At 41.8% G+C, this 57671-nt stretch carries 42 protein-coding genes (1 of these 42 running past the window's edge); 15 read left to right on the top strand and 27 right to left on the bottom strand.

Annotated features, from left to right (window positions below; all coding sequences use genetic code 11):
• The 14 genes from FNH22_RS22575 to FNH22_RS22510 all read right to left on the bottom strand — a co-directional run.
• Positions 1 to 532: the 5' portion of a radical SAM protein gene (locus FNH22_RS22575; RefSeq protein ID WP_143400722.1), read on the bottom strand. The gene continues 413 nt to the left of window position 1, outside the view; 532 of the gene's 945 nt are visible here — the first part of the coding sequence; the start codon lies at positions 530 to 532; its stop codon lies off the left edge, out of view.
• A 2-nt stretch (positions 533 to 534) separates the two neighbouring features.
• Positions 535 to 1254, bottom strand: coding sequence for an ABC transporter ATP-binding protein (locus tag FNH22_RS22570; protein ID WP_143400721.1), 720 nt, complete (start codon positions 1252 to 1254; stop codon positions 535 to 537).
• A complete protein-coding gene (locus FNH22_RS22565) occupies positions 1251 to 2021 on the bottom strand; it encodes an ABC transporter permease (protein ID WP_143400720.1) in 771 nt (256 codons plus the stop codon). The genes FNH22_RS22570 and FNH22_RS22565 overlap by 4 nt, the downstream gene beginning before the upstream one ends.
• The gene (locus tag FNH22_RS22560) at positions 2018 to 2854 is read right to left on the bottom strand and encodes an ABC transporter permease subunit (RefSeq protein WP_143400719.1); all 837 of its coding nucleotides are present in this window, start codon (positions 2852 to 2854) and stop codon (positions 2018 to 2020) included. Before FNH22_RS22560 ends, FNH22_RS22565 begins: the two co-directional genes overlap by 4 nt.
• A 6-nt stretch (positions 2855 to 2860) precedes the next feature.
• Complete coding sequence (locus tag FNH22_RS22555; RefSeq protein ID WP_143400718.1) at positions 2861 to 4069, bottom strand: ABC transporter substrate-binding protein; 1209 nt, start codon at positions 4067 to 4069, stop codon at positions 2861 to 2863.
• A 21-nt stretch (positions 4070 to 4090) separates the two neighbouring features.
• On the bottom strand, positions 4091 to 7126 hold the full coding sequence (locus FNH22_RS22550; protein WP_143400717.1) for a TonB-dependent receptor domain-containing protein: 3036 nt from the start codon (positions 7124 to 7126) through the stop codon (positions 4091 to 4093).
• A 78-nt stretch (positions 7127 to 7204) separates the two neighbouring features.
• A complete protein-coding gene (locus tag FNH22_RS22545) occupies positions 7205 to 7909 on the bottom strand; it encodes a DUF2064 domain-containing protein (RefSeq protein WP_143400716.1) in 705 nt (234 codons plus the stop codon).
• Positions 7910 to 8070: 161 nt separating this feature from the next.
• Positions 8071 to 9984 (bottom strand): glucosamine-6-phosphate deaminase, encoded by a 1914-nt coding sequence (gene nagB, locus FNH22_RS22540; protein ID WP_143400715.1) that lies wholly within the window; start codon positions 9982 to 9984, stop codon positions 8071 to 8073.
• 80 nt (positions 9985 to 10064) lie between these two features.
• The gene (locus FNH22_RS22535) at positions 10065 to 11792 is read right to left on the bottom strand and encodes a family 10 glycosylhydrolase (protein WP_143400714.1); all 1728 of its coding nucleotides are present in this window, start codon (positions 11790 to 11792) and stop codon (positions 10065 to 10067) included.
• Positions 11793 to 11799: 7 nt separating this feature from the next.
• Positions 11800 to 12960, bottom strand: coding sequence for a glycoside hydrolase family 10 protein (locus FNH22_RS22530; protein WP_143400713.1), 1161 nt, complete (start codon positions 12958 to 12960; stop codon positions 11800 to 11802).
• Positions 12961 to 13075: 115 nt separating this feature from the next.
• The gene (locus FNH22_RS22525) at positions 13076 to 14470 is read right to left on the bottom strand and encodes a DUF5018 domain-containing protein (RefSeq protein ID WP_143400712.1); all 1395 of its coding nucleotides are present in this window, start codon (positions 14468 to 14470) and stop codon (positions 13076 to 13078) included.
• A 68-nt stretch (positions 14471 to 14538) separates the two neighbouring features.
• A complete protein-coding gene (locus FNH22_RS22520; RefSeq protein ID WP_143400711.1) occupies positions 14539 to 16224 on the bottom strand; it encodes a DUF5018 domain-containing protein in 1686 nt (561 codons plus the stop codon).
• Between the two features lie 47 nt (positions 16225 to 16271).
• Positions 16272 to 17819: a SusD/RagB family nutrient-binding outer membrane lipoprotein gene (locus tag FNH22_RS22515; RefSeq protein WP_143400710.1), complete on the bottom strand. Its 1548-nt coding sequence runs from the start codon at positions 17817 to 17819 to the stop codon at positions 16272 to 16274.
• On the bottom strand, positions 17816 to 20965 hold the full coding sequence (locus FNH22_RS22510) for a SusC/RagA family TonB-linked outer membrane protein (protein ID WP_185154354.1): 3150 nt from the start codon (positions 20963 to 20965) through the stop codon (positions 17816 to 17818). Before FNH22_RS22510 ends, FNH22_RS22515 begins: the two co-directional genes overlap by 4 nt.
• Before the next feature lie 271 nt (positions 20966 to 21236).
• Between FNH22_RS22510 and FNH22_RS22505 the strand changes: the two genes are divergently transcribed.
• A complete protein-coding gene (locus FNH22_RS22505) occupies positions 21237 to 22259 on the top strand; it encodes a LacI family DNA-binding transcriptional regulator (RefSeq protein WP_143400708.1) in 1023 nt (340 codons plus the stop codon).
• A 147-nt stretch (positions 22260 to 22406) separates the two neighbouring features.
• Here FNH22_RS22505 and FNH22_RS22500 read toward each other — a convergent pair whose 3' ends face one another.
• From FNH22_RS22500 to FNH22_RS22480, 5 genes are read right to left on the bottom strand one after another with little or no spacing between them, the layout of a single operon-like run.
• Positions 22407 to 24362, bottom strand: a complete 1956-nt coding sequence (locus tag FNH22_RS22500; protein ID WP_143400707.1) for an FAD-dependent oxidoreductase — start codon at positions 24360 to 24362, stop codon at positions 22407 to 22409.
• Positions 24355 to 26610 carry a GH92 family glycosyl hydrolase gene (locus FNH22_RS22495; protein WP_255518139.1) on the bottom strand — a complete coding sequence of 752 codons (2256 nt, stop codon included), beginning with the start codon at positions 26608 to 26610 and terminating at the stop codon, positions 24355 to 24357. The genes FNH22_RS22500 and FNH22_RS22495 overlap by 8 nt, the downstream gene beginning before the upstream one ends.
• Positions 26603 to 27811, bottom strand: a complete 1209-nt coding sequence (locus FNH22_RS22490; RefSeq protein WP_143400705.1) for an AGE family epimerase/isomerase — start codon at positions 27809 to 27811, stop codon at positions 26603 to 26605. The genes FNH22_RS22495 and FNH22_RS22490 overlap by 8 nt, the downstream gene beginning before the upstream one ends.
• Positions 27808 to 28809: a DUF4434 domain-containing protein gene (locus FNH22_RS22485; protein ID WP_255518136.1), complete on the bottom strand. Its 1002-nt coding sequence runs from the start codon at positions 28807 to 28809 to the stop codon at positions 27808 to 27810. The genes FNH22_RS22490 and FNH22_RS22485 overlap by 4 nt, the downstream gene beginning before the upstream one ends.
• Positions 28810 to 28840: 31 nt before the next feature.
• Positions 28841 to 30664, bottom strand: a complete 1824-nt coding sequence (locus FNH22_RS22480) for a sodium:solute symporter family protein (protein ID WP_143400704.1) — start codon at positions 30662 to 30664, stop codon at positions 28841 to 28843.
• 656 nt (positions 30665 to 31320) lie between these two features.
• Here FNH22_RS22480 and pgi point away from each other — a divergent pair.
• Entirely contained in the window at positions 31321 to 32973 is a 1653-nt protein-coding gene (pgi, locus tag FNH22_RS22475) for a glucose-6-phosphate isomerase (protein ID WP_143400703.1), read from the top strand.
• A gap of 16 nt (positions 32974 to 32989) precedes the next feature.
• On the opposite strand, the gene FNH22_RS22470 is transcribed toward pgi, so the two are convergent.
• Positions 32990 to 34084 carry an esterase family protein gene (locus FNH22_RS22470; RefSeq protein WP_185154353.1) on the bottom strand — a complete coding sequence of 365 codons (1095 nt, stop codon included), beginning with the start codon at positions 34082 to 34084 and terminating at the stop codon, positions 32990 to 32992.
• Positions 34085 to 34313: 229 nt separating this feature from the next.
• On the opposite strand from FNH22_RS22470, the gene FNH22_RS22465 reads away from it, so the two are divergent.
• The 7 genes from FNH22_RS22465 (at position 34314) to FNH22_RS22435 (ending at position 40738) form a co-directional block, all read left to right on the top strand.
• Positions 34314 to 34643, top strand: a complete 330-nt coding sequence (locus FNH22_RS22465; RefSeq protein ID WP_143400701.1) for a helix-turn-helix transcriptional regulator — start codon at positions 34314 to 34316, stop codon at positions 34641 to 34643.
• 59 nt (positions 34644 to 34702) lie between these two features.
• Positions 34703 to 35170, top strand: coding sequence for an ArsI/CadI family heavy metal resistance metalloenzyme (locus FNH22_RS22460; RefSeq protein WP_143400700.1), 468 nt, complete (start codon positions 34703 to 34705; stop codon positions 35168 to 35170).
• A gap of 147 nt (positions 35171 to 35317) precedes the next feature.
• The gene (arsN2, locus tag FNH22_RS22455; RefSeq protein WP_143400699.1) at positions 35318 to 35758 is read left to right on the top strand and encodes an arsenic resistance N-acetyltransferase ArsN2; all 441 of its coding nucleotides are present in this window, start codon (positions 35318 to 35320) and stop codon (positions 35756 to 35758) included.
• 593 nt (positions 35759 to 36351) lie between these two features.
• Positions 36352 to 38250 carry a phosphoglycerate dehydrogenase gene (serA, locus tag FNH22_RS22450; RefSeq protein WP_143400698.1) on the top strand — a complete coding sequence of 633 codons (1899 nt, stop codon included), beginning with the start codon at positions 36352 to 36354 and terminating at the stop codon, positions 38248 to 38250.
• Positions 38251 to 38430: 180 nt separating this feature from the next.
• Positions 38431 to 39672 carry a pyridoxal-dependent decarboxylase gene (locus tag FNH22_RS22445; protein WP_143400697.1) on the top strand — a complete coding sequence of 414 codons (1242 nt, stop codon included), beginning with the start codon at positions 38431 to 38433 and terminating at the stop codon, positions 39670 to 39672.
• Entirely contained in the window at positions 39669 to 40151 is a 483-nt protein-coding gene (locus FNH22_RS22440; protein WP_143400696.1) for a nuclear transport factor 2 family protein, read from the top strand. The genes FNH22_RS22445 and FNH22_RS22440 overlap by 4 nt, the downstream gene beginning before the upstream one ends.
• Before the next feature lie 50 nt (positions 40152 to 40201).
• On the top strand, positions 40202 to 40738 hold the full coding sequence (locus tag FNH22_RS22435; protein ID WP_143400695.1) for a YfiT family bacillithiol transferase: 537 nt from the start codon (positions 40202 to 40204) through the stop codon (positions 40736 to 40738).
• A gap of 226 nt (positions 40739 to 40964) precedes the next feature.
• On the opposite strand, the gene FNH22_RS22430 is transcribed toward FNH22_RS22435, so the two are convergent.
• Entirely contained in the window at positions 40965 to 42947 is a 1983-nt protein-coding gene (locus tag FNH22_RS22430) for an ATP-binding protein (protein WP_143400694.1), read from the bottom strand.
• 408 nt (positions 42948 to 43355) lie between these two features.
• On the opposite strand from FNH22_RS22430, the gene FNH22_RS22425 reads away from it, so the two are divergent.
• From FNH22_RS22425 to FNH22_RS22410, 4 genes are all read left to right on the top strand, one after another.
• Positions 43356 to 43982: a carbonic anhydrase gene (locus FNH22_RS22425; protein WP_143400693.1), complete on the top strand. Its 627-nt coding sequence runs from the start codon at positions 43356 to 43358 to the stop codon at positions 43980 to 43982.
• 267 nt (positions 43983 to 44249) lie between these two features.
• Positions 44250 to 44774: an RNA polymerase sigma factor gene (locus FNH22_RS22420; RefSeq protein WP_221420327.1), complete on the top strand. Its 525-nt coding sequence runs from the start codon at positions 44250 to 44252 to the stop codon at positions 44772 to 44774.
• On the top strand, positions 44755 to 45030 hold the full coding sequence (locus FNH22_RS22415) for a hypothetical protein (RefSeq protein WP_143400691.1): 276 nt from the start codon (positions 44755 to 44757) through the stop codon (positions 45028 to 45030). The genes FNH22_RS22420 and FNH22_RS22415 overlap by 20 nt, the downstream gene beginning before the upstream one ends.
• Positions 45030 to 45674 carry a ClpP family protease gene (locus tag FNH22_RS22410; protein WP_143400690.1) on the top strand — a complete coding sequence of 215 codons (645 nt, stop codon included), beginning with the start codon at positions 45030 to 45032 and terminating at the stop codon, positions 45672 to 45674. Before FNH22_RS22415 ends, FNH22_RS22410 begins: the two co-directional genes overlap by 1 nt.
• Positions 45675 to 45955: 281 nt before the next feature.
• On the opposite strand, the gene FNH22_RS22405 is transcribed toward FNH22_RS22410, so the two are convergent.
• The 3 genes from FNH22_RS22405 to FNH22_RS22395 form a co-directional block, all read right to left on the bottom strand.
• Positions 45956 to 48352, bottom strand: coding sequence for a DUF3536 domain-containing protein (locus FNH22_RS22405; RefSeq protein ID WP_143400689.1), 2397 nt, complete (start codon positions 48350 to 48352; stop codon positions 45956 to 45958).
• Positions 48353 to 48671: 319 nt separating this feature from the next.
• Positions 48672 to 50675 (bottom strand): 1,4-alpha-glucan branching protein GlgB, encoded by a 2004-nt coding sequence (gene glgB, locus FNH22_RS22400; RefSeq protein WP_143400688.1) that lies wholly within the window; start codon positions 50673 to 50675, stop codon positions 48672 to 48674.
• A 170-nt stretch (positions 50676 to 50845) separates the two neighbouring features.
• Positions 50846 to 52390: an alpha-amylase family glycosyl hydrolase gene (locus tag FNH22_RS22395; RefSeq protein WP_143400742.1), complete on the bottom strand. Its 1545-nt coding sequence runs from the start codon at positions 52388 to 52390 to the stop codon at positions 50846 to 50848.
• A 286-nt stretch (positions 52391 to 52676) separates the two neighbouring features.
• Between FNH22_RS22395 and FNH22_RS22390 the strand changes: the two genes are divergently transcribed.
• Entirely contained in the window at positions 52677 to 53423 is a 747-nt protein-coding gene (locus FNH22_RS22390) for a sugar-binding protein (protein WP_143400687.1), read from the top strand.
• 37 nt (positions 53424 to 53460) lie between these two features.
• Here the strand turns inward: FNH22_RS22390 and FNH22_RS22385 are convergent, their stop codons facing one another.
• The 3 genes from FNH22_RS22385 to FNH22_RS22375 all read right to left on the bottom strand — a co-directional run bounded on the left by FNH22_RS22385 (position 53461) and on the right by FNH22_RS22375 (position 56572).
• On the bottom strand, positions 53461 to 55014 hold the full coding sequence (locus FNH22_RS22385; protein ID WP_185154352.1) for an OmpA family protein: 1554 nt from the start codon (positions 55012 to 55014) through the stop codon (positions 53461 to 53463).
• A gap of 64 nt (positions 55015 to 55078) precedes the next feature.
• Positions 55079 to 55918, bottom strand: coding sequence for a universal stress protein (locus FNH22_RS22380; protein ID WP_143400685.1), 840 nt, complete (start codon positions 55916 to 55918; stop codon positions 55079 to 55081).
• Positions 55919 to 55942: 24 nt separating this feature from the next.
• Entirely contained in the window at positions 55943 to 56572 is a 630-nt protein-coding gene (locus FNH22_RS22375) for a DNA-3-methyladenine glycosylase (RefSeq protein ID WP_143400684.1), read from the bottom strand.
• 83 nt (positions 56573 to 56655) lie between these two features.
• On the opposite strand from FNH22_RS22375, the gene FNH22_RS22370 reads away from it, so the two are divergent.
• Entirely contained in the window at positions 56656 to 57531 is an 876-nt protein-coding gene (locus FNH22_RS22370; protein ID WP_143400683.1) for a DUF2911 domain-containing protein, read from the top strand.
• Positions 57532 to 57671 lie beyond the last annotated feature (140 nt).

Below are 57671 nucleotides of genomic sequence, written 5' to 3'. Positions count from 1 at the left end.
TTGCCCAGTTACCTCCCAGCCACATATCCTCATTGGCGCCCCAATACCCCCAGCTTAGGGAGTAGTTATGGAGGTAATTCTCTTTACGTACCAACGGGTCTTTATCATCACCATTTACTCCTCTTGACTCAAAAAGTTCAGCTAATTGCATGAGTCTTCCGCCAGCCGCCTTGTGATAACGGTCTATACTGGCAATATCAAAACGTGTCACTCCTTTTTCGATCAGCGTATCCAGGATCTCATCTGTTAACAGATCTCCATTGGTCTGGAGCATGATCTGGGTCTTACCCTGGTACTTTTCTTTGAGCTTATCCAGTATCAGGTACAGTTTTTTCCTTTCTGCCAGCGGCTCACCGCCAGATAAAATCAATCGCTCTACACTATCCGGTAAGTTTTCGATAATGTTGAGGCAGTCTTCTTCAGATATTCTCGAACCCTGAGGGCCTGATAAGTTATAACAGTGGTCGCACTTATCGTTACAGAGTTGTGTAAACACCCAGTATACAGATTCTATATGATTAAAATCTTTCATTGTTAAAGATTAAACTGTTTCCAAAATTTAATTTCATCGGCGGCTCCCGAGCCGGGATCGTTTATAAAAGCCTCAACAGAAGAAAACACCTGTAAATTCCCGTCTTGCATCATAGCAACTCTGTCCCCCATGAGCAGGGCCTCTTTTAAGTCATGGGTCACAAACAATGCGGTAATGCTAAATTCCTTACGAATGCTATTGAATAGTGACTGCATTTCAGCCCGGGTTTGCGTATCCAGGCTTCCAAAAGGTTCGTCCAGTAACAATATGTTGGGATTAATAATAAGCGCCCTGCCGAAGCTCACCCGTTGTTTTTGACCACCGGAAAGTTGATGAGGCCCTTTCATTAAGTGTTCGGACAGACCAAGCTTATCTGCCATCACCTCCACGTCCTTTTGTATGGCGGCTTTATCCTGTTTTCGTATTTTAAGCCCGTAAGCCAGGTTTTCAAAGACACTTAAGTGTGGAAAAAGCAGGGGCTCCTGGCTCAGGTATACTACTCCTCTTTTTTGAGGTACCAGCGATAACATATCTTCACCATGCACTGAGAAGCTCCCTGAATCGGCAGATTCCAGGCCGGCCATTATTTTTAGCAATGTACTTTTGCCGCTACCTGATTTTCCCAGGATACTAAGTGTGAGCTGTTCAGGCACTTCCAATGACAAGCCATTCAAAACAGTCTCCCCATCATAGACTTTATGCAAGTTATCCAGAACGATCATAGTGGGTTTGGATTTCTGTTTGTGATTAACCGCTGATTGATGACCAGTACTACCAAAAGTGGTAATATCATCAGGCAGGCTGCCAATGCTGCATAGTGTGGATTCGCCTCCTGTACAAAATGCATGACTTTAATGGTCAACGTATCTACTTTACCCACACCTATCAAGCGCGTAATACCATATTCAAACCAGGAGATCAGAAAACACTGGACAAAACATAATAGTAACCACGACCTGGCCATGGGAAACAGTACAGATGCATTCACCTGCCGGTTGGACGCACCTAAACTACTGGCCTGAAAAGCGATCTGCCGGATACGGTCCGTCCAGAAGGTGGCCATAAGTAATACACTATAGGGTAAAACGAATAAGGTTTGGGCCAGGAATACACCAAGAAGTGTCCCTGTCAGCCCCCAACGTACAAAATAGTATTGTAACATGGCCCCGAGTATTACCGGTGCAATAAGGTAGGGATAGAAGGCCAGTTGTAACAAAGCCTGATAGCGCTGCCAGAACATGAGTTGTTTAGACACAAAAAAACCAAATGCCGTAGCCAATAGAGCAATGGAAAATGAAATAAACAAAGACAACCGCAAACTGTCCAATAATCCGCTACCTGACTCCAAAAGGCTTTTCCAAAAACGCAGGGTAAAATTGGCCTGCCACAGGTCAGGAAATGACCATCCTGATACCAGGGACAGATAAACCACTGTCAAAAAAGGGGATAATACAAAAATAAGTACGATATGACGGAGTTGGTTTTTCAAATCAGATGCTGCTTTTTACGAACAAAAAGGGCAATAACAACCAAAACCAATAGCGTATAAACCACCACCATAGCATGACCAACGGGGATGTCCTTGAGGTCAAACCGGGTAAGTTTATCGGTAATGAACAAGGTTACTGGCCTTGGGGAAGACTGCCCCAGTAATAAAGGCACTTCGTAGGTACCCAATAAAAATATCCCGTAGAGCCAAATAACAGGACGGGTTTTTAAAAGCAATAGAGGAATGTATATACGTTTCAAGAATTGTATTTTACTGCTTCCTAAGGTTAATGCAGCATTCATTAACTCAGACACTCGCTCTTTCTGTGCCTGTGCAGTAAATAATAACGTAAAAATGGGAAATATTAGAAACACATGTGTGATCACTATTCCTATACTGTAATTGTCATTAGTCCAGCGGGGGAAGTCGTCAATAGCATTGGTAATGTGCAGGTGATATGCCATACGGGAAATGATGCCCCCGGGACTAAGGAGGTAAAACCATGCAAAAGCCGCTACAAGCGGCGGGAATAACATCGGCAAGAAAAGGGACTTGAACAACCCATTAGCTCCTTTCCGGCGGACAAACCACCAGGACAGCATCAAGGATAAACCTAATGTAAGTAACATGGAAATAATGGTGAGCCAGGCGCTATACCCTAAACTGTATAATGCATCACTCTCCTTACAGAGTTTGATCCAATGTGTTAAAGTAAATCCCTCATTCATCAAACCCGTCAGGCCAAAGCTGTAGCGTATAGAATAACTTAACCCAAGCGCTAAGGGCCCCAATGTAACCAGGACATAGATCAATATAATGGTCTTCTTTCTCAACAGCAGTTATTTTTCAATCACCTCTTTTCTGAAATCTTCAAACAAACGGATCATATATTCAGGCGCGGGTTCCATAAAGGCCCTTTCATTGATAAACTCCCGATCAGGAGCATTTTTCCTTCCTGGTATGGCCTGAAATTTCTGCTGCCACTCCACGGGCAGTGCAGACACAGACAGGACTGTGCCATCCCCCCACACGGCTGGCTGCATCTTTTCCCACTGGACCGCAGGTGAAATCAGAAAATTGCATACGACCATGGCCGCCTCTTTGTTGGAGGAATGGTTGACGATGCCCATAAAATGTGAGTTTTGTATCGTTCCGGTTTCAGGGACATAAGCCCGGCTACTTTCAGGAAAAATCCCCTGAACGATCTTGTTGTCCACTTCACTATCGTTATTGCTCATGGTAAACCACACTTCACCGTTAGCAAATAACTGGTGGATCTGCGCTACCGAAGATGGAAAGCTTTGTCCTTTGTTCCACCAATAGGGTTTAATTCGGTTAAGGTATTCCCATAGTTCAGCGCTATACTTTTTATATTTTTCCTCATTAAAATCGCCCTTTAACGCCCCTTTTCCTCCTGCCAAATGAATGAGCCAGGACTTGAGCACCGTCATACCTGTAAAATCATTACCGATAGTGAATTTACCAGGATGCTCCCTGACCCATTTCTCTAATTCGATCAGGTTCTGTGGTGGGTTTTTCACCTGCTCTCCATTGTAGATAAGCGCCAATTGCACATTACCCCAGGGGCATTCATAACCGTCCGCAGGTTGCTGAAAGTCATAGGCAATGAAAGGGTTACTCAAGTCAATGTATTCATTATTAGGTAATCGCTCCACAAAGGGGCCATAAAGGGCTTTAATCTGACGTAATTGATAGAAGGTCTCTCCATTGATCCATATCATGTCCACCTCACTGGAGGACACTCCGGCTTCCAGTTCTGTCATGAGTGTACTGACAATGGTATTGCCCTGACCGTTCACTATGTTGAGTGTAATACCATATTGCTCTTTGAGCTCTGGTACTATGTAGTCACTCATAAACCGGTTGATTAAAGGGTCTCCTTGCCACATCATCAAGGTAAGGGTTTTATCCCTGGATTCCCGAATGATCTGCTGCCAGGGTTTATCTGTTATTACCTCTTCTTTTTTCTGGTTTTCGCAAGCGATACTACTTATTATCAGGACGAGGTATAAAATCTTTAAGCGCATGAATGAATCGATTTTTTCAACTTAAAATAAATACCGTACTCCAAACTGGAATTGTCGGGGTGGAGCAGCATTTCGGATGACCAATGCTCCGGAGCTTTCCGGTCCGGACTGTATCTGGTTACTTTGCGTAGCATTGTTACTGTAGCCGCTTAGGTTTTCAGCATTGAACAGGTTAAATACATCCGCCCTCAATTCCAGGGCAGCGCCTCCGTTAAATGAAAACTGGTATTGTAGTCCTAAGTCAAATGTAGTGGACCAAGGCAAACGGTCGTTGTTTCTTGCCTCTCCGGGGGAACGGTCGCTATTTCCTACAAATGCATCTCCAAATGACTGACCGTCGCCATTAAGGTCCGTTGTGCCGAATTCACTAAAAACCGGAATACGGTTGATCGGCTGGCCACTTTGAATAAGCGTAGCCAGGCTTATGGAAAAGTTCCTGACCGGGTAGAAATAGCCAATGGCGCTGATCACATGTGTCCGGTCATTCACGGAAGGCCCTTCATCCCTGCTAAAATCATTGGAGTCGGAAGCTCTGAAATTGATATCTTCCGTATCATTACGAAGCCTGGAAAGTGTATAGTAGAGGCGATAGGCATAGTTATCTTCTCCTTTATCTTTTACCAGGTTAAAGTTAGCCGCATAATAGGTGGATGTTCCTTCTGTTTCAGAAACCACAATATTTCGGGCTCCTCCGCGAAGTGTATCGCCAGCCACCAGGGCATACCCACCCTGAGAGTCAGCACCTATCGGAACAGGTCGTACCCGATCCGCATCTTCCGGGCTACGTACCTGCCCAGGCGCAAAATCAGGATTAAACACTACGGTATGCGGAGCGGGTGCGTTAAGGTTTCTTAACCGAAATAAGTTGAACGAACGGGAATGGATCAAATCGACATAAAACAAGATATCATCATCGACCTGGTTTTGGTACCCCAGTGTAAATTGATGGCTGAACGGGTTATCGTAACCTTCCGGGTTGAGAATTCTGGCATCTTCCCCATCAAAAATGGTTTCACGCTGCCCCTGTAATTCACTAAAATCAGGCCCGTTCAAATAAGTAATGCCGGCCGTCTGAACAGCATTCCGATCAAAAGAAGCCCCTAAATTACCTTCAAAGGTGATCTCATTCAAGTCCGTATCTGAGGGTAATATGCCCTGATCAATCAATTCCTGTAATTGTCTTAAGTAATCCGGCGATGTCCGGTTTTGTTGTAACGCATCACTGTAAACAGCATACAGGATCTTTTCATAAAACAGCCCATAGCCAAAACGTACGTTGCTTCGATCGTTGATCTTATAATTCGCATTGAGCCGGGGTGCAATATTGTTAAGATCACCACTGCTGCTACCACCTTTAGAAAGGTTATCATAATCGTAGCGGATACCCAGTGTAACATTTAGTTTGTTGGTGACGGACCAAAGATCTTCGATATAAGCACTCCACCGGTTCTGGCGTGTGCCGAAAGACTGTGGCCTTAATTCAATACCATAGTTACGTACCTCTGCACCTGCCGGAATATCAAAAGCAGACAGACCAGCACCTGCATTCAAAGAACGTACTTGTTCAATTTGAGCCGCATCCAACGCCACTGTATAACTGCCGTTGGGATTACCTCCTGCTAATAATTTATGGTCAGCGCTTATTACGCCAAACCCGGCCTTAAAGGTATGCTTGTTTTTGAAAAGCGTAAACTTTTGTTGCAGTTGTACGGTCTCTTCCTGTGAGTTAAAAATAAAGCCCGGATGCCCCAAAACGGCAATGGTCTCATCCGTACTGGCATCTAATACCGTTACGTTAGGACTGGAAGGGTTATTGGGATTGGCAAAGTCCCAACGAAAGCGCGCAAACTGTACATTCGTTTCAGAAAGGAAATTTCCCAGGTTATAGACGTTTTGAGAGGCTATCAAAATAGAATTTCGGTCCTGTACATTACCTGCTGACTCAAAAGACAACCCACCATCCAGTCCGCCTCCCTGTCGTTCGATGCCTACATCACCCATATTCAAGCGTAGGTTCGATTTCCATCGTGCATTCCATCTGTGATCAATTTTTCCGGAGAAATACAAGAAATCATTTTCACCACGCACGGTCTCATTTACTCCTAAAACAGGCGAGTTCAATAAATTGTCTTTAACATCTTTAGTGTATTCCAGGTTCAGGTAAAAAAAGGTCCGGTCTTTTACGATAGGACCTCCGACACCAAATCCTCCCTGATGACGTTGAAACCCGTCTTTCACCTGGTTACCGGAGAGGTCACGCTGTGCAAAAGAAGAACTTGCATCTATCACGGGGCCCGGGCGGGTAATGTAAAAAGCCTCGCCGGTGATCTCATTACTACCTGACTTGGTGGTTATATTGAAAATACCGTTGGCAGTCTGGCCATACTCAGCAGAATAGTTGTTGGCCAGCACGGTGATATTTTGTGTGAAGCCGACTGGGATGGCAAATTTTTGTCCTCCAAGGAAGTTTTCGTTATTGTCAAGTCCATCAATCAGATAACTGGTATACAGAGAGTTGGCCCCGTTGATAGCTACCGTAGGCGCCTCAGAGAAAAAGCCCGTAGCCTGTGTTACATTGGGCAATCTAAACAAGGCTCGTGTTATATCACGTCCCTCTATGGGAAGTGTTTCTATTTCTTTAGCCGTAAGCTCGGAAGTCACTTCAGCATTCACGGTGTTAATCGCAGAAAAACCACCTCCCCGTATTACTACATCTTCCAGTTCTATCGCTGATTTCAAGTTTATAATGATGGTAATACTGGACGACTGATTGGAGCGAAGGCTCAGATCATTTTTTTCAAAAGCATAATACTGGTCGTTTTCGGAAGTACTTAGCGTATACCTTCCGGAAGTAGAGAGCCCGCGGAATTTGACCTTACCCTGACTATCAGAATTCTTTTCGATACTAAATCCAATGGACTCATTGATCAGCCTGATCGGATAATTGGTGAGTGGCAAATTGGTGTCCCTGTTGATAACAGAGACCTCAAGGCCAGCCTGTGCATAAATGTACTGGCCTAATGTAGCCAATACGGCTATCATCAATAATTTTTTCATTGTTCGTAAAATGAGGTAAAATAAAGCCTTATAGGAAGTATAAGGTTATAAAATGCCGCGGGAAATAGGGTGGCTTATCTACAAAGCAAGTACCGGAGGTGCACGTAATGGGCGGGAAAAATCTGAAAAAAGGTTTTCTATGAAAAGTGTATGGCAAAAAAGCAGCGTTTTAAAACGATCTAAAATGTTTAGTAACACTGTTTTAAAAGCTTTACTCAGTGCATTGCTTTTGATGAGGACAAGAACGTCGGAAAAGGAATTAACATCTTGTAGCTTCTTTAAAACATGAGTCCGCATATTATCACTGGAACTCAAGTGAAGAAGGGCATCAAATAACCGATGGGTTTGCCAGGGAAGTTGTTGCAGCTTCTGGCTGTTATAGGTAGCCGCTGTCAGTCCTACCAGATAGGCCCCTCCATTGACCGAAGGCCCTAATACATTCTCACCTTTTCTTAGCTGATCAGAAATGCTCTGCCAGTTGGTTCCGTCTAATTCCGGGCTATCATTTCCAACAGCTATGGCCGCTTCATATCCTTTATTAAAAACCTCTGAGAATGCATTGGCTATTCTTTCACCAAAAGTAAGACCAATTTGATTTCCTTCATGATAGTGAAATACAGGAAAACCAGACTTATTTACAATATGTGAACCATGGGCTACCAGCGAAGTAGCTAATGCCATGTTACGATGGTCTGAACCTGCGTCAAACCATTGTTTATGTTTACTCTCAGCCTGTGCGCTCCTACTGAAGTAAATGATCGCTATATTCCCTGTACTAGTCACTGTTGTACAAGGATATCATTTTTTTTAATGATTCGCTTGTCTCTTTTTTGACAAAAGCCTAAAACGCTTAAAAGAATAAAGGCCCTAACCTATATGGTAACGTGATCTTTACTGAAAATACATCTCACGTGAAACCTTATTGACTTATGATACTTTAATCACTAAAAATCATATTTAACAAATGCTTCGATTGCCTCATATTCTGTCAGTCCCAGTTGATCATAGCGCCTGGCGGTGGTACTATTTCGATCTTCAGCTCTTTGCCAAAATTCGCGGGTATCTTCTCCGGGGAATACCGGGTAGTCTTTTTGAGATTGATGTTTAAATATCGCTTTTCTTTTACGGATGACATCGATCGGGCTCAGTGGAATGGCCATTTCTATTTTTTCTATATCCCATTCCTGCCAGGCCCCCCGGTAAAGCCAAAGGTTACAATCTGATGTCCAGGCTTCTGATTTGAGCTCCTTAAGCGCCCTCAGGATCGCATCAAGACATACTTCATGTGTGCCGTGCGGATCGTGCAAATCTCCCGCCGCAAAAACTTGATGAGGTTGAACTTCTTTCAATAACTTCTTAATGATATTTATGTCCGGTTCAGCCAGTTCTTTTTTCATGATACTACCGGTTTCGTAGAATGGCAGGTTCAAAAAGTGTACACGCTCTTCTTTTACCTTACAAAACCGACAAGCTGCACTCGCTTCTCCCCTACGTATAAGGCCTTTGATGATCTTTAAGATCTCGCCATCCTCATCCCCTTGTTTTTTTTCGCGAATATCTTCCATCACTTTTTGGTAGGCGTCCTGAAGTAGTCCATTTTTTTCTCCTAAAGAGCTTTCAAGCAGCCTGGCAAATTCAGCGAATCGAACGGCATCATCATCAAACACTGCGATATTACCTGAAGTTTGGTAGGCAACATGTACCTCGTGCTCCTGCTCTACAAGCTTTAATAGTGTCCCTCCCATAGAAATCACGTCATCATCAGGATGTGGGCTAAATACGATCACTCGCTTTTTGTCAGGGAAAGCACGTTCGGGCCGGTTGGTATCATCTGCATTGGGTTTCCCTCCTGGCCAGCCGGTAATGGTATGTTGCAGGTCATTAAAGATCTTCACATTCAGTTCCTGGGAATAATTGGGAATAAGGATCAATTCATCCAGGTCATTTTGCTTGTAATCTTTATCCGTCAGCTTCAAAATAGGTTTATCCAATTTTTCACTAAGCCATATCACCGCTCGCTTTCGCAAGTCATCTGTCCATTCACAAAAACCGGTAAGCCAGGGTGTCTTAAATCTACTCAAGCCGGCACCTGCTGCCATATCCAACACTAATTCTGTGTCAGCGTGATTTTGCAGGAAAGAAGCCGGGATTTCCTTAGTGACTTCACCTTCTACCGCACGATTCACTATTTCTGCTTTCTTTCCTCCCCATGCCATCAGAAAAACTTTATTTGCCTTAAAAATACTCTTAATACCCATGGTAAGGGCGGTACGAGGCACGAACTCCTCTTTGATGAATTCCCTGGTAGCATCACTGATAGTCACAGGATCCAGTTTGACGATCCTGGTCCCGGAGCGAAATACTGAACCCGGTTCATTAAAACCGATATGCCCGGTCCTGCCAATGCCCAGTACCTGGATGTCAATACCTCCTACTGCATCAATTTTATTCTCATATTCTTCACAGTAGGTGGTCACTTCATTCCTGTCTATTGTACCGAGTGGTATATGAATATTCTCCCTGCGAATATCTACATGATCAAAAAGGTGATAGTTCATGAAATAATGATAGCTCTGAGGAGAGTCAGGCGCTATCGGGTAATATTCATCTAAATTAAACGTAATGACATTCTGAAAACTCAGTCCGTCTTCCCGATGCATTCTTACCAGTTCCTGGTACACCATGACCGGAGTGGCTCCTGTAGCCAGGCCTAATACCACTTGTTCACCATTTGCTTGTCTCCGTAATATCAGATCTGCAATATATTCGGCCACATACTTTGAAGCAGGTCCCGGCCCATCAAAGAGCGTAACGGGAATTTTTTCCAATTTCGTTTGAGAATGATCAAGTGTTTTCATTGCGAGCCTTTGATTATTTTAAATGAATGTGTTCGAGCACAATTGTTAAGAAAATATTTTGTGTTTATGATTGGCTAGGATTATAAATTCGGGTATATCGCTTTTGCAGGATACATCGCTTTCATAACCTCCTGCACTTTGGTATCCGTAAAACCGGTATAGAAGAAATAAACCTCACCCTGCACCCCTTGCTTTCTGTTAGACTGTACCATATCCGCTATAAACTGTTGACTTGGCAAGTACCCTCCCAGGAATAATAATAATCCCGGGAAAAAGATAGGTCTGTCTTCCACACTGAGTCGGTTAAGTTGCGAGCTAAGCAGGCCTCTATAAACCTCGATCCCTTGGGATTCTCTCCGATAAAGCTGCGGACTTACCACATCACAATAATCGCCTTCTACCCAGCTGGTATAATCCTGTAAATATTCATCGTATCCGAAACTCAACGGACTGGGTGACATGGCCACTGTCATATTCACATTTTCTTTTTTGACAGAATCATACAGCGCCTTCCCAAACTCATTAATGATGTCTGCACGCCATCTCAACCAGGCGGTGTTTTTAGATTGAACAGGTGGGGTCTGTCCTGAATGCTCGTCTTTATACTTATTGACAGTATAGTCGTCATAGCCGGATTCCGTAGGACATGCCGGCAATCGGTCGTCTCCCTGTACCCCGTCTATATCAGGATAATTTTCCACTACTTCCGTTACCAGGTCGATCATGAATTGCTGCACTTCAGGATGAAAAGCATTCATCCAGTAAAAGCCATTTTTTACAACTATGTTTCCTTCCACATCCCTGGACTTCCAATGGTCTGGTGTGTTATCCAATATGGGACCTGGGCTACCATTGAATGCGGCAAAACCATATTCAAACCAGGCCATTACTTTTATGTCTTTGGCATGGGCTGCATCAATCAGTTCGCGAAGCGGATCACGGCCTGCATATAGCGGATCTATATTCTTTCCTGTAATTGCCTGGGCCACCTGGCTGGGGTACGTGGTGAGTGCCTTATTCCAGGTCACCACAAAGATGGTATTGATGTTCAATTCATCACAGAGCGCAACCGCTTCTTCTATTTGTGCTTGTGAATTAAGTACATTGCTATCTACATTGGTAAGCCATACCCCCCTGACACCGACATCCTGGGGTTGCACGGTCACTTGAACGGTGTAGGTACGTTCATCGCCGTTTTCAGCGGTTACGGTATACATTACCGAGTTACTAAAATCTTGTTTTTGTGAAGTAAGTGGTAAAATGGAAGCTTTCTCATGGACATCGATACTTACTGCCATATCACTGAGGGTCGTTCCAAAAGGCACTGAAGCAGTAACCGTGTTACCTTCTACCTCTCCCCTGATAAATACTTCTGAAAAAACAAATGAATCAATCTCATTATCATCACTCTTCGGTGTAATTATTATTTCCTCTTTGAGTCTTACAATGACGCTATATACCTTGTTCGTCCCATCTTCCGCAGTAACAACATATACCACCGGGTTGGTAAAATCCTGTGCTTCTCCGGATGCCGGAGAGATGGATGCCTTATCAGAAATCGTGATTACCGGAGTTAATGATTTAACATCTGTATTTGCAGGTAACGTGTCAATAACCGTCAAATTCACTTCATCAATGGCTGCTCCTGTATTTCCGCTGACCCCCTGAAACTGAAAACTAACAATCGCATTTTCAGCACTCAGTTCAGTGGTTTCATCGTCATCGCCACAAGATACCCATAGCACTGATAACGTCAGTAACGAGATGAAGCTCATGAGCCTGTATTTTTTGTATGATCTTTTTTTCATAGTTGTTTTATCTAAGCTTAGGGAAATTGACTTTTTCGGAATACTTCTCTTGAAACTGGCTCTTGAATTTTTTCACCCCTTCATAGAAGAAAAATACTTCTCCGTTGATGCCATGTAATCTGTTAGAATCTATTTTAGCCATCAGCAGTTCTGATGAAGGGTTGTAATCATCTACTTGTAAAAGAACACCCGGATAGAATTTCCGATGATCTTCTTTATCCAGTTGTTGCATTAATATTTCATCCAGCAATTTGGAATAAGCGTCTATATCATAGCGGTAAAGCTGGGGGCACAACAGGTCGACATAACCGTTGTTGACCCATGTGGGCCAGTCTTGCAAATAATTCTCTTTGCTCCAGGGGTAGATACTGGGCGCCATGGATACAATGCAGTGTGGGTCCAGTTCCTTTACTTTTTTGTATAACACTCCCATAAACCCGTTTAGCTTTTGGGCCCGCCATTCTATCCACTCAGCATCATTTTCGTTTTCAGGCGGACGGTCTCCATTATGTTCATTTTGATACAAACCAACGGTATATTCATCGTAACCACTGTTCACCGGCATAGCCGGCAGGCGATCATCTCCCTGGATACCATCCACTTCATAATTTTCCACCACCTCGCTTACCAGCGATACCATAAAATCCTGTACTTCCGGATGAAATCCATTCATCCATTGAAATTTGTTCTTTTCGGTGATGTCCCCTTTACTGTCCAATGCTTTCCAGAAAGGCTTGGTCTGTAGTAGCAAACCACCATCCGTCTGATCATAAGAAGAGGCAAACCCAAATTCAAACCAGGCAAAGACCTTTATATCTCTTTTATGTGCTTCTTCTATTACTTCTTTCAGCGGATCCCTGTCCCGATACACCGGATCTATTGCATACCCGGTAAGGGCTTTCATCACATCACTCCTGTACATGGTATACCCTCTGTTCCATGTTACCATGAAAATGGTGTTAAACTGCAACGAGTCCAGCAGCGTTACGGCCTCTTCGATGTTCTTTCTTGAAAGAAGCACATCACTCGCCACGTTGGTCAGCCAAACTCCTCTCACCCCCTCTTTAGCCGGGGGGATGGCTTGTTCATTGCTTACTCCCGAGCATTGAAACAGTAAGATCAGGGCCAGAAAATGAAAGAAGGTCAATGGCTTAATACTGCTACCCATTATTTATATACTCTATGTCCGCTTATCAATGATTATTTTGTTAGAAATATGGAAAGGTGCCGAAATAGCGATGCACCTTTTCCATACCATCCAAACATTATAACAACGTTTTTTATTACCCCCCTACTTCCAAGGTAAGTGTGAATTTGGCCAATGCCTGGTTAGTAATTAAAATGTAAACTTCAGCTTCGGATTCACTGACTTTGTTGTAAGTCACGTTTCCACTGGCATCTGCATTATCCGTGGTATTACCTTGCACAAAGTCGCCTGAATAGATCACTTCAGCACTTGTTACGTTATCCAAACCGTCAGTCACATCAATAATAAGTAGTCGGCTTTCATTGGCGCTTCTTGGAAAGACAGAGGCCATGACTGTTTTATCACAAAGCTCGAAAAGCACGAAGTTGTTGTAGAAGAAATCCACCAGGTCGCGGCTGTCATTAGGCAGTTGCTCCTGGATAGACCCATCTGCCAGTGATAACTTCGCTACGTCCACATCATTACCGTTTACCCATACAGCATCGTCATCTACATCTACAGCAGTGGCATGTGCTCTCGACCCCAGACCTGTGATTCCAAAGTCGTTACTTTTAATGATTTGAGGAGTTTCATTCAATGTTCCTTCTGTTACCTCCCATCGATAAACGTCGGCACCCCTCGCACCTGCTGAGAAGTTTCTCCCATAGGCTGAATAAATTACAGCAGTACCCGTGACATCGCCAAGTACAGAAAAGTTATCTCCCAGACGAACCACATCACTCACTTCATATTCCAGGTAGACTTCCGGGCTACTGGTTTCAGTAGCCCACCGGTAGATCTTAAAGGTAGCCGTTCCGGAACCATTGTGATCTACCACATTACAAGCCAGTATAGAACCATCGGCACTGGTCTCTACATCGGATAGATTCAAACTTCCTCCACTGATACCTGTCATATCCAGGTCTCCTATTGCATCACCATTGCTGGCATCTAAAATTTTTACCTGGTCCTGGTTAAACACTACATAAACATGGTCATTCCCAAAAGCAATACCATCTTCTCCATTACTCGTAAACCACGGAGGAAGATTGCCTTTGAAGGCATTAAATTCCCAAACAGGATCACTCAGTGTTAGTTTAGGCTTTGTGTCTTCACCGGCTATTTCAACAATTACAATCCATACCTGGGTAGAACCGTCTTCAGCGGTAATAGTATAATTAACCGGAGTAGTGAAGTCTTGTGCTGTTTCAGAAGCAGGTTGGATCGTTGCTTTTTCTGAAATCGCAATTACAGGAGCCAGGGCTGTAACATCCGTTCCAAACGGTACGGTAGCCCTCACAGTAAAATTACCCTCATTGATCTCGCCGGACACATTTCCCCCGGCACATCCTCCATCTAATTCAAGCGATACCACTTCTTTCCGCTTACTTAAAAGCGGACTGTCTTCTCCATCGTCATCTCCGCAGGAAATCAATAGACTCATTGCTATTAATGAAAGTAATGCGAAAACGTTTTTGCAAATTTTATTCATTTGACTGTCAGTTTTAATTAAATCTATTTCTGAGATCAGTTATCTCTCAATATCCATTACTCAATGGCTTATTCTAACGTTATGTCAAGTAATGCAGCTCCATGATTTGTGATCCATACTGCTACAGTTGCAACATTTCCATTCACACGTACATCTACTCCACCGGTACCGTTTCCATTCGCTATATCATTACCATCCGGTGTAAGCGCATAATAGACTATATCAGCAGATTCAACATTTTCCCAACCTTCGGTAACGTCAATAACAGCAAGATTTCCGGCTTTATCCGGAGCAGATGCCGTAAAATCAGTGGATGTTGCCAGTACAAACTTTTGGAGACCTAACTCAAAGTAGGCTACATCAAGTGCAAACTCAAATAACTTAGCATCTTTTCCGGTATTCAGGGCCTCGGGTAATTTGCCCACAAGATTACCACTGTTGTCATATTCAGCGATTCCACCTACACCAGTACCTGCTACTATAAAGTTCGCATCCGCAGCACCGGACACGGGCCATACATCGGGTGCATTCCCAAGGTTCTCAAGTCCGTTTAAGGTAATAACTTCCGGAGTGTCATCTGCCACACCGCCGGTTACAGTGAATTTGAGGATTTTGTTATTGGCTGTACCAAAACCACTGGTTGGCACATAAATGAAGGCGTTATTGGTGGCATCACCTACCACGCTCAAATTCTCTGCTACGTGGAATCCTGTCGGTGGAACATATGATAAAAACAACTCTTGCGTGGCATCTTTATTATTCCATTTGTACAAATTCCATGGATTAGCGCCATTGCCCACCCTTAAATTGCCGCCGAAAATCAGACCATTATCATCAGTAGCAGTAGTAAGTAAGAACAAATTGCCAGTGGCAAAATTCTCCTTACCATTGATATACTCCTTATCAGGGTTAGTATCGTCATCAGCGAATCCTGCAGATACATCGGTACCATCCGTAACTGATAAGACTCTTATTTTATCATTGTTACTATGAACATAAACATAATCAGAAGATAGTGCGATGTCGCGATCATTATTAACCGTAAACCAATCAGGTACTCCACCCTCCTTACGAGTCCTTTCCCATACCGGGGTAATAAGTACACCTGGCTTTGGAAGCTCAGTCACTGTAACGGCATACACATTCGTACTTCCATCCTGAGCGGTGACCGTATAGTTTACAGGGCTTGTAAAATCCTGAGCTGCTCCGCTTGCCGGACCAACAGAGGCCAGATCGGATATCGTGATGGTAGGTACTAAAGTAGTCAGGTCTGTACCAAAAGGCACGTCTGCCTGGATACTATTATCCGTAATGACACCGGTAACATCAGGATCCAGTGCTTCAAATACAAAGGTTAGCAACTCTTTGGCAGAAGAACCTGCTTCCACACTAACATTCACCGTATACTCCGCCTGAGTACCATCGGCTGCTGTGACGGTATAAATCACCGCACTTGAAAAATCTTCGGCTTGTCCGCTTGCCGGGCTTACCTCGGCTTCCTGGGATATGGTCACAGTAGGTGTTAGCGCTGTAACATCTGTGCCAAAAGGTACGGTGGCAGAAACTGTTGTACCGCTTATGGTGGCCGTAATGGCAGGACTCAGGTCAGCAAAAACAAAAGAAAGCATTTCCTTAGCATCGCTAAGTGGTTCACTTTCATCATCGTCTCCACAAGCTGTGAATACAAGAAATGAGGCCAGAAGACAAAATGTCTTCAGCGCCGTGGTTAACTTGATCTGGTAATTGTTTTTCATGATTTTTGGATTTAGTCTCAAAGGTTTTCCGCTTACAAGGTCAGAAGCTAGTTCACGTCCCACCACACCCGTGTTGTCACCAGGTCAGGGTTATTTTGTACTGCGGCTTCATAGTTTAATTGATTAAGGGATAGTTCTTCAATAGGGTACCTTACACGTACGGGAACTGAAGTCCCTCCCGTTTCGCTTAGCCCATCAGTGTTGGGTATCGGGTTCAATAATGGAAATCCGGTCCGGCGATACTCTGCCCAGGACTCAAAACCATTGTTAATGTTGGCCAGCCATTTTTGTGTTATGATCTGCTCTAATGCATTGTCATTGTCATAGCTAATGGCAGGTTCTTGCAGGTAATTATCTATGTCTAAAGAGGTAACCTCTATAACAGGAAGTGCATCCGGATTGGGAACACGGGTTTGTAAGTTCGTATAAACATCTAACCAATAGTTAACAGAAGCTCTGATCCCTTCTTCGTAATGATCCTGAGGATTTCCCGGACCCCATCCTTTCAACGCGGCTTCGGCTTTTAAAAAGTTAACTTCCGAATACTGTAAAGCCGTACTGGGCGAATAAACATTAGAAATTATTTCACTGTCTTGTGAATAATCATTGCGAATGATCTCGTTTACTTCAGCAGGGTTTAATCCATTGGTCAATCCTACATAATTACCACCCTCTGCCGGGCTGGCGTAGATCGGCAGGCGCGGATCATTGTTGTCTTGCAGGTAATCAATGATCGTATTGCTCATCCGGTACTCGTTGAAGCTCTTTATAAGAGACATAGGCTGTACGTTTTCATCTGCACCACCGAAGTCTCTGCCATAGTTCATAATAGCAGATTGACTGTTATTCTCTATCAATCTATTTTCGGCCAGTATCGCTGTAACATGCTCTTGTGCCAGGGCAGGGTCAGCGTCTGATATTCTCATGGCCAGCCTCAATCGCAAAGAGTTGGCAAACCTGATCCAAAGGTCAAGGTCCCCTCTGTACATCACATCGCTAGTCTGAAAGTTCAACGTTTTGGAAGGATCAATCTGTGCCACAGCATTTTCAAGCTCAGACAACATATCCCTGTATATATCTGCCTGCTTATCATAGACAGGTGTGATATCTCCTGAAAAAGCTTCGGAATAGGGTACATCGCCCCAGAAATCCGTAATCCGGTGCATAATGAATACCTTCCATATGCGGGCAATAGAGGTTTTATTAACTTTTTCAGGGTTATCCCGGGTTAAATTAATGACCTGCTGGCATTGCATACCAAAATCAGCATACGCTTCCGTCCAGTAGGCAGTAAGCCAGTCGTTACGTGTGATGTAGCGCCCGGTCTGGAAGTAGTCTACAGCGACGGAATAATATTGTATGTAGTGATGTGTATACAAGTGTTGAGCTCGCTGTAATTCAGTGTAACGTAGCATACCGTACACCAACGCTCGCGTAAACAATAGGTCTTCGTTTATCCTGTCCTCTTGCACCGCCACTGGACTTACGTTCATTTCATCAAAATCACTTGTACAGGCTGTGACCATCAGGATGACCAGTACACCTTGCAACATGGTCTTGTTTATAGCCAGATAAGATCTCCGGAACCGGTTCATATTGAAAAATTTAGATTAAAACCAAAACTTCGTGTACTTGGAAAAGCAAACGCTTCTATACCTTGAGATTTGCCCGAATTGAAGGTAGCTTCGGGGTCAAAACCAGGGGTATTCTTATGGATGAAAAACAGGTTACGCCCTACAAAGGACAACCTGACTTTCGTAAACACTGTCTTCTCCAGGATTTTTTTCGGAAGCTGGTACCCCAAAGTCAATTCTCTTAGTTTAACGAAGCCAGCATCGTAGATAAATTCCTCCGCAAAGGCAGAAGCTTGTCCGCCAACAAACTGCCAATATTCTTGAGGGTCAATTTCCTGGGTATTCGGGGTTCCATCTTCTCTTATGCCTTCCGCAACATACCCACCTGCCCCTGCATACCATTCTGCCCGCTGCCCCAGGGTAAACTCTGCATTACCGTTTGCTGCAGCTACGGCATTAGAAAAAGAATAGATGTCTCCTCCTTTCTTGATATCCACCAGGAAGCTTAAGGTAAAATTCTTAAACGTGAAAGTATTGGTTACCCCGGCCAGCCAGTCCGGTTGGAAGTTGCCTATTTTTATCTCACCATCCGGGTCAGGTATCGGCAAGCCATTATCGCCAATGATCCGTTGCCCTGTAGCCGGATCTCTCAGGTAACTCCTGTCAGCGTATATATTACCAAAAGGCTCGCCGACTTCTGCCTGTACACGTACCCCAAACTGGTCGAACGCTCCGAAGGAAAGAATATTTACCTGATCCGAAAGTTCTTCTACCGTAGACCGGTTACGTGAAAAATTGATCATGGAAGTCCAGGTAAAATCGTTTTTCCTGAGCACTTCTCCTGACAACAGGACTTCTATTCCCTGATTTCTGACCAGTCCTCCATTGATAAATTTGCTTTCAAAACCCGAAGGCCGGGAAACCGGCGTAGCGTAGATCTGGTTACGGGTCCCTGCGTTGTAATAGTTCGCATCCAGGTTGAGTCTTCCTTGAAAAAACGCCAGGTCTATGCCTATCTCAAAAGAATTCGTTTCTTCAGGTTTGAGGTCAACAGGAGGTTGGGTCCGGGTAACCTGACCAAACGACTGTCCATCGTGGGTAAGCGTATTTACGAAATAATTCAGATCTAGCTGGTGTGGCCGTGTATCGTTACCCACCTGCGCAAAGGAAGCCCGCAGTTTCCCGAAACTTAAAAAATTGTTGTTCAGGTCGAGCAGATCAGAAAAGACAAAACTAGTAGAGACAGATGGGTAGAAATAAGACCTGTTATCAGGAGGCAATGAAGAAGACCAGTCGTTTCGTGCTGAGACCTCCAAAAAGAGTACTTTTTTGTAGTCGAGTTGTGCCGAAGCATAAAGTGAGTGTACTTCTCTTTCAGCTCTACCCTCGGTGGTCAATATGGATAACCCATTTTGTAGCACAAAAAAATCAGGGATGTCCAATCCTTGCGCTATATTATTCACTGTTTCCGACCTTTCCTTCAGGATATTCCCTCCAAGGATACCGGATATAGATATTTTCTCCCGGGGCGCAGGATTAAACATTAATAGAAAATCAGAGTTTGTTTCTGAGATCCTGGCGTTATATACAGAGTAGAAAGACTTATCCGGTGTTGTTCTATAAATTGTACCAGTAGCATTGCGGAATTCTCTTCTGTCATGGTAAAAATCTGTTCCCGAACGTAGCTGCAGACTTAACCAATCTGTGAAATCGTATTTTATAGAAACAAAACCCAATACCCGATCTCTCGTGTCTTCGTTCGTATTCAGATTCGTGGCCCAATAAGGATTTTGCCAAAAGTCAGTACCTGGCGCATTCGTATAGACCCGTGGAGATCCATCAGGATTTCTGAAATTTTCGAGATCTCGCAATCGAATAGATCTTGGCATAGAGATCAAACTGTTCATAGGGTTATCCGGACTTAAGGCCAAATTTGGTCGGTTAAAAGCCTCTTGCCTGATGTAATTGACTTTACCGTCGAAAGACAGCTTTTTAGAAAGCTTATGACTGATCCTTAGGTTTACGGTAGTCCTTTCCAGCTCATTATTTGGCATTATACCTTCATTTTGAAGGTTGGAAATGGACAATATACCTTGAGACATTTCATTACCTCCGGATAATGTGACACTATTAATATAGGTCTTGCCTGTTCTGAAAAAATCAGAAATATTATCCTCCTGTGAAGCATAAGGAGTTGGTTGCCCTGTCCAGTTCAATAGGGGCCTGCCGCCTACTTCCGTTTGTCCCAGCATACGTTCCCCCCAGCTGATACGTGCGTTATCCGAGAAATTACCGTTATTATCGACCGGAAAATTACCTCCGGAACCTCTACCATATTCGTCTTGAAACTCAGGTAACACCAGGGGCGTTTCCAGCATTATGCTGCTGCTAACGTCTATTCCTAAGCCTTTTCCTGAAGCACCTTTTTTCGTTGTGATCATAATCACACCATTCTGCCCTCTGGAACCATACAAAGCAGATGCACTAGGTCCTTTTAGCACGTTAATGGATTCAATGTCATCCGGGTTAAGGTTTGATATTCCATCCCCAAAATCAACACCTCCGAATTCCGAACCCCCTCCTTGCGGGTTAGTCATGGGTACACCATCCACAACGTAAAGTGGTGAATTACTACTCCCTGCAGGATTTACAGAGGCATAACCTCTAATGACCACTTTAGATGTACCTCCCGGACCGGTACCTGCCTGGTTAACAAAAACACCGGCTACTTTTCCTGTTAGTGAATTAACTACATTAATTTCTTTGGCCAGACTGATCTGGTCCCCGCCTACTTCCTGGGAAGTATAGCCTAAAGCCCTCTCCTCTTTTTCAATACCCAGCGCGGTGACGACCACTGTCTGAAGTTCGTAAATATCAGATTCCAGGCTAACGTCAAAAAAAGTTTGGTTCTCTATGGCGATCTCCTGGGTGCTGTATCCCACAAAGGAAAACACAAGTACCCCGGTACCGTCCGGAACATTAAGTGTAAAACTTCCCTCTATATCTGTAATAGTCCCTACGGAAGTACCCTTGACATAGACGCTGACCCCAGGCATGGATTCACCATCATCTTTATCCACTACCCTTCCGCTAATAGCTCTGTCTGCCTGCGCCTGTAAGCCCGAGGTAAAAAAAAGTATGAGTAAAAAACTTAGTAAAAGTCTCATGTATACAAAATTGGTTTTAAGTAATCCCATGAAATAAAACGGTTCACGCTAACGATTTAAAATTCGATCTGCCTTCTCTTATTCCGAATGACAAATGCCAAAAGCAATGATCTTTCAGGAATACATTCCTTATACCATTGGCTTAATTCTCGATATTAAAAGTAATTTTTTTAATGCAAAAAAACAAATTGTGCACGAGAACAATTGATTTTTGTTCGAGCACTTATTTTAATATATTGTTAGTTCAATAATCTAATCTTATTTTTACATTATGGGAAAAGAGCGCTATACAATACGTGATATTGCAGCCATGGCCAACGTATCGAGAGGAACGGTGGATAGAGTAATACACAATAGAGGTACTGTGTCGGAAGACGCGGCAAAAAAGGTAAAAGAGGTACTGGAAAAAATAAATTACGAACCCAATCTGATCGCAAGATCCTTGAAGGCCCATAAGGACAGTGTTATAGCTGTGGTGATCCCGGAGTACAGTGAAGACTATTACTGGAGGCAATGTGCCTATGGGATAAGAACATCAGAAAAAGAGTTCCGTCAATTTGGCATCTCACTGGAGTACTTTCAATATTCAAAAACGCAAGAAGACTATAACAAGAAATTCTCCGAAGCTATAGACTTTAATCCCGATGCAGTTTTAATTGCCCCGGTCTATTACCAGGACTCATTAGAATTATTTCACAGGCTGGAAAAAAAGAATATCCCTTTCAACCTGATCAATACTCCCATTGAAGATGTCAGTTATCGTACTTTTATTGGTCAGGATTACCGAAAAAGCGGCCGGGTAGCAGCACAACTGATGAACACTTTGGTACGTAATGAAAAAAAGATATTGGTAATACATGTGGAGCAATATTTTGAAAACTCCACTCACCTCCAGGAAAAGGAGCAAGGTTTTAAGGATTATTTGCAGGATAAAAACATTTCTCAGGACATTGAAGTACTCACTTTTCGTGATGCTAAAGAATTAACTGATCTGAAAGCTATACTACCGGAAACAGCCGGCATTTTCATGACCACCTCTAAAACACATTTGGTAGCCGAACATATCGGAGACAATGAGGACATAAAAGTCATAGGATATGACCTGATCCCTAAAAATGTACAGTACATGAAAGAAGGAAAAATCAATATCTTGATCCATCAAAACCCGATCTCACAAGGGTATGATGGGATTTCCATGCTCGTAGAGCACCTGATCTACAAAAGAGAAGTACCTAAAGTAAAACTGCTGCCCCTGGATATTGTGATTTCCGAAAATGTCGATTGTTACCTCTAGTGTCGTGTCAAGGATTACATGGTGTATCCGACATAGATTATGTAAAATATTTAAATTTTCGTTGCCCGATGAGTTAGCAGTCGGCAACAAGCGGTAAGCAATACTATGTCATAAAGTTTAGCCTACTGCCTTTTATAAGGCATCTGGCTATTTCCCAGCTGCCGGTACAGGTAATGTATTAAAAGGATCTAAAGCCTGGTCAATCAAATAAGCCAATTCTTTTCTTAAAAGGGGCTTTTCCAGATCAATGCTCTGGCCATCCCATATTTCAATCCACCCTTCTGACTTGAAATGAAGGTAACTTGATTCATAATCGTGCTCTTTTGCTTTCACAGAGGGCCGGACATCCTCTAACAATTGCCAGATAAACCATAAGGCATCTCTCCTGGAAATTATCGGGGTCTTTTCAAATGTGTACAAATGCTTGTCTATTTTCTTTGCGGAGCTTCTTTCCAGCATATCAATAAAATCAGCCGTTGATAAGGTAGAGTCCGGGTAAATCCAGGTTTGATTGGCCCATTTGTAAGAAACCCCATGCCCTTTCATTATACCGCTCACTCCAAGTTTTTGAAGGGGCTGGAAATATGGGCTCCCCGGTTTGGTATCCAGAAAAGGAAGTAACCAACAATGTGCATCCAACAGTTGCTGCTGAAGTACTCTAATGTTGACTTCACGCGGAGAGACACCTGTCTCAACCGCCAATCCGGCTGCCATTCCTGCTGTTTGGCCTATCAATATTACACAAGGTTGAAGGCGGGTAGCACCATTGACCAGGTGACTGACTGAAATATTTTTCTCCGCAGCAAGTAACCCTTCAACGTTACCCGGAAGCAGGGACCCAAAGGGAATCGAGAAAGAAGGAATGGACGGGAACTGTTCGCTAATTGCTTTTTCGTTTTTCGTATGGTGATGATCAATAGGATAATCTCCCACAGCTACTGCATATTGAAAGAAAGGCCTTGTACTGTCTCCATAAGGATACTGTAAGTCTTCCAGTACAAGAAAAATATCTCCATAAGACCTTCGGCTCTCCCGATGATAGGGAATATAAGGCAAGTGGTCCTTTGTATCGAACTCATCTTCTGCCAACCCCAAATGCCGGTACCCCAGTTCTGTCTGAATAAAATAAACCATACTCAGTGTATGTTCTTTGGCTTTTGTGAAGGCCGCTTCCCGATCTTCCGTATTCATTTCCATCGCGTTCACATAATAGTCGTTGCCCTGGTTTGGCCAATTGATCATATACTTCTCATTGGGAAGCTTACCGTATTGAAGCATCTTATCACAGGTAACCGGTTTACGTTCCGGATCATCACATACTTCCGCACAAAGACAATTGAACTGTGAAGCATTATAACTCGCCGGCTTTTCTATCGTTTTATCTGCTTCCGGGCCGAAATCTTTGAGGATCGCCACATAGGTCAAATCCTGAATGTACGGGTTTCCCTTTTCCGGTGCTCCATCTTCACCTGTCAATGACCTGGCGTCCTGACCTTGCAAAAACGACACTCCTGCCCGGGCAATCACATCGCCCAGCTCTGTAGCGTCAATGGTCACCTTGGCCTCTATCCGTAGTTTTCGACCTTCTCCGTTGGTAAAAGTGGCCCCCAACACCCGGGCATCTTTTTTAAGGACTTCTACCAGGTGATAGTCATGCATTCTCGTTAAAGTCGTTTCCCGGTCTGCCAGTGCATTCCAAACCTGATTCCCAACATGGGGTTCAAACTGTGTATTACTTACCCAACCCGTGGCCAGCGCTTCCGGTCCACCATAATGTTGATAAAGTCCTTCTCTAAACTCTCCCCATAGCCCTGAAGGCAATCCGTGATTACCATCCACAGCACTAACGCCGGAAGCTGTGAGCATGCCCCCTAACCATGGAGTTTCTTCTACAAGTATGACTTCAACCCCTGACCGTGCCGCCTGAATACCGGCTGCCACTCCACTACAGCCACCGCCTATCACCAATACATCGGTCTGGTAAACATCTTCTACCGGTTCCTGGCAAGCCACAACAAAGAATAAAAGTAAACTGATAAGGCCTGCACTTAAAAAAAAGCGAAGAAACGTGCGGATATTGAAGTAAAGTCTTTCCCTATTCATGATCAGAAGTCATATGTAATTCCAATGTTCCTCCCTGCATAATGTCATTATGTGTAAAAAAAGGAGCATCCAGCTTTTTGCCATTTAACGAAGCGCTTTGAACGTATTTATTTTCACGACTTACATTAATGGCCTTAATGATAAAATCTTTGTCCCCTTCCAGTTCAATAGTAACTTCCTCAAACAAAGGCCGCCCTATCGAGTACTCCGGTACGCCCGGACAGACCTGGTAAAAGCCCATCGCATTCATTATAAACCATGCTGACATTTGTCCACAATCTTCATTACCAATGATCCCATCGGGCTTTGTAGTATAGAGGTCCAGTAATATTTGATTTACTTTTTCCTGGGTTTTAGCTGATTGACCCACATAATTGTAAAGGTGGGTAACATGATGATCAGGCTCATTACCGTGGGCATATTGGCCGATCAAACCTGAAATATCCATGGGAATCTCTTCCCCTTCTAACTCAGAATCAGCTTCAAACAAAGCATCCAGTTGCTTTACAAATGAAGTGGTATCACCCATAAGCTGCACCAGCCCGGGAATATCGTGAGGGACGAACCAGGACCATTGCCAGGCATTCCCTTCCACAAAATCGCCATTAAAATCTGACTGCACGGGGCTAAACGGGGTCCTCCATTGTTGCTTATTCAGTCTGCCCCTCATCAGCCCGACTTCAGGGTCAAAATACTGTTTATAAGCCTGTGATCTGGTCCGATATTTCGAGGCCACACTGTCATTGTTTAAAGACTGAGCCATAGTAGCAATACACCAATCGTAATAGGCACCTTCTAATCCGTAAGAAACTGACCATTGAATAGAATCAGCAGGTATATAGCCATACTTTTCCACATAATAGAGATGCTTGGGTGACACTTGTTTTGCCCTGGGTTCTTTAAGGTTCAGATCGTCATGATATTGTGAACTGTGAACTGCGGCCATTAACGCCAGGGAATCATCAAAACCGGTGATCCCCTTGGTGAGTGCATCGGCAAAAACAGCTACGGCCGGGTAGCCTACCATAGTACCCGTATAATTACCTGCCAGTGGCCACTTAGGTAATATGCCCCCTTGTTTGTACTTTCTTAACAATGAATTTATCCAATCCACAGAGCGGCCTTCATTAATAATGGTCATAAGCGGATTCCATGCCCTAAAAGTATCCCATAGGGAAAAGACAGTATAATTAGTATAACCAGGTTCTGCCTCATGGATCATTTTATCCATTCCCAGGTATTTTCCATCTATATCCTGAAAAAGCATAGGAGCAATATTAGCATGATACAACGCTGTATAAAATACCTTCAGCAAGGTCGTATCGCTACTTTTTACTTTTATCTTCAGGAGTTCCTTCCGCCACATTTGCTCAGCTTCATCCCGTATTTCCTCAAAATTCCAATCTTCGATTTCAGCCTGGAGATTCTCTAAAGCACCATCTTCACTAACCGCCGAGATACCCACTTTTGATAAAACGACAGATGAATCCGCAGACAAAAATCGTAAAAACACTTTCAAAGAGTCTCCGGTTATCTTCGACCCTGTGAGTATTCTCTCCCCCTTCCTGGCTTCAATTACTTCAAACGGAGAAGAAAACTGCATATGGAAATAAACCTTTTGATCATATGCCCAACCTGAAGTAGTGGTCATCCCTTTAATTTCCCTATCGTTTATAAACTCTATGGAACCTCCCGTACTTTTATGCCCCCAGTCCGATTGCAATACATGCCCCAGGTTTATCATTAGCTTCTTTTCAGTTGCCCCCGGATACGTATATCTATGAAATCCGGCGCGGGGAGAAGCCGTTAGTTCGGCGGCAATTCCAAAATTGTCTAATTGGACCCGGTAATATCCGGGTGTGGCATACTCCGTTGCTTTCTTAAAAGTGGCCACGGGAGTTTTTTGATGGCCACCGGTGTAGGGTAGAAAAAGAACATCACCAAGATCACCTATACCTGTACCGCTTAGATGAGTATGAGAAAACCCATAGAGGGTTGAATCCGAATAATGGTATCCGCTGGATGCATCCCATCCAAAAAGGTGTGTATCCGGACTCAACTGAACCATGCCAAACGGAGTGGTAGCACCAGGAAAAGTGTGTCCATGCCCGCCCGTACCTATAAAAGGATCTACATATGTTAAGGGATCCATAAGATCATTTCGATGTTCCGCTTCATTGCAAGTAGTCAGAAAAAAGCACCCAAAGCATCCAAGAATGATAAGTAAAAGCGAACTCTTTCTATACATCATCTGCTATGCTACCTTCAAGTTCTGATATCTTTTTAAGCTCTGACGAAATTGTATACAATGCCCTTGGCACATGAAAGCACCCTTTCCACTTCCCTCCTTTCAATGGTAATAATACTTCACCCTGTCTGTTGAGGTATCCGTACCATTCCAGGCTTCCCCGGGCATCTCTAAAATGAGACCAACTGTAGTTATGTATCTTTTCAAACCAGTGCATGCATCTTTCTTCACCGGTATATCTAAACCCCTTTGACATAGCTATCAACGACTCCAGGTGGACCCACCATAATTTCTGGTCCCACTCCAACTGCTGGGGTGGATGCCCCTTTGCATCCATAAAATAAAAAATGCCGTCATACCGGTCGTCCCATCCATATTCAACCAAATTCAGGCTGGTAGATACCACTTTATGCATCAAGGCTTTATCCCCAATATCATAAGCAATATCCATTAGAAACCAGCAAGCTTCAATCCCATGACCGGGGTTAATTAGCCTCCCTTCAAAAGAGTCATGTTTTTTACCGTCCGGCAGTACGTTTTCATAGATAAGGCCAGTTTCCGGGCATAAAAAGTGTTGGGTTATTTCGTGAACACATTCCGTAATGGTCGCATTCACCCGTTGTGGTGAAAGCACAGCCTTTAGCTCCATGACCACGTTACACAAGATCATGGGTAGTGCAAAATTTTTTAACGGCCTGTTCTGAACGATGGTTTTATTGTATGTGCCTTTAGGGTTATCCTTTCTCTTTAATATCTTTTCAAACTGTTCTTTTGCCCGGTCAATGAAATATTGGTTCCCTGTAGCAGTGCCATACTGAGCAAAGGCCATTGTCACAAAGCAATCGGAAAAGATGTTATAAGCACTCACCAGTGGAACTCCTTCGCGATCAAGCGAAAAGTAACAGTCTCCATTCTTGTCAAAGGCAAAACGATCCAGAAAATCAGCACCGTTTCTGGCAATTTCCAGCCAATGTTCCTTACGCTCCAGATCATTATAAAGCTTTGAAAACATCCAGACCTGCCTGGCTTGCAACCAAACAAATTTATCTGTGTCGAACACCTGCCCGACTTCATCCAAGCATGTAAAATAACCGCCCTTTCCATGGTCAATACTATACCGCTCCCAGAAATACAGTACATCATGTATCAATGAGTTATGATAGCATTCTATATATGATGACAAGCTGGGCGTAATTCTCATACTTTTTCAGAGTTTTGACGTCGGATCGTTTCCATTATGGTAGTGACTTCCTCGCTTTGTCCAAAGTACTCCATATATCGATTATAAAGATGGTGTGCCTGAACATAGCTGGAGTTAGGGCTCATAAAATGTGAAAATTCAAATGTGATGGCCTTTTCTACTTCGGCTTGCTGTGCAGCCTTTAATTTAAGCAGCATCTTCTCCCACTTAATAGGGAGAAATTTAATAGGCATGTCCCTGTCAAATGATTCACAATTACTCCAGCATCTAATGCCATGTTTTTTCGAGAGTTTTCGATTCACTTCGAAATATGACTGTATCTCATCAAAACCGACGTGACCATCCTGGAAGGCTACTATATCAACAGCATGTTTTATACTGTCAAACACTTCATCCCACTCCTGCTCGTATTGTTCTATAGATGTAGCATACTTCTTTTCCAGTATATTACTACTTGCAGCCACTGCTTTTTTTCCATCTATATAGGGCGAGATCAAGACCGGAAGTCCGGTCAACTGCTTGCAGTGTTCACCTAATTTGACGTAAGTATCCACCACTCCCGGTACATGATGATTGATCTCATGCGAGATATACCATCCTTTAAAGGCTTTGTGCGAACCATATTTTGCCCACACCTCATCGATAATGGACCTGTTGATATCTAATTCTTTTTGGTATTGGTGGTTAATCCAATAGTTACCCGAATCATACAACCCAAAGTAAAAGTCCATACCATACTCTTCACTGAGCGTTAAGAATAAGTTCAAATAATCAATGGTCGGCGAAAAACAGTTCTCCTTTTTCCGAAGCACATCGGAATCATAGGTAATCCACTTTTTATACCCACACCGGATCATGATAACAGTATTGATTCCCAAGGACTTCATAGCCTGAAAGTCCTTTTTCCATTCTTTCGCCCCCCAATTTTGATGCGGGATATCATGGCTTATTTCGTCTAGAAATGTGCCTGTAAGTTTTATTGCGCTATTGGATTCCATTTTTTATAGCTTTCAATTAGATTGTCTTATGTTACTGTTCGGGGAGCTTATTCCACCAGTACTTTTTAAGTAAAAAACTGCATACGATTAGTAAAGCAATACTTATTCCCATGGCAAAATACTCTCTTATGACAAGGTAAATGGGAATAATAACCATCGTCATCTGCCAGACTATACCAACGACCACATTAAAGGAGTCTCTCCAGAATTGATCATTACCCTGGAAACCAGGGTCTTCTTCCACTATTTTTTGGTGGATTGGCTTCCAAAAGCCCCACGGTCTTACCTTCCTGTAAAAGTTTTTGAGTGTCTCATCACTTTCGGGAGGGGTAAGAAGAGTACCCAAAATGCATCCGGCCAGTGAGATCAATAAGATGAGAGGATAGAGATAAAGATCAAATACGCCGATAAAGATCTTTGGGACAACCATAGAAGCCAACAAACCCATGATCATTCCCCAGAAATATCCATGTCCATTGAACCTCCACCATATCCATTTCAACACATTGGCAGCTGCATAACCGCCATACAAAGAAGCTACTATCCACTTGGTAATAGAATCTATCGAATGGATAAAAAACCCTACAAACACACCAATGATCACTATAGTGACAGATGCCACATAACTCATGTAGATGTATTTTTTGGCGGAAGCATTGGGATTGATGTATTTCTTATAAATATCATTCACCAGATAGGCAGGAGCAGCATTCACAAAAGCGGCAAAAGTGGACATGAACGCTGCCATAAGGCCCGCCAGGATCAACCCAAGCACACCGGTAGGAATAAAGTTATTAATAGCATAAGGCAAAATCATTTCAAAATCGATGTCATTGCCCATTTGCAGCAATTGAGGCTTGAAATAAACGAGTCCCAAAACAGTCAGCCCTGCGATCATTAAATAACGCGGCATATATAGAACACAGATGGTAAAACCACTCATTTGTGCCGCTTCTTTGGGTGATTTGGTGGCCAGTATGCGTTGCATATCATAACTAGGCACCGGCCCGGCTAAAGAAGCAAAAACTCCTTTAAATACCATGAGCATCACCACCAGCCCGAACAGGTTGAAATCATCATTAGCAATGTAATTATCTACCGCAGGCAATATATCAGACCAGTCCAATTCCAGTTCCCACCCAAACCATAAATCTTTCCAGCCATTGGGTATGGACTGGTTAATCTGTTCTGCATTCACTTGCGTCATTACCACATATCCTATGGCAAAACAGGCAAAGGTCATTAACAGAAATTGCAATATTTCTGTACCCACCACGCTATACATACCTCCCTTCACTACATACAAGGTTGTTATACCTATTATGATCAACGCGTAAGCATCTGGTGAGGAAATAATAGTATCACCCAGGGAAAAGGAAAGGTCATAGGAGAAGAAGATGGTCGCGAATTTGCCCACTCCCTTAAACCCATAGGCAATAAAGCCTATGACACTGATCACAGCAAACGCCACCACCACAATATGTGATAACTGCTGTCCCTTGTTATTGCCAAATCGTGTGGACAACCATTCAGCACCTGTCATAGCCCCTGACCTTCTGAGCCAGATCGCCAGAAAAACCATGACAAACACCTGGTTCCAAACAGGCCATAGCCAGGGAATCCAGGCGCTCTTTAAGCCATATACAAAACAGATGGCCACCGTCCACATTACTCCTGAAATATCAAACATTCCTGAGGCATTAGAAACCCCCAACACATACCAGGGGATGTTATTACCCCCAAGAAAATACGATTGCAGATTTTTTGAGGCTCTTTTGGAAATGTAGAAACCTATCCCAACAGAAATGCCCAGGTAGGCTAGAATAATAAGGATATCAAGCGTCTCAATTTGCATAGTACTTAAACCTGTTTAACAGGCAGTTGACTGTTTTCACATTGCATATCTTAATGCAATTTCAATAAAAAGTGTTCGAGCACTTTTTATTTGTGCACGTACACATTTCAATTTTAAGCATATATTTTCAATTTTGGAACTTTACGGGATCTTTTTTTGACATCCTTTTAAGAACCGATTGACAAACCATGTGTTATTTATATTTTACTGTCCTGTCTGCATTGTCTTTATTTCTCAATCATCATTTACGATGCACATAACGGTTGACCGAGGACAACGTCGGCAGTAGGCTAAACTTTATGACATAGCATTGCTTACCGCTTGTTGCCGACTGCTAACTCATCGGGCAACGAAAATTTAAATACTTTACATAATCTATGTCGGATACGTCATGTAATCCTTAACACAACACTAACTCAACAAAAGTGGAAGTTGATCACTTCATTATAAAAAAGCTTTATCAACCTCTCACCGCGCTGATGTTCTTACTGCAGATGTACATGGCACCTTCCAATTGATCAATGTACTTACTGCATCTCATATAATTAACTGAAATAGTGGTATGAGAGGCAGTAAATAGTAGGTATAAAATTTACTTTTTGTTTTATTTGAGCGCACCACTTTTCTAACTTCACACCGGTATTAAAACAGACGCTATGTTATCATCAAATGACCCTACAACAAGTTCCGCCTGGAAAGCATTACAAGCCCATTACGGATCCATAGAGAAAAAACATCTTAAAGACCTTTTTGACGAGGATAATACCCGTTTTGACAAATTCAGTATCCACTTTGAGGACATCCTGGTGGATTATTCTAAAAACAGGATTACAAAAGAAACGCTTGAACTGTTGTTTCAGTTAGCGAAAGAAATGAAAGTCAAGGAAGCTATTTCTTCCATGTTTTCAGGTGACAAGATCAATGCTACGGAAGGCAGGTCGGTGCTGCACACCGCACTGAGGAATCGCTCCAACTCTCCTGTGCTAGTGGACGGAAAAGATGTGATGCCGGATGTCAATGAGGTGCTGGGTAAGATGAAGACCTTTAGTGAAAAGTTGATCTCCGGAGAGTGGAAAGGATATACCGGTAAACCTATCAATACTATTGTTAATATAGGAATAGGCGGATCAGACCTGGGGCCGGTGATGGTAACGGAAGCTCTGAAGCCCTATAAAGCAGAGCATATGGAGGCTTATTTTGTCTCTAATGTAGACGGCACGCATCTTAGCGAGGTGCTGAAAAAAGTGGATGCTGAAACGACACTGTTCATGATAGCCTCAAAAACATTCACTACGCAGGAAACGATGACCAATGCACACTCCGCACGTGACTGGTTCTTACAATATGCCATAGACAATGATCATGTCAAAAAGCATTTTGTAGCTATATCTACCAATGCGCAGGAAGTAGCCGCTTTCGGCATTGATACAAATAATATGTTCGGTTTCTGGGATTGGGTAGGTGGCCGCTATTCGCTGTGGTCCGGCATTGGGCTTTCTATTGCCTGTACCATAGGCTTCGACCATTTTGAAGCATTACTGGAAGGCGCTCATGCTGCCGATCAGCATTTTCAAAATGAAGCGCTGGAAAGTAATATCCCTGTCATTATGGCTTTATTAGGCATCTGGTACAACAATTTCTTTGGAGCAGAATCTCATGCCCTCCTACCCTATGATCAGTATATGCACCGTTTTGCCGCATACTTCCAACAAGGTGATATGGAAAGTAATGGAAAATATATCGATCGCCATGGTAAAAAGGTGACTTACCAGACAGGACCTGTGATCTGGGGAGAACCCGGCACTAACGGACAACATGCCTTTTATCAATTGATCCATCAGGGAACCAAGCTTATCCCTTGTGACTTCCTGGCGCCAGCGGTTTCACATAATCCTGTCAGCGATCATCATGCAAAGCTACTGGCCAACTTTTTTGCACAAACGGAGGCCTTAATGAATGGTAAAACCCGGGCTGAAGTGGAAAAAGAGCTTTCTGCCCAGGGCCTGAACAAAGAAGAAATTGCTGAACTGGCCCCATTCAAAGTATTTGAAGGGAACAGGCCCACTAACTCGATTCTTTTCAAAAAACTGACACCACGTACTTTAGGAAGCCTTATCGCATTTTATGAACATAAGATCTTCGTTCAGGGGGTGATCTGGAATATTTACAGTTTTGACCAATGGGGTGTGGAATTAGGAAAACAGCTGGCCAAGAAGATTTTACCCGAATTGGAAGATGAGGAAAAAGTGACGAGTCATGATGTATCTACCAATGGACTGATCAACCAATATAAGGTTTACAGATCTTGAAAACACTTTAAATGGATCAATCTACGGTAGACCGGTAAGGAAAGAAGGAAATGAGCATGTCGTCCATTACCTCTTGCCAACCGGCGATATTATGCCCTGTAGATATTTCCTTATATTTTACTGATATGCCTTTGGCAGTGAAATACTCTTTCAATGCCAGGGCATCATCATACCAAAGGTGGTCGTACACCGCCCCACATAAAAATAAAGTGTGTGGTGCATTATTAAAAGCCTCTAATTCATTTGTATAATCAGCAATGGACGTGGGGCTTATAGCAGGTGAAAAAGCACCTGAGCCAAAAAACAGGTCAGTGGTATGGGCAAGGTATAGCGAAGACATACCTCCTCTTGAAAAACCTGCCACTGCTCTGTCCGTTCTTTTATGACTGACGGCATATGAATTCTGAATGAATGGTATGAGTTCATGCTGAAGATAATCTCTGTAGCCTATATCACCACGATACTCTTTACCCCTCACAACCGGGTCATCAAAGACCGCCACCACCGGAATTATTTTCTTACCTGCTATTAAATCATCCAGTATTCCCGGTACTTTCATATCATTAACCTGATAACTACCATCATGAAAGTATACTGAAGGCAGGCTCTTCATCATAAGATGGCCAGGTGGTAAATAAACATGGATTGTCCTGTCATGCCCAAGTATTTTACTTGTAATCTCTGTTTTTATCACTTCCCCTTTTAATACGTCGCTTGTTGTAACCGACCATGGTTCCTGCACATACTGCGGCATAGCAACGAATGAATATGGAGTATCAAAACTCAATCGGGAATTAGGGTTTAGGGGATCTGTTACTTTTTGCCCGTTGATAGAGAAACAATAATTAACAATAGCATTTGATTGAATCTGTTTTATCTTATAATACCATGAAGTACCTTCTATGTGGTACATAAAGCCCAATAGGCTGTCCTTAACGTACCTGGGGTTTAAGAATCCGTTAAAATCAGCCAAAAGCAATGGCTCGATATCGCTTTTAACCATAAAAATAACTTGATCATTTTCAATGATCGGGGTCTTTTGAACCTGTCGCAAGTATCCTGCAATTATGTCTTCACGAACATTATACGGCTGCTGGTTCAGTTTTTCCAAAAAGGACGGAAATGTGTTTGATTTCTGACAGAAAGCAGCCCCTAAAATAAACAAAGCGGGGAGAACCAAGAAACAGCGTATTCCATACATGTCTCTATGTTTACATGAGAATGCATGGAAAGTTGCAGTTCTTCGACAAAAAGCAAGGTGATAATGGCATACAACAAAATAAAGCGCTAAAAAATTGAAAAAGATGAAACATTAATCGCTATATTACGATTAAAAGGATATGGGTACCACAAAAGCAGATAAATTCAGCCATCAGCAAAACAGTCTCGCACAAATTACAAAAGCACTGGGACATCCTGCGCGCATTGCCATTATCCAGTACTTAATCAAGACACAGTCTTGTATTTGTGGTGATATTGTAGATGAACTTCCTCTTTCGCAATCAACTGTTTCTCAACATTTAAAAGAACTAAAAGCTTCTGGCTTGATCAAAGGTACCGTAGAAGGTCCAAGCGTATGCTATTGCATTAACTCAGAAGTCTGGAACAGGGCAAAAGAAGAATTAGCTGGTTTATTTGACTTATTTAATAGCACCAAGAACTGTTGTTAAAAAAAATTTACATTAAATCATCGCGTTATTACGATTAACAAATTTTAAACATCAAAAAAATGAAGACACAAACATTTCCAAGAATACATGTAAGTTATCATGTATCAAACATTAGTTCCACTGTTGATTTTTATACCAAGTTTTTTGGAGTTGAACCCATAAAGGTCAAAAAAGACTATGCTAAATTTTTGCTATCAGAACCTTCATTGAATATTTCATTCATTAAAAGTGACGAGCCCATTCAAAAAGAGACCCTCCATTTTGGTATAGAAGTGGATAATCCTGATCATCTGAAACAAAAACTGGGTAGTGCTATGAGCTACAACCTGCCCATAGATGTAGAAAAAGAGGTGAAGTGTTGTTATGCTAAGCAAGACAAATTCTGGGTAACAGATCCTGATGGCTACAAGTGGGAGGTTTTCCAGTTCATGGAAGATGTGGCAGTCAATGACGCAAAGTATTCCGGGGAAGGCGCCTGCTGCACTTCATCAGCTACTGACAAAGAGGAAACCACCGATTGCTGCTAGAGAATAAAAGTATATTGTTATAAATCCCTCCAGCTCTGCAGGTACTGGTGGGATTTATAAACTTTCAGAATATATTTGCAAAGGCTAATGCATGTTTCTTATTAGCTCATAACCCAATATAACAATACAAGAACAGATCAACCTGCAATGAATAACATAATCGTATTAGACCATAACTACACGGATGAGGTATTGGCAATACTGAAACAAAGCAAATTACCGACAGAGGACGTTGATCTGGAAAAACAGTTATTCATAGGTTACCAAAGCGAGGAGCGTTTGACGGGTATAGGAGCTTTAGAAATATTTGGTAAAAATGCTTTACTCCGCTCTATGGCAGTAGTATACTCAAGTCAAAATAGAGGGTTGGGTTCCAAACTAGTATCCCGATTGATCCAGGAAGCCGATTTACGTCAAGTCAAAAACATTTACTTATTAACAGAAACCGCCCAGACCTTTTTCGAAAAACACGACTTTATTCAAACTGCCAGAAACGAGGTTCCCGAAATCATTTTACAAAGTGCCGAATTCAAAAAGCTTTGCCCCACAACGGCAATTTGCATGCAATACTTCATGAATCATAAGTAATGTAAACCAGCCTGCAGATAGCTTGGTTAAGCTCAAAAAGAAAATTTCTTACATTAATTCTTATACAAAAAATCCCCTGAAGACCTGGCTCCAGGGGATAATTCGTTGTCTATAGTTGGCTTTATGATTGTGAAGCTAGTCGTTCAACCGTTTTAACCAAAGCCTTCATCGACCAACATCAGTATAGGACGACAGATCGTCATCAACTCAGATGACATGTACAATGAAAATAATAGTAGTGCGAAAACAGAAAGAAGAGTATAAAAGAAAAGAGGGCCACCCCCATAGCCCTCTTTCACCCGAATAGTTCAATAAACTAAATAATTAACCATCACTCCTATTTGAGGTTATTAGTCTATCGAAAACCAACAGTTCAAAGGTAGCAACCGATAGCTTTAATGCCATCAGTATTTTACCTTATTTTATCTAGGTGTTTTTACTTAGATTTCAAACTACGTACCAATCCGTAACATATTTCCACACATTCGCAATCGTTTGAAATCGAACTTCACAATTAAAAAAGGTAATTTTTAAAAAAATAACTTTCATATAGTGTTTTATTCGCTTTATTTCGCCGCGTAAAATTCGCCATTATGCAAGACAATAGTCAAAAGTATTTCGTCATAGATTTTGACAGTACATTCACACAGGTAGAAGCTTTAGACATACTTGGGGAAATTGCCCTGGAAGGGCACGTAGAAAAAGAAAATCGGCTGCATAAGATCAAAGAAATCACAGATGAAGGCATGAGTGGTAGCCTGACCTTTCGTGAATCACTCGTCCAGCGGCTGGAGATACTGGATGCTCACAAAAATCATTTGCCGTTATTAGTGGACCGTCTCAAAGGCGAAGTATCAAAATCCTTTAAACGTAATAAAGAGTTTTTCAAGAATTATACAGATAACATCTTCATTATCAGCAATGGGTTTAAAGATTTCATTGTACCTATTGTTGAAGAATACCATATAAAAGCTGACAATGTTTTTGCCAATTCATTTGAGTTTGATGAAGGTGGAAGTATTGTAGGCTTTGACCATAACAATGCACTTTCAATCAATGGAGGAAAAGCCGAACAGTTAAAGCAGTTGGACCTCCAGGGAGATGTATATGTAATTGGTGACGGATATACAGACTATGAAATAAAAGCGGCTGGAATGGCTAATAAATTCTATGCTTTTACAGAGAACGTCACCCGGGACAATGTACTGGAAAAAGCAGATCATATTACTCCAAGCCTTGACGAATTCCTGTATCTTAATAAAATGAATACTGCCATTTCTTATCCGAAAAACAGGATTAACATTCTTCTATTAGAGAATATCCACCCAAAAGCTGTGGAACTGATGAAGGAAGAAGGCTATAACGTTGAAGTATATCCGGGAGGTTTAGATGAAGATGAGCTTTGTGAAAAGATTAAGAATGTATCCGTATTGGGAATACGTTCAAAGACCCAAGTCACTGCAAAAGTTCTTGAGAATGCCAACCGACTCATCGCTGTCGGGGCCTTTTGTATAGGCACTAACCAAATCGACCTGAATTCTTGTCTGAAAAAAGGAGTGGCGGTTTTTAACGCTCCTTTCAGTAATACCAGGTCTGTGGTAGAAATGGCCATTTCTGAAATCATTGCATTGCGCAGAAAGCTTTACATGAGTTCTCAAGCCATGCATGAAGGAAAGTGGGACAAGTCAGCCAGTGGCAGTCATGAAGTAAGAGGCAAGAATTTGGGAATTGTGGGATATGGTAATATTGGCGCTCAGCTCTCTGTACTGGCAGAAGCACTCGGCCTTAATGTATATTACTACGATATTGAAGAAAAACTCGCCTTAGGTAACGCCCGCAAATGTCGTTCATTAAAAGAGCTGTTTAAAAAAGCCGATATCGTTACGCTGCATGTAGATGGAAGAAAAGAAAATCTTAATATAATTGGTGAAACTGAGTTTCAATGGATGAAAGATGGCGTCATCTTTGTTAACCTCAGCAGAGGACATGTGGTGGATATTCCTGCTTTAAAAGACAATATTGAAAGTGGTAAAGTGGCTGGTGCTGCTATCGACGTATTTCCATCTGAACCTAAAAGCAATGATGAAGAATTTCTTTCAGAGTTGAGAGGTTTGCCCAATCTCATATTAACGCCACATATTGGAGGCAGTACGCAAGAGGCCCAGGAAAATATTGCAGAGTTTGTCCCCGGCAAGATCATGGGGTATATCAACACAGGGAGTACTTCTAATAGTGTTAGTTTTCCAAACTTGCAACTACCTGCTTTTGAAAACGCCCACAGACTGATACATGTCCACCATAACGTACCTGGCATCCTGGCTAAAATCAACCAGGTGCTGGCAGACCACGACATTAACATCGTAGGTCAGTACTTAAAAACAAACGAGGTAATTGGTTATGTGATCACGGATATTGATAAGAAATACAATCGTGATGTGATCAAAGCTTTAAGAAGTATAGAACATACGATCAAATTCAGAATACTTTATTAAGTAGCGAGTACTTAATAAAGTATTTTTCTCTTGAATGTGAGAGAGTTGGTCTGCCATTGCGTGTGAATAAGCATTGGGATTACATCAGTCTGATTCCTATATTAGTACTGCCAGGCAGTCAGCCCGCATGAGGGTTACGACCAAGAGCCGTCGCTCAAAGTATCTTTAAACACTATCTTTATGGCAAACTGGAAAAAGCTTTCACAAGAAGCAATAAGGGACAGGGTATTTAATGCGCTGAACCAAAATGTAAATTATTACAGTGAAAAAATCATTGGCATACCTGCATCACACCTTGACGACAAGGTATTCTATCAAGACGCTCCATTTTTAGCCAACGCGCCTTTCCTATCTACACTTATTCATAATCCAAACCACATTGGGTGCCATACACTGGGAAAGTCTGAAAGCTTCTTTAAGGGCACCCAGGAAATCGAAAAGGAATTGATCAATATTTGTTCGAATACCATTCTTAAGGGGGATGGTGAATTCGATGGATATGTAGCCTCCGGAGGGACTGAAGCTAATTTACAGGCGATATGGGTATATCGCAACTACTTCATCCAGGAACATGGGGCTGATATCAGGGAAATTTCCATTCTATGTTCCTCTGACTCGCACTATTCTTCAAGTAAAGCTGCCAATGTGCTTAACCTGGATATTGCCTATATACCGGTAGATAATGAAAGCCGGAGTATTGATATAAATGAAGTCAAAAAGGTGATCGATCAGAAAAAAACTACGGGTAAGAAGTATTTTATTGCCGTAGCTAACATGATGACCACTATGTTCGGTTCGGTAGATGATCCGAACACCTATATCCAGGCCCTTGATTCGGCCGGTGTAGTTTTCAAAGCCCATGTAGACGGCGCTTACGGCGGGTTTTTCTACCCGTTTTCAACGCCTGATACTAACCTTAATTTTAGCAATCCCGGTGTATCATCCATCACCCTGGACGCTCATAAAATGTTACAAGCTCCTTATGGAACAGGAATATTCTTAATCAGGAAAGACCTGATATCTTATGCAAATACAAAAGAAGCGAGTTATGTAGAAGGAGAAGATTTCACCCTAATAGGAAGCCGGTCCGGCGCCAATGCCATAGCGGTATGGATGATACTGATGACCTATGGCCCGCATGGCTGGTATGAAAAGATACTTGTGCTGCAAAACCGCACAGATTGGTTATGTACACAATTGGATGAGCTAAAAGTAGCTTATTTCAGACAACCCGGCTCAAACATTGTCACTATAAAAAGTGAAAATATCTCAAAAGAGATCGCTGAGAGGTATGGGCTGGTACCAGATAACCATCACGATCCGAGGTGGTATAAAGCTGTAATAATGGATCATGTTACCATAGAAAAATTAGAAGCTATGGTACTGGATATGCATAAGATGTATAAATTCAGTGTATCATGAGAGATGCTCACTTAGCTCTGATACAAAAATTCTATAGCTCCTTTGCTGAACATGATGCAACCGGCATGGTTGCCTGCTATCACGACGAACTACAATTTTCAGATCCTGTGTTCGGAGAACTTGATCATCAACATGCCTGTGCGATGTGGCACATGCTGATAGAACGAGGCGGAAAAGAACTGGTCATCACCTTTGGTGATGTACAAGCCGATGATAATGAAGGCACCGCTGCATGGGAAGCTATCTATCTTTTTTCCAAATCCGGCAGGAAGGTACATAATAAGATCAAAGCAACATTTCAGTTTAAAGGTGGTAAAATAATACGCCATACAGATTACTTCAGTTTCTGGAAATGGTCACAAATGGCGTTGGGTATGCCAGGGGCTTTGTTAGGCTGGTCACCTTTCTTAAAAAAGAAAGTAAGCGCTGAAACGCTCAGGGTATTGAAAAAATACATGGCACAAAACAAAGCCATTTAGTGGTGCAGATGCTTGTGTTGATATTCAGAACTAAAAGAAAATAAAAACAGATGCCATCACTAGAAAAATTACGTTACCCTATAGGCAAATTCGAATGGCCAAAGATCATAGACCCAACGGACATCCATCAATGTATCAATCGTATTGAAACACTTCCCTTGCGGTTCAGAAAAGCAGTGGAAACACTGACCGAAGAACAACTGGATGTTGCATACAGGCCAGAAGGATGGACTTTACGTCAGGTAGTACATCATGTTCCCGATAGCCACTTAAACAGCTACATCCGATTCAAATGGACTCTAACAGAAAATAAACCTGTCATTAAAGCTTATGATGAGGTAGCCTGGGCTGAATTACCGGATTATAAAACTGCTCCCATAGCCACCTCTTTAGATTTCTTAGAACTATTGCATTCCAAATGGGTGTACTTATTAAGAGCTCTCACAGACGAAAACCTGGAGAAAACTTTCATTCACCCGGAATCAGGGCATGAAATTACACTTAAGTCTAACCTGTTTTTGTACGAATGGCATGGGGACCATCACCTGGGACATATAGAGCAAACGAAAACATTAAACGGATGGTAGCACGATCTTTATATTCGCGTTTCAGCGCCTGGTTCAATGCTCTTTTATGAATTAAATGAGTATATTCTATTATCGCGAAGGGCTTGGAGCATAATGTGTGATGGGTGCCGGGGAACTGGTACCAGAGACTGGAAGCAGGTCAATAAGGTAAAGGCGCCTAGATAGGAGATTTTGACAAACTCATGACTTATGTTGAGACAAAGTATGTATTATACATAATAAAAAATCAGTCAACATAAACTGGGAGAGTAAAATAAAAAGTACTGCCTGCGCCCAATTCGCTTTCAGCCCATATCTCACCTCCATTTTTCTTAATAAAGTCCATACACAACATCAAACCCAGACCGGTTCCTTTTTCATCATTCGTACCACTTGTGCTAAAAAAGGAATCCTGGAAGATCTTATCCAATGTTCGGCTATCCATACCTATGCCTGTGTCCTGTATTTCAACCAGTACCTGGTTCTCGGCACTAACGAAAACACTTACATTATCTCCTGATTTACAATATTTTATAGCATTAGACAGCAAATTAATAAGCACCAACTCAATCATATTTTTATCAGCATGTACCTGGTAAGGCTCATTTATATTGAGAGCTAAACTCACCCCTTTTTTGTCAGCACGCGTTTCAAAAAGCTGAAGATCATTCTGTATAGCACTAACAATATCAAATTTTTCAGGAACGACCTTATATCCATCTAACTGGCTACATGCCCAATGCAATAAGTTATTCAATAAATTAGAATTCCTATCAAAGCTCTCTCCCAATTGAGGAAGAAGCGATTCGATTTCTTGAGGTGAAGCTACTTTGCTCTCCAGGATCATCAATAAGCCATTCAGTGAGTTTAACGGACTACGTAGGTCATGCGCTAAAATTGAGAACAACCTGTTTTTAACATGATTAGCTTTCTGAAGTACTTCTGATTGTTTTTCTATCTGCAGGTTCTTTTCTTCCAATGCCAGACTATGCTTCTTTTTACTTTTATAATTACGATAGACAATAAAAAGAATAATAGCTCCGGCAACGATGACCATAATAAAGAGATAAACCAGCCTTTTTTGATTAGTGATGGCTTGCTGATTTTCCAGGTTTTCTCTTTGCTGACTTAACAACAATTCATTTTTCTTTTCATTGAACTTATATTCGGCAGATAGACGCCCCAACTCTTCACTCAATTCTGCATTTTCCAAACTATCTGACACACTTTTGAACGATTCATAAAAACTCAAAGCCTTTTCATACTCACCAAACCTTTTAAACATCATGTAATTTGTCTCAAGGGCAAGTTTGCGCATATCCATAGCATCACTTGCCTCTGCTTTTTCAAGGGCAATAGACGCATATTTAAGTGCTTTATCTTTACGGCCATTTTCCAGGTAAATTTTAGTCAGCCCATCATAGGAAGGGACCTGATCAACCGTATTACCAATGTTTTCAAAAATAGATATAGACTCCTCATACGCAGCCACAGCTCCTTCATAATCCCGTTCTTCTGTCAGTAACTTACCCAGTTGAAAATTGGCGTAGCCGAAGCCCCGAGGGTCGTATTTTTCCTTAGGGAAGCTCAAGACTTTATTACATTGTGTTTTAGCCTCTTCATATCTTCCTAATCCGGAGTATGCATATGCCAGGTTAACCGAAACAGACATTTCGTAAGAATCCTCTTTGGGTAAACTGTCCAGTTCAAGAAATATCTCCAGGGCTTCTTCAAAATCTTTCAGCTTGATATAGGCCACTCCCAGGTTGTTAAGGTTTTGAAAAACCCTTAGGCCCGAATCTCCTATTTGTCTATAGGCATCCAGCGATCTGAGTAAATAAGGTATGCCGGCTTTATAAAAGCCAGCGCCACAATACGCAATGCCTATGTACTGATCCATCAAAGCTTTTTCACTCTTTAGCTGCGTATCATCTATTTTCAGGCGTGTACCTAAGGTCAAGTCAACCACTTTTTTAAACTCTCCCCGACGTAGAAAAACAGAAGACCTTAGCCGGGTAGCTTCCACCACCCCTTCCAGATATTGCAGCTTTTCCGCCACATGCATGGCTTTTTGAGCATAATACTGCATACTATCAAGGTTAATGTACTGAAAGGACTCTGAAAACCTATTGAGCATATGTACATAAGATGTATCTTCAATGACTTCGTTATGTTCGAAGTCTTTGATACTTTGCCTTATCTCATCGACATCCGGGTGTTGTGCCAACAAGTTAATATTTGTTAGCACACAGGAAAACAGCAAAAATAACTTAGCTCTTTCTATACACACTTTGTAGGGACTCTTTGCGCCTGGTAATCAAGAATATAATTTAATTAAAACCAAACCTTGATTAATATTAAACAACTCAACAAGCTACTATTTGGCTTTAGGTGAAATTAGTTATGTTGATTTTTAAAATAACACATCTCAAATTTGTCACATAAGTTAATAACTTGTTTATTTTTTTTACATTCAATAATACTTATTATCAATTAGTTTATTTAAGTAAATCCGATCTCATTGCTTTTTATATTATCAATAAGTTCTTAATCAAAGGTTTTTTTTGATTTTCTATGATCTAATCTGTCGATTCGGTAAACTTATTCCGGTATTACTAATCCTACTAAAATCATAAAAATGGACATTCAAGAGATTTTCAAGAACAACCAGGACTGGGTAAATGAAAAGTTAAATCTGGATAAAGATTATTTTACTAAACTGGCATCAGGGCAAAGCCCTGAAATACTCTACATTGGATGCTCAGATAGCCGGGTAACCGCGGAAGAGCTTATGGGGGTCGGACCAGGCGATGTTTTCGTTCACCGGAATATTGCAAATATGGTTTCCAATATTGATCTGGCGTCTATGTCGGTAGTAAACTATGCTGTAAGTATTTTAAAAGTCAATCATGTGGTAGTGTGTGGTCATTATTACTGTGGTGGGGTAAAGGCTGCCATGGAATCTACTGACCTGGGCATTTTAAACCCATGGCTTCGAAACATACGTGATGTATATCGGCTACATAAAGAGGAGCTAAATGCCATCCAGGATGAGGACAAAAAATACAAACGCCTCGTAGAGCTTAATGTACAGGAACAATGTGTAAATATCCTTAAAACAGCAGATGTACAAATCGCTTATAAAGAAAGAGGCATTACTGTTCATGGTTGGGTTTTTGACATCTCTACGGGTAAACTCATCGACCTGAATATTGATTTTGATAAAGTGCTCAAAGATATCATGGAAATCTATCATCTCGATTAGAATAAAATCTATCGACCATTTGTCCTCCCATCCTGGTTTCTTTCGCCGAAAGTATCAAAATACCTGTTCATCATTTTTTAGCTGATATTTAAAAAAAGTTAAAAAAGAAAGGTGATAATCTCTTCCATACTTACACTTAGTATATGAGTGGCAGATGAAGTTCAGGTATTGGTCATACTAATATGCAAGAACCGTCTTGCATTTAAACAATCGTTTTTAACGTATTACAGCTGAATTCAATCAAAAGAATTATTAGCCTTAATGATTATGAATGAAACCAGGGAATCAAGAAAAAAACTATTCTTACATCTATATCAGGAAGTTTTCCCCCAGTTAGCAGCTTACATCTCCAAGCGAGGTGGATCACTTGAAGATGCTAAAGACCTGTTTCAGGATGCATTGATCATACATTACGAGCAAACTCGTTCTGAACAAAGGCAGGAAAGTAACGCGGCGTACCTTTTTGGTATTTCCCGGCATTTATGGTACAAGAGATATAAAGAGAACAAGGCGAGTCCTATGGCATTAGAAAATCTCCCGGAAACAGCCGAATTGCAAGAACCAAGTCACCCCTCTAAGGAAATCTTGTTAACATTTCTGGAAAAAGTGAGTCAAAAATGTATGGAATTGTTAGAAGCCGTATACTATGATAAAATATCTATGAGCCAGGTAGCCAAGAAGTTTGGTTTTATGGGGGAGCGCTCAGCCACAGTACAAAAGTATAAGTGTATGGAAAAAGTAAGGGAATTAATTAAAGAGAAAAAAATGGCATATGAGGACTTCGTTGAATGAAATTGAGCGCATAGAAAACTACTTATTGCAGAAGAATGACCCTTCACAGCATCTGCGGTTCGAGGTTTCTCTGATGTGTAGTGGTGAGTTACGGGAAAAAGTAAGTCAACAACGAGAATTGTATGAACACATTAGGTGCTATGGACGCAAAAAACTGATAGAAGAAATAGAAGAGGTGCATCAACGCCTTTTCAAAGAACCTGAATACATCCGATTCAAAAACAAAATCTTGAATATTTTTAACGCTAGGAAATAATGAATGCACAAGTAATACCTATGGTAGTAGATAGCCAGGGAGGCAATGAAAGGGTATATGATATTTATAGTTTGTTGCTCAAAGAACGTATTGTATTTCTGGGCACTGGCATCGATGATCAGGTAGCTAATATGATCGTAGCCCAACTACTATACCTGAATAGCCAGGATCCAAAAAAACAGATCGATCTATATATTCAAAGCCCGGGAGGTAGTGTATATGCAGGGTTAGCAATTCATGATGCCATGAAAATGATCTCAGCTCCGGTTTCCACTGTAGCGGTGGGCTTCTGCGGCAGTATGGCTACTGCTCTGCTCACCGCGGGCACGGCAGGTATGCGTTATGCATTACCTCAAGCTACCATTCACATGCACCCTACCGGTGGCGGCGCAAAAGGTTATACGGAAGACGTTAGGATAGCCACCAGGGAGCAGGAAAGACTGCAGGCTCAACTCTTTCATATCATGGGGAAGAATACGGGGCATTCCTGGAAGGAAATAGAAGATTACTTCATTAGAGATCGTTTTTTAAATGCATTGCAAGCTAAAGAATTTGGTTTAATCGATGAAGTTTTGGGAGATACGACTGATCTCATTCACCTTGATAATGTAGAAGCTAATGTCCGATTATATTCTGAGACTTGAAATGTGATCAGCTGTCATATTTAGTGCTTATAAATAGGATGGTAGAGAATATTCATTTGAGGCGAGCAGGCAAACAGGGGATTGGATTTGGCAAAGTACAGAGAGCCGGATACTGTGACTGGGTTCCGGGTTCTCGTGGTCAGTTACCGATATGTTAATTTGATGTTGACTGTTTTTTGCCTTCCACTTTTGAGTGAGTAAAAATAAAACTTACCAAAGATCCAAATACCAAATAATTATTGGTGCAGTTTTCAACTGAAGCTTATATAAACGATTACAATTCAGTAAGCCTTTACTTTCAAATGGTCTCCAAGCTTAGCAAAGGCCTTATACCAGTCAGCACTATCCAATCCACAGTCCTTTTGATTGATTGAGATCTGAAAATAGAGGTTTTGGCTTTTATACAGACCTGGCTCCAGGTTAAAATACTTAAGCACACTGAAGAAGCTGTTTAACCGATCCAGACGCTCGACATTACCTTTATCACGCGATATCCGTTCCAATGCTTTGAATACGGTCACTGCTACCTGTTGTTCTAAAGCCAGGCTATTATCCAGTGCAATGTTCCACTTATCAAATTCAAATTTAATGCGTTTGAGCTCTTCCAAATCAATATGTTTTTCATTAAATGCCGCCATCAGATCTGCATTTAATGTATACTGTAGCGTGGTGATATAGGCGCTTGGCAACGGTATTTCATCGATAAGCAGGGAATTGATCAATTGATAGTCGCGATTATAAATACGCCTGAAAGATCCTTCCACCTGCTTAAGGCTGCGTTCCATGATCTGCTTAAGCACCTCTCGTTTTTCATCCTTAAAAAGATGCCACAGGTTATACTTCTCCGGGCCAAAATACTTTTGCATGACACTAAATACTTCTCCCAGGTTACTCTTATTAAAGGCATCAGTGATCTTTGCACGCATCTCATCAAACAGCTCGCGAGACATGTCAATAGAGATGTTACCAATGATGTTTTGCTGACCTAAATAAAGGACCGCAAAGCTAAATTTATTTTCAGAATGAGTGACACCGGACCTGATCTTGGTTACTCCCAATGTAAGCCGTTGCGTACCCGCCTCTCTACGTTCAAAAAAGTCATTCTGAGCTGTGTAATTAAATACAGGACAAGATTCAGGTTCTTCGGCAAAAATAGAAGCGATAGAATAGTGCATCCCTACCCTCTCAAGGTCTACTTTAGCCGGCACCACATATTTAGTATAAATATGGCCTGCGTCTTTATGTTCAGGCAAGTTACTTTTAGCTTTTGAAATATGTTTCAAAAACTCAGGTTCCAGGTCTTGTCCACCCACTTGTGATGCCAGCTGTATTGCTCTACAAGCATATTGCATAATTTGCGTGGTCTCAATTCCTGAAATTTCGTCAAAAAACCATCCACAACTGGTATACATTAGCTGTGCATTACGCTGTAACTCCATCAGTCGTAAGGCTTTGGTATAGTCGTCTCCCTTTTTCAAAAAATCTGACAAGAATTGCTGAACGCTATCTCCGCCACGATCCATAATGACTCGTATATACTCATTACGGGCTTTCCAGGGATCGTTGAATAACTCACCTCCCTCTTTTTCAAATATCTTTTCAAGTTTATTTCTAAGCCAATCCAGGGAATCTCTGAGTGGTTTTCTCCACTGTTGGTTCCAGTCCACATGACCGCCCGTATGGCAGCCACAATCCTCTTTCCATCTACCTACACCATGAACACAACTCCAAGAACTATTCTCCTGTATTTGTGCCTCGTATTGTACTTCAAATTTTTCAAGAAATTCTCCATAGTTGGTTAGTTCAACCTGATCTCTCTTTTCGATATAATCAAGGCAAAAAGCAAGCGCCATATCACCATGCTTATGATGATGACCATAGCTTTCACCATCGGTAGCGATATGGACCAACTGCTGTCCCTCCATATTATCATCAAACCCTTTTATCAATTCATTTGCAAAACGTTGTCCATCATTTAAGAGCCCGTTAAAAGCGACTGCCTGAGAAATATTCCCATCATAAAAGTAGATATATATCTTCTTACCGGAAGGAAGGTTACAGAGATAGGGCACTTTCGGGTTCACCGATAGGTCAGATACATCGGTCCAGTTTTCTTGCCCTATTTTCCTCACCGCCTTTGCCTGACGCGGCGCCATTATAGTATATTTTACTCCGTGTTCTGCCAGTACCTCAAGAGATTCGGTATCTGCTGCCGTCTCAGCCAGCCACATCCCCTCCGGATCCCTGTCAAATCGCTTTTTAAAATCATACAACCCCCATTTCACCTGCGTTTCTTTATCTCGGCGATTAGCCAGTGGCATGATCATGTGGTTATACACCTGCGCTACCGCTGAGCCGTGGCCACTGTAATTTTCCTGGCTCAACTTATCTGCATAAAGTATGGCCTCATAGGTTTCTTTATCGCACGCTTCCAGCCAGGAAAGTAAGGTGGGACCGAAGTTGAAGCTTATCTTTGAGTAATTATTGATGATCTTTTTAATTATCCCGCTTTTATTCAGGATCCTGGACGCTGAGTTAGGGCCATAACATTCATGGGTGATCCGCTCGTTCCAATCGTGAAATGGGTGTGCCGAATCCTGAAGTTCTACTTCTTCCAACCACGCATTTTCTCTTGGAGGCTGATAGAAATGTCCGTGAATACATATGAGTTTATTCATAGCAATAGTTTAACTAAATGTTACGGTGTGGTTTGAATCAAGATTTGCCTAAAACGACCCATTATAGCACCTTCCTGTTTTCACCTGTCCGGTTATTGAGATGCGGGTAAGAATCAGTTTAGTTGTAATTATGTATCAAGAATAAATTTTTTTTAAACGAAATCAACTCAAATTGATCCGTTTTTTATATCTAAACAAAAAAAAGAGGGAAGTAGCTTGCCTCTACTGAAATTTAATTTATGTTCTATGTATAAAGTTGTGTTTCAAGTATTAAGCAAATCAGTATTATAAAGAGTCTTTTTTAACCTCAATACCGTGGCTACGCGCCTTCAAAACGAAACATCGTAACACCTAAGGGCGGCATTCTCAATTGAATGGAATGATCTCGTCCATGAAATGCTGTTGAATCTGTTTGCAGCGGCCCATCATTTGTAACTCCACTGCCCTGATACTTATTATGATCACTATTCATTATTTCCACCCATGTACCTGAGAAGGGTACACCAACGCGGTAATCATTAATAGCTTGTGGAGTAAAGTTACAGATCACTACTAACGTCTCATCAACCCCTTTTCGAAGAAATACGATCACACTATTCTGCTCATCAGCATAGTCCACCCATTGAAACCCTTTTGCCTCGAAGGCATAATCATAAAGAGCGGGAGTGTTTTTATAAAGAACATTAAAGTCTTTCACAAAGGTTTGCACTCCCTTGTGCAGATCATATTGAAGTAAGCTCCAGTCCAATCCATTGTTAAAATCCCATTCGGCGGACTGCGCTATTTCACCCCCCATGAACAAAAGCTTTGTACCGGGATGAGCATACATAAGACCATACATCAGACGCAGGTTGGCAAACTTTTGCCATTCATCCCCAGGCATTCTTGATAGCAAGGAACCTTTCCCATGTACTACCTCATCATGAGACAGAGGTAGCATAAAATTTTCTGTAAAGGCATATATGATGGAAAAGGTAATTTCATTTTGATGATATTTACGATGAACAGGATCTTTTTTAAAGTATTCCAATGTATCGTGCATCCATCCCATCATCCATTTTTGTCCGAAGCCCAGGCCTCCTATATAAGTTGGCTTGGACACCATAGGCCATGAGGTGGATTCTTCGGCAATGGTAATGGCATCAGGAAAGTGACCATACACCTGGGTGTTCATTTCTCTTAGGAAATGAATGGCTTCCAGATTTTCGTTCCCACCATACTTGTTGGGTATCCATTCACCTTCTTCACGAGAGTAATCAAGATAAAGTATGGAAGCCACAGCATCTACACGAAGTCCGTCTATATGAAAGGTATCCAACCAAAAAATAGCATTACTTATCAAAAAGGAGCATACTTCACTGCGCCCATAGTTAAATATATAGCTTTTCCAATCCGGGTGAAACCCTTGACGGTCATCTGCATGTTCATAAAGGTGTGTGCCGTCAAATTGGTATAACCCATGAGCGTCCCCCGGGAAATGAGACGGTACCCAATCCAGGATTACTCCTATCCCTTCAGCATGAAAGGCATCTATCATAGCCATAAAGTCTTCAGGGGAACCAAACCGGCTGGTAGGTGCAAAGTACCCTGTGATCTGGTAACCCCACGACCCGTAAAAAGGGTATTCCATTACCGGCATGAACTCCACGTGAGTATAACCCATGTCTTTAACATAAGCCACAAGCTCATCAGCCAGCTCCAGATAAGACAGCGATCGGTTTTCATGGTCTTTCTTCCTCCACGAGCCTAAATGAACTTCATAAACTGCATACGGTTTAGGTTGCCCGGCTTCATTTCTTCTTTTATCCAGCCAGGCCTTATCTTTCCAATGGTACCGGGCATCCCAAATAATAGAAGCTGTTTTAGGAGGCTGTTCCCAATACCTGGCAAATGGATCACCCTTCTCAAGGATATCCCCTTGCGTCGTTTCAATGGCGTACTTGTAAACCTCTCCATGCCCCACATTTGGTATAAAAGCCTCCCAAATGCCCGAAGAATCCCAACGTGAGGAAAGCGGTGTAGATGTTCTATCCCAATGATTAAAGTTCCCTATAACCGAGACATGTTTTGCATTCGGCGCCCAAACGGCGAAGAAAGTACCCACTTGCCCATCGTGCGTCACTACATGTGACCCTAGCTTCTCATAAAGTTTGTAATGTCGCCCTTCTCTAAAAAGATGGATATCAAAGTCAGTAAGTAACGAAAAGAAGCCGGCTTCTTTTTCAACACTTTTATTAGATTCAACAGTTATCTTCTTCTTTCTTTTCGTACTTGTGCTCTTTTCGCTTTGTGACTCTGTGGCAACTTTAGACCTCTTAGACATACTAACCGGTTTAGTGATTTTTAACTATAATAGGTGATCCTTATCCGCCTTATGACCCGGGATCATTTTCTACTTATTAAATTGGTTAAAACATTCGATAATCGTGTCTTGATCGATCAATATTTTACTAAAACAAGTAAAAAGCTTTTTCACAACAAGTGTCTTTAACTTTACTTTACTACTATCGACGCATATCCCGGAATAACGACCCCATCCTTATCTAATTTTATCGTCTCCGGAGCCGACATTATTACCTCATAAGAGTTACCTTCAACAGGGTACGTAATGGCAGTGTCCGTAAGGTTATGGATCACCAGCAGGCTTTCATTGTGATAACTTCGCCTGTAAGCGAGTAGTCCCATACTTTCTGTCACAATTTCACTAATATCTCCCAGGGTCAGTATCTCACTATTTCTTCGAAGCGCTATGAGTTTCTTGTAATGAGCATATATTGAATTGTCATCCTTCTTTTGCTGCTGCAAAGGCATCAATGTAGTATCTGTGGAATAAGAAGGTCGCTGCCATGTTGTCCTACCGGAATCTTCTTTTTTAATATCCCATAGAAAAGGCTCTCTTATATAGGGATCCGGCTTTTGCCCCAGCATACCAATTTCTTCACCATAATAGATGTAAGGCGAACCGGGCAACGTAAACAAAATAGAGGCTGCAATCTTAATTTTTTCCTGATGCCCTCCTAACATTGATCCGATACGGTTTTGATCATGATTACTTAAAAAAGTGGCATTAATAAAATCAGGATTTTGACGTCTAAATGCTGCTTCATTTCTTATAAGCCCTTCAATCAATGTTACTCCTTCTTCCAGTTCCCAGGATGACCCGGCAATGACGGCTGATACAGAACGCTCGTTTTTAAGGGAACCAATAATGCTGTAAGCCAGATCAAAATTAAAAAGTGCCGGAAGCCCTTGTGTGAATGGAGCGCTGACCTCCGTGGGCGCCCATACTTCTCCTATCAAATAAACATCTTCTTTCACTTGTTGCATTTCGCTGCGAAACTCTTTCCAAAAATTATGATTGTCGGTGGCACGTTCCTCAGGGTAAATATGTTTTGCCGCATCTAGTCGAAAGCCGTCTACATCTATTTCGGATAGCCAGTATTTGCCTATTTGATATATTTCCTCACGAACTTTTGGGTTATCGAAGTTAAGGTCAGGCATACCTCCCCAGAAAAATCCATAGTAATGTTCTCCTTCAGGGTCTTCATCGAGGGCATGCCACTGAAGGATATTGTCAGAATCCCCGGTAACCTCTTTTTTGTTGATTTGTTCAGCTACCGAATCAAGGTCAGACCAAATATAATAATCGCGATATATCGGATCTTTTTGTCTGGCTTTTACAAACCAGGGGTGACCTATACCGGTATGATTGATCACCAGGTCGATGATCACTTTTATGTCTCTTTCATGGGCTTTTTCTACAAAGTTTTTAAACTCCTGTAAAGTGCCATAGTCCTCATGTACTTCGATATAATTCGTGACATCATATTTGTGATAAGAGGGTGAAGGCATTATCGGCATCAGCCAGACGGCCTCAACACCCAGGTCCGCCAAATAATCTAATTTTTGAGTTAAGCCATTGAAATCACCAATCCTATCCCCATTTGAATCATAAAACGATTGAACGAAAATTTCATAGGTAATTCCTAAAGGCCAAACTGATAAGGGTTTATCAGGCAACTTGTCCGTCTCTTTCATGGGAGTTTGATTGCAGGCCCCCGTTAAAACAATAAAAACAATCCAGAAAATAATGCAAACTCGTTTCATAAGGCCGGTATAAAATAAATATTGATGCCAAAAATCGACCTAACCCATCAATAAACCAACGTTATGCATTGAAATCACCGCAAAGGTTTGCGGTGATTTCAATGCATATTTCCCCCTTACTTTCAGGTTATAATTCTCGCTCTGAATGGAAAGAACCTTTAGGTGGTTGTTGCGTAAATTGTCATAATTGTCACTGTAACTATCCAAGCATATTCCCATGTACGACTACTATGTCCGGCTAACAGCACTCCTTTTTTTTTCGTTGATACATCTTTTTCCGGCACATGCACAAAAAAGTAATGAACGTATTACAGAAGTAAAAAAAGCTATTCGCATTCCTCTTGTAGACGGGCGACAGGACGATGAATGCTGGTATGAAGCAGAGTGGATGCCCTTAGATCAAAGGTGGCTAGGCCCCCCTTACAAAAAAAAAGACTTTAACGGACGGTATAAACTAAGTTGGTCCAAGGATGCATTATACTTGTTAGTGGAAGTGGAAGATGATGTTTTATATGATCAATATTCAGACCCACTTAAATTGTGGTGGGACGACGACTGTGTTGAAGTGTTCATAGATGAAGACAACTCTGGGGGAGAACACCAATACAATCATAATGCTTTTGCCTACCATATTGCTCTGGATTATAACGTCGTGGATCTTGGGCCCGACAAGAAGCCTCATCTTTACAACGACCATATCAAAGTCAAGAGGCGTCAAAAGAAAAATGTTTCGGTTTGGGAAATGGCTATTCACCTTTACACAGATGAATTTAAAGAAGGGAGTAACAATAGGCCTGTTTATTTAGATAGAAACAAAAAAATAGGCTTTGCACTGGCTTATTGTGATAACGATGGCAGCAAGGAACGTGAGAATTTTATAGGTTCAGAAATCATTACCGGAGCTGACAAAAACAAAGGTTGGATTGATGCCGGTGTTTTCGGCACATTGATTTTGGTAGACTAACAGCTTTGGCATTTTATTAAAAACCCCACTTTTTGGCCTACTCTTTCAATATGGTGAACTCTACCCTTCTGTTGAGCTTTCTTTTGACGGGATCATTATTATCTACTAAAGGCCGGGTACCACCATATCCCTTACCTTTAACCCTTTTCTTGTTTACGCCCTTTTTTAACAGGTATTTTTTTACGGCGTGCACTCTCTCCTGAGATAATTTCATATTTTGTTTGGCATCTCCTCGATTATCTGTATGTCCTTCCAGCCTGATAACCATGGAGGGATTTTGTTTCATAAGATCAGCCACCAGGTTAAGTTCAGCATAAGATGTACTCACTATTTCAGGCTTCGATTGTTTGAAAAGCACATTTTCCAAATTAACCCTCGCACCTACTGAAATGACCTGTAGCCCAAAATTCATTTCTAACACCTTTACTTCATCACTGAATACATCCAGATTTTGCTGATGGCTCAGGTAACCAGGTGCGTCTATTCTAACAATGTAGTTATCATCAGCCGGCACCCCTAGTGAGTACCTATTCTTACCTCCCGATGGACTCACCGTTTTCGAAAAAGAATCCTCCTCAGACGTAATAGTAACAGTAGCATTTGCTAACGTTCGCTCAGAAGCTTTGTCATAAACCTGTCCAAATAATACAAATTGATTATCGGTTTCTTTGACCTGCTCTTCAGGCACTTCTATCAATTGAACAGTAGTATCCATCTCCACCAATGTTTTTTGTGCCATTAGGCTGTCAAGATCTACTTCAGTATATACTTTGAGATCTCCGTATCCATCACTATCACGTATACTGGCATAAATAGCAAAACCTTCATATTGACGATATCCCAATTCTCTCCCTTCTGTATTGATATGTGCCAATGGTCGAGGTTCTGACCAGTTACGCCAGGAATCATCCAGGCGACTGGATACAAATATGTCTGTTCCTTGTGTTCCTTTGTGCCCATTAGAAGAAAAATAAAGGGTTTTATTGTCCTTTGACATAAATGGTGTAAACTCCTGGTAAGGCGTATTAATAGTGGCTCCGAGATTCTTTGGTTCTGACCAGCCTCCGTCATTCAGCTTCAAACAGACATAGATATCCTCCGCTCCCTTGGTACCATAACCTTCCATAGCTAAAAGTAATGCCGAATCATCCTGAGTTATGCTCCCTCCCTGATTTTCAGACAAATTACGGTAGTAGGGTATAGTAATATTTACAGGCTTCTTCCATGATGTACCACGACTCTCAGTCACAGCTATTCCCTGGGTTCGTATTAACTCGCCTGATGACTTATAATGACCGTGCAATACAATTTTACCATCTGATTGAAAGCCAATTACACCGTTCCAATTGGCATTGTTGAGTGCCCTTGCATTACGTGGCTGCGACCATGACCGATCTTCTTGTAAAACGCTAAACCAAATATCACCTTTATCCGCAGAGCCTCCTACATTTTCAGGATGATGTCCACGTGTAAAGAAAAGAATATTTCCTTCCGGATTTAAAATTGGATTTTCTTCATTAAACACACTGTTAACACCTTCAAGTGGGTCATAATTTTGGGCCAGCACATTGGAATGTAAAAAAAGAGCCAAATAAAAACATGTAGTTAAACATACCGTCTGCATAGCATACCTATAAAGGATGTATCGCTTAAATCTAGTGTGCTTCAAGCTTGAGAATTAAAAGAGGTTTATAAGAAGAATAGGCCAATACTTTCGTTAGACTTTTATGAAAAATACTCTGCACGAAGCTTCTATGCTGTTTAAATACCACTAACAAGTCGCTATCTTGTTCTTGCATGTACTCATTGATACCCATGCCCACATCATCTTTGAACTCTTTATTGACAAAGCCAATTTTACTGTATTGTATAAAGCTGTTCAATTCGCTAACAAATTGATCGTATTGGACATTTGCATCCCCTTGATTGATATGAAGCACGTTTATACGGGCGTCAAACATGGTAGCAAAGGAAATAACTTCCTGTATGGCCACTTTATCTTCCTCTGCAAAATCTGAGGCATATACCAACTTATTAAAGCCATGATAGGTAGCACTTTCTGGTACACATAACAAGGGTAATTTCACTTTTTCTATTACCTCCTCTGTATTGCTTCCGAAGAATATCCCATTGGTTTTACTAATACCCGTAGTACCCATCACCACAAAATCAAAGCGACCTTCCTCTATAATATTTAAGAGCTGGTCGGTCAGCTCTCCGAGTTCGACCCGGGCATCACATCGTCCAAGCGCATCTGTACTCAATTCTACATTCACACTTTGGGCCAAAGTGCTCATCTTACTATTAGCCATGGCCAACAACTCTTTGAAAGACTTGCCTACTGCTTCATCTCCAACTATTTTGTTAAAATCCCTTTCAGTAAAAACATTTACTAATGTAAGTGAGGAGTTAAAGCGTTTAGCAATAGCCACAGCAAACTCCAGAGCATTCAGTGAAGTAGCAGAAAAATCAACCGGACACAGAATTTTATTCATATTACAAATATACAACTCCCTTGTTTATGAGAAATTATAGTTATTAAAACCTTTACTTACCCAGGGATTTCCTTTTACATTAAAACGCCATGGGAGCAGCGCATCCTCTTTTGCATAAGCCACTCCTATACGCGCAGAAATCTCAATATCTTCACTTTTAACCTGGTACCCCCTATCTTCAATCCTAATTGTTTCCATATACAGGGTACTTTCATTATGGTTCATATCAATACCAAGTGCCTGGGTGAGTTTGCCAGGACCAGAAGTCAATTGATAACCTGGTTTTTCAAAGCCTCGTCGATACATCATCGATTCAACATTATCCAGCGGCTCTATACCACGTACAAGTACTGCCTCGGCAATACCCTCACGATTTGTAACTACATTAAAAAGCTTATGTATACCATAGCAAAGGTAAACATACGAGGTACCTCCCTGCTTAAACAACGTTGAAGTACGTTTGGTATTGCGATTCATGTAAGCATGACATGCCTGTTCCAAATAGGAATATGCCTCAGTCTCAACAATTTTACCAGAAGTAACAACGCCATTCACGTTTGTCACCAACACCTTACCCAGCAATTCTCTGGCAATGGTCACCACATCTGTCCGGGTGTAAAATGCTTCATTTAGGATACGACTTCCCTGTTTCATATTTACGTTTTCTACGAACGGCCTTTGGTTCAAACAAATTTGACTTAATTTCGTCATTCATTCAAAAACAAAACCTTAAACCAATGAAAAGAATTTTTATTGCAACACTATCATTAATAGCATGCTTTGCATGGCAAGCCAATGGGCAGATTACTGTACCACAACCTAGCCCCGCCGGATCTGTCTTTAGTAAAGTAGGACTCACCAATGTCACTATCGACTATTTTCGTCCAAAAGTAAAAGGAAGAAAGATATTCGGTGAAGGCAGTGATTTTTTACAGCCTTATGGTACACTTTGGAGAGCAGGTGCAAATTCAGGGTCAAAGTTAACGTTGAGTACAGATGTAGAGATTGCAGGAAAAAAGGTAAACGAAGGTGAATATTTGATTTTCATTACACCTGGTAAGGACCAGTGGGAATTTAAACTTTACTCTGATATCAGCATAGGAGGAAATGTGGCAAAGTATGACAAGTCAAAGGAAGTACTGAGCACAAATGTAAAGGCCACCAAGCTTACCTCAAATGTTGAAGCTCTAACTTATAACATTACTGATTTAAGTGAAGACAATAGCACTGCCGCTATTGAAATGGCCTGGGCAGATATGTCTATTAAGGTTCCATTAAAAGTTTCTTTTGATGAGGAAGTTATGGCTGACATAGCAAAAAACACTAAAGTGAATCCCAGGAACTACCTTGCAGCGGCTAACTACTATTTATCTGCCAATAAGGATATGGATCAGGCCCTTAAATGGGTAAACATGTACTTGGCAGAAGGTGAAAACTCTAAGCAATTCTGGAACCTGCACCTAAAAGCGCGTATCCTGGCTAAGATGGGGAACAAAAAAGAGGCTATCACTACAGCTGAAAAGTCATTAGACCTTGCAAAAAACTTTCCTAACGGCGACTTCGGATACATAAAAAGAAATCAGGATCTTATTGCTGAAGTAAAAGCAAAATAAGATATTCAAAACCCTTAAAAAGAGGGTGTCTCAAAAGTCACCTTCTTTTTATGGTAAAGAAAGTAAAGGCCGATAGCGAGAAGCTGTCGGCCTTTTTGATGACTAAGGGTTAACTTAGTGTTGTGTGTACTACTTCAAAT

Source organism: Fulvivirga sp. M361 (genome assembly GCF_007097395.1).
Taxonomy (GTDB): domain Bacteria; phylum Bacteroidota; class Bacteroidia; order Cytophagales; family Cyclobacteriaceae; genus Fulvivirga.
This window is presented reverse-complemented; position numbering and strand designations above follow the sequence as displayed.

Coding starts and splice junctions, on each gene's coding strand:
- FNH22_RS22570 (WP_143400721.1), bottom strand. CDS start 1,254: ATGATCGTTCTGGATAACTTGCATAAAGTCTATGATGGGGAGACTGTT.
- FNH22_RS22555 (WP_143400718.1), bottom strand. CDS start 4,069: ATGCGCTTAAAGATTTTATACCTCGTCCTGATAATAAGTAGTATCGCT.
- FNH22_RS22550 (WP_143400717.1), bottom strand. CDS start 7,126: ATGAAAAAATTATTGATGATAGCCGTATTGGCTACATTAGGCCAGTAC.
- nagB (WP_143400715.1), bottom strand. CDS start 9,984: ATGAAAACACTTGATCATTCTCAAACGAAATTGGAAAAAATTCCCGTT.
- FNH22_RS22535 (WP_143400714.1), bottom strand. CDS start 11,792: ATGAAAAAAAGATCATACAAAAAATACAGGCTCATGAGCTTCATCTCG.
- FNH22_RS22530 (WP_143400713.1), bottom strand. CDS start 12,960: ATGGGTAGCAGTATTAAGCCATTGACCTTCTTTCATTTTCTGGCCCTG.
- FNH22_RS22525 (WP_143400712.1), bottom strand. CDS start 14,470: ATGAATAAAATTTGCAAAAACGTTTTCGCATTACTTTCATTAATAGCA.
- FNH22_RS22520 (WP_143400711.1), bottom strand. CDS start 16,224: ATGAAAAACAATTACCAGATCAAGTTAACCACGGCGCTGAAGACATTT.
- FNH22_RS22515 (WP_143400710.1), bottom strand. CDS start 17,819: ATGAACCGGTTCCGGAGATCTTATCTGGCTATAAACAAGACCATGTTG.
- FNH22_RS22510 (WP_185154354.1), bottom strand. CDS start 20,965: ATGAGACTTTTACTAAGTTTTTTACTCATACTTTTTTTTACCTCGGGC.
- FNH22_RS22505 (WP_143400708.1), top strand. CDS start 21,237: ATGGGAAAAGAGCGCTATACAATACGTGATATTGCAGCCATGGCCAAC.
- FNH22_RS22500 (WP_143400707.1), bottom strand. CDS start 24,362: ATGAATAGGGAAAGACTTTACTTCAATATCCGCACGTTTCTTCGCTTT.
- FNH22_RS22495 (WP_255518139.1), bottom strand. CDS start 26,610: ATGTATAGAAAGAGTTCGCTTTTACTTATCATTCTTGGATGCTTTGGG.
- FNH22_RS22490 (WP_143400705.1), bottom strand. CDS start 27,811: ATGAGAATTACGCCCAGCTTGTCATCATATATAGAATGCTATCATAAC.
- FNH22_RS22485 (WP_255518136.1), bottom strand. CDS start 28,809: ATGGAATCCAATAGCGCAATAAAACTTACAGGCACATTTCTAGACGAA.
- FNH22_RS22480 (WP_143400704.1), bottom strand. CDS start 30,664: ATGCAAATTGAGACGCTTGATATCCTTATTATTCTAGCCTACCTGGGC.
- pgi (WP_143400703.1), top strand. CDS start 31,321: ATGTTATCATCAAATGACCCTACAACAAGTTCCGCCTGGAAAGCATTA.
- FNH22_RS22465 (WP_143400701.1), top strand. CDS start 34,314: ATGGGTACCACAAAAGCAGATAAATTCAGCCATCAGCAAAACAGTCTC.
- FNH22_RS22460 (WP_143400700.1), top strand. CDS start 34,703: ATGAAGACACAAACATTTCCAAGAATACATGTAAGTTATCATGTATCA.
- arsN2 (WP_143400699.1), top strand. CDS start 35,318: ATGAATAACATAATCGTATTAGACCATAACTACACGGATGAGGTATTG.
- serA (WP_143400698.1), top strand. CDS start 36,352: ATGCAAGACAATAGTCAAAAGTATTTCGTCATAGATTTTGACAGTACA.
- FNH22_RS22445 (WP_143400697.1), top strand. CDS start 38,431: ATGGCAAACTGGAAAAAGCTTTCACAAGAAGCAATAAGGGACAGGGTA.
- FNH22_RS22440 (WP_143400696.1), top strand. CDS start 39,669: ATGAGAGATGCTCACTTAGCTCTGATACAAAAATTCTATAGCTCCTTT.
- FNH22_RS22435 (WP_143400695.1), top strand. CDS start 40,202: ATGCCATCACTAGAAAAATTACGTTACCCTATAGGCAAATTCGAATGG.
- FNH22_RS22425 (WP_143400693.1), top strand. CDS start 43,356: ATGGACATTCAAGAGATTTTCAAGAACAACCAGGACTGGGTAAATGAA.
- FNH22_RS22420 (WP_221420327.1), top strand. CDS start 44,250: ATGAATGAAACCAGGGAATCAAGAAAAAAACTATTCTTACATCTATAT.
- FNH22_RS22415 (WP_143400691.1), top strand. CDS start 44,755: ATGAGGACTTCGTTGAATGAAATTGAGCGCATAGAAAACTACTTATTG.
- FNH22_RS22410 (WP_143400690.1), top strand. CDS start 45,030: ATGAATGCACAAGTAATACCTATGGTAGTAGATAGCCAGGGAGGCAAT.
- FNH22_RS22405 (WP_143400689.1), bottom strand. CDS start 48,352: ATGAATAAACTCATATGTATTCACGGACATTTCTATCAGCCTCCAAGA.
- glgB (WP_143400688.1), bottom strand. CDS start 50,675: ATGTCTAAGAGGTCTAAAGTTGCCACAGAGTCACAAAGCGAAAAGAGC.
- FNH22_RS22395 (WP_143400742.1), bottom strand. CDS start 52,390: ATGAAAGAGACGGACAAGTTGCCTGATAAACCCTTATCAGTTTGGCCT.
- FNH22_RS22390 (WP_143400687.1), top strand. CDS start 52,677: ATGTACGACTACTATGTCCGGCTAACAGCACTCCTTTTTTTTTCGTTG.
- FNH22_RS22380 (WP_143400685.1), bottom strand. CDS start 55,918: ATGAATAAAATTCTGTGTCCGGTTGATTTTTCTGCTACTTCACTGAAT.
- FNH22_RS22375 (WP_143400684.1), bottom strand. CDS start 56,572: ATGAAACAGGGAAGTCGTATCCTAAATGAAGCATTTTACACCCGGACA.
- FNH22_RS22370 (WP_143400683.1), top strand. CDS start 56,656: ATGAAAAGAATTTTTATTGCAACACTATCATTAATAGCATGCTTTGCA.